The organism is Stenotrophomonas sp. 05N423 (assembly GCF_056397145.1).
The window spans coordinates 56065-112726 of record NZ_JBFTMV010000012.1 but is presented as its reverse complement, the minus strand read 5'-3'; the positions used below and the strand labels follow the sequence as shown (position 1 = coordinate 112726).

Sequence of the window (56662 nt, the reverse complement as noted above, 5' to 3'; positions counted from 1 at the left end):
CGGAACAGCGGCACATGACTTTGGTGAACAGGGACGCTGGAGGCCGTTACAGGCTGCCAGCGTCCCTGGAATTGAGGCTCCGTCGCCGGATCGGCGGCGGAGTGGGCGTGTGCTCAGAACTCCTGCATGCCGCCACCGGCCATGCCGATGCTGCGACCGGCCGGATGGGCCGAAGGCGCGGCGGCCACCCGCGCCAGGGAAGAGGCGACGGTGTCGGCCAGGCGGAACTGGGAGACCGCATCGCTCAGCTGGTGCGCCTGTTCTTCCATCGAACGCGCGGCGGCGGTGGCTTCCTCCACCAGCGCGGCGTTCTGCTGGGTAGTCTCGTCCATCTGGGTGACGGTCTGGTTGACCTGCTCGATGCCCGCACTCTGCTCCTGCGAGGCGGCGGAGATCTCGGCCATGATGTCGGTCACGCGCTGCACCGAGCTGACGATCTCGCCCATGGTGGAGCCGGCCTGATGCACCAGCGCCGAGCCTTCGGACACCTTGTCGACCGAATCCTCGATCAGATCCTTGATCTCCTTGGCCGCACCCGCGGATCGCTGGGCGAGGGTACGCACCTCGCTTGCCACCACCGCGAAGCCACGGCCCTGTTCACCGGCACGCGCGGCTTCCACCGCCGCGTTCAGCGCCAGGATGTTGGTCTGGAAGGCGATGCCGTCGATCACGCTGATGATGTCGGCGATCTTCTTCGACGAGGCCTCGATGTCGGCCATGGTGGTGACAACCTGGCCCACGACCTGGCCGCCCTGCGAAGCGACGCCGGCGGCGCCCTGGGCGAGCTGGTTGGCCTGGCGGGCGTGTTCGGCGTTCTGGCGTACGGTGGAGGTCAGCTCCTCCATCGAGGCGGCGGTCTCTTCCAGATTGGCTGCCTGCTGCTCGGTACGGCGCGACAGGTCGTTGTTGCCGGTGGCGATCTCCGAGGCGGCGAGGGTGATGCTCGATGCCGCGTTCTGGATGCGGCCGACGATCGAGGTCAGCTGGGCGACAGTGGCGTTGGCGTCGTCACGCATCCGGGCGAACACGCCGTGGAAGTCGCCGTGCATGCGTGCGGTGAGGTCGCCGCGGGCGATGGCCTGCAGCAGGCTGGAGGTCTCGGCCAGGCTGTGGTCGGTGGCCTCCATCATCGCGTTGAGGTTGTGCACCATCTGTCGGAAATCGTGCTGGAACTGCTCCTCGTCGCCGCGCTGGCTGAAGTCGCCGGCGGCCGCGGCGCCGCTCAGGCGGCGGATCTCGCTGCTGATCGCGGTGAGGTTGCGCTTGATCATCGCCATGGTCTCGGTGATCTCGGCCTTCTCGCCGGGCAGCTGCGGCATGTCGCGGGTCAGGTCGCCCACGGCATAGCGCTGCGCCAGTTCGATCACCTGCATCTTTACGTTGATGTGGCCCGCCACCAGTTCATTGGTGCCGGCGACCATCACCCCGTAGTCGCCGGGGAAAGCGTTCTGGTCCATGCGGTAGCTGATGATGCCGGCGCCATGCTGGCGTTCCATCTCCTGCTGCGCGGCGATCACCGCCTGCAGCTGCGCCTGCATGCGCTGCATGGAGGACAGCAGCTTGCCGACCTCGTCGCGGCGCGAGGCGTCGATGCGGCGGTCGAGCTTGCCGGCGGAGACGTCGTCTGCCACGCGCACGGCTTCGCCCAGCGGCAGCATGATCGCGCGGATGATGGCCCAGCCCAGCAGGGCGGCGAGCGCCAGCGACAACACCATGCCCACGACCACCGCGATCAGCGAGCGCTGGTAGGCCAGCCTGGACGCGGCCACGTCCTTGGCCAGCTGTTCCTGGTTGTACTGCGACATCAGCTTGAGCTGGTCGAACAGCACGCGGCGCAGCTTGCGCGATTCGTCCGAAGAGATGCGCCGCGCGCCATCGAAGTCGTCGGCGGCGATGGCCGCGGCGATGCGCTCATGGGCCTCGAAGTAGGCCGTGCGCTGTTCCTTGAGTTTGTCGTACATCGCCAGTTCTTCGGCGGTGTAGTCGGTCTCGATGTCGTCGTAGGCCTTCTCGGCCGCTTCGATCAGGCCGCGCGTATCGGCCAGGCGCTTGTCGTAGTCGGCCAGCTGCTCGGCATTGCCCTGGTAGTTCAGCTGCGACTGTTCATAGGTGCGGAATTCGCCCAGCTGCGCGCGCATCTCGCCCAGCTGCTGGACGGCGGGCATCCAGTTGTTGTTGATCTGCTCGATCTGGGTGTTGGCGAGCATCATCCGCCACAGCGAGAAGCCTCCCATCAGCAGGGTGATCATGCAGGTGATGCAGAAGGCGAGGACCAGCTTGCGCGTGATCGACAGGTTCTGGAACCATTTCATCGCAGACATCTCCAAGGGCGGGCTTCGACGGTATGCAGGCCCGGCGCTCCTGCGGAGTGTCATGAATCCGGAATGGGCCGCGACGGGAGGCCCTCACCCACGACGGGGTGCACTACCGCGATATCGGCGCAGGCGTCCGCTTCTTGACGCCGGTCGAGCCGCGACGCGGGATTCCGTGAGCAGGTGCACGGAATGTCTCCGTCCCGGCACCGCAGGCGGCGCCGGGTTTCCGCTCAGAAGTGGAACTGCGCCCGCAGCTGCAGCGCTTCCGGCTGCGCATGCAGGGCGCCGCGACGGGCATCGGCCCGCACGTAATTGGCCTGGAATTTCAGGTGCGGCCCGACATACCAGTTGGCGCCAAGGGTCCAGTTGTGCTCCCGGCCGCCGCGGATCAGGCCATCGTCCAGGTCGATGCGGCTGTAGCGCGCCAGCAGTTCGATGGCGCCGCGCTTGCCGGCCGGCTTCGGGTTGGCGACGTTGCCGCCGCTGTAGGCGCGGGATTCGCCGGTGAGCAGCCAGCTGCCGGCCAGGTACCAGCCATCGCCCCGGTAGTCGGCCAGGCCATGGCGATGCGTGGTCTGCTGCAGGTACTCGCCCTGCAGCGACCAGGGGCCTTCGATCCACAGCGCTTCCAGGCCGCGGCGCTCGATGCGTGCGACATCGCGCAGGGTGCCGGAATCGACCAGGCGCAGTGGCGTCAGCGAGGCCTCCGGCTTGGCGCGCCAGCGCATGCTGGACGCGATCTCCACGCCCAGTCCATTGGTCTCGGCATCGGGGCGTTCGCGGGTGGCCGATACGCCCAGGTGCAGCACGTGGGCGGCTTCCTTGCGCGGCGTCCAGGCCAGCCGCGCGGCAAGGCTGTCGCCGCGGTTGTTGCCCTGCAGATCGTGCGAATAGGCGCCTGCGTTGAACAGCCAACGCGGCCGTTCCAGCGCCCAGTCCACGCCGATGCGGCGGCCTTCGTAGAACGCCTGCGTCGGCAGCGCGTTCTCCATGAAGGCGCCGTTGCGGGTGGCGGTGTTGCCCTCGAAACCCAGCGGCAGCTTCATCTGGCCGACGCGCCACTTGCCCAGGTCGCGGCCGGTCAGGCCCTTGCTGTCCAGGCGCAGGGCCACGTCCATCCAGGTGTCGGACTGGAAGTCGTAGGAGGCGGTGAAGTCGTACAGGCCCTTGCGCTTGAGGGCGACGCCGAACTCCTTGCGCCGCCAGTCCTGGTCATCGTCGAACGCACCGCCATCGGCGGCGAAACGATTGACGTCCCAGGCGAAATTGCCGGTGAGCGTGGCCTCGGTGCCGTCGGCGAAGGCCAGCTTCGGCGGCCATGCGCTGGCCTGGGGGCCGGCGAAGGCGGGAGCGGCGAGGGTGAGCAGGGCGAGAGGAGCCAGGCGGCGCATGCGGGTGTCCCGGAACGAAGGAGGCTCCACGCGGTGGCGCGGGCCGGGGTGGATTGCGAAACCCTCCGTCGGCAGAGCGGGAAGGCGCGTCTGCGCGCCATCGGCGCGCGTGCATCGGGCCGCCCACGGCGTGGGCGGGACATGGAGCAGCAAAGAGGTGAAACCCCGCGCTACGACACCTCTGGCTGCACCTGCCTGTCCGCTGCAGCGCAGCGGACATCCGGGTGCGGTCCGACGACGGTTCGCAGGCAAGGCCTTCGCCCCGCAGGGCGAAGGTGCGGACTCAGGCCGCCTGCGGCAGGCGCAGCGAACGGACCAGTCCGCCGACGTCGACGATCAGGGCGACGCGGCCGTCGCCGAGGATGGTGGCGCCGGAGACGCCGCCGATGCGGCGGTAATTATTCTCGATGTTCTTGACCACGACCTGCTGCTGGCCGAGCAGCTCGTCCACTTCCAGCGCGATCTTCTGACCGTCGCCTTCGACCACTACTACCAGCGGATCGGCATGGGTTTCCTGACGGTAGCCGTAGTAATGCCCCAACGCCAGGATCGGCAGGTATTCGCCGCGCACGCGCAGCACGCGGCCTTCGCCGGCCATGGTGCGGATGTCCTCGGCCTTGGGCTGCAGCGCCTCCAGCACATAGGCCAACGGCAGGATCAGGGTTTCGCCGGCGACCGACACGGTCATGCCGTCGAGGATGGCCAGGGTCAGCGGCAGCCGGATCAGTACGCGGGTGCCGGCGCCGGTCTGGCTTTCCAGCTGCACTTCGCCGCCCAGGGCCTGGATGTTGCGGCGGACCACGTCCATGCCGACGCCGCGGCCGGACAGGTCGGTGACCGCATCGGCGGTGGAGAAGCCGGGCTGGAAGATCAGGTCCCAGACCTGGGTGTCGGTCGGGTTGTCGGGAACCGCCAGGCCGCGCTCATGGGCCTTGGCCAGGATCTTGTCGCGGTTCAGGCCGCGGCCGTCGTCGCTGACCTCGATGACGATATGCCCGCCCTGGTGTGAGGCGGCCAGGGTGATCGTGCCCATTTCGTCCTTGCCGGCCTGCCTGCGCACATCGGGCATTTCCAGGCCGTGGTCGATCGAGTTGCGCACCAGGTGCACCAGTGGATCGGCGATCTTCTCGATCAGACCCTTGTCCAGTTCGGTGCCTTCGCCGATCGTGCGCAGCCGCACCTGCTTGCCCAGGCGCGAGGACAGGTCGCGCACCAGCCGCGGGAAGCGGCGGAACACGGCATCCACCGGCAGCATGCGCACGCCGATCACCGCTTCCTGCAGGTCGCGGGTATTGCGTTCGAGCAGGTCCAGGCCGGCCAGCAGGCGTTCGGCGTGGGACGGGTCCAGGCCGCCGGAAACCTGCTTGAGCATGGCCTGGGTGATGACCAGTTCGCCGACCAGGTTGATCAGCGCATCGACCTTGTCGACGCTGACGCGGATCGAGCTTTCGGCCTCGTGGCCGCCACCCTGCGCATTGGCCGCGGCTGCGGCGGGGCGTACGGCGGCAGCAACTTCCGCCGCCACTTCCTGCACCGGCGTCGGCGCGCTGGTGGCCAGGCTCGGCGGCGCGATGATCGGCTGGATGTCCAGCTCGCAGTCGTCCACCACCCAGGCGAAGGTGTCTTCGATCTTGCTGCGCGGGATGCGGCCGGTCAGGCCCAGATCCCAGGCGATATAGGCTTCCAGCGGGTCCATCTGCTCGAAACCGGGCAGGCGTTCCATGCGCGCGTCGACCTGCAGCGGGCCGAGGGTTTCCAGCTCGCGGATGATGCGCAGCGGGTCGTTGCCGCTCATGAACAGCGACGGCGCCGGCACGAAGCCGATCTGCCAGCCTTCCGGTTCGGCCGTGGCTTCTTCCTGCTTCGCCGCGACCGGCGCGGCGGCGTCGCCGGACAGCACCGCTTCCAGGCGCGCCTTTACCGCGGCGACGGCCGCCGGATCGGCGGTCTGGCCGTGTTCGGCCTCGCGCAGCAGGGCGCGCAGCACGTCCACCGAGGACAGCATGGCATCGACCGCGGCGCTCTCCAGTGCCCGCTTGCCGGCGCGCAGCTCGTCGAGCAGCGTTTCCAGCACGTGGGTCAGGCCGGCGATGGCCTCGAAGCCGAAGGTGCCGGCGCCGCCCTTGATCGAATGCGCGGCGCGGAACACCGAGTTGATGATCTCCGGATCCTGCTGCCCGTCCTCCAGGGCCAGTAGCCCGGCCTCCATGGCGTCCAGCCCTTCGCGGCTTTCCTCGAAGAAGGTGGCGTGGAAACGTTGCAGGTCCATGCTCATCGGCGCGCTATCCGGTCAGGGTTCGGGGGCAGTGGGGTGGGCGATCAGCCCAGGACTTTCTGGACGGTGGCGACCAGCTGTTCCGGGTTGAACGGCTTGACCAGCCAGCCGGTGGCACCGGCGGCCTTGCCTTCGGATTTCTTGTCGGCGGCCGACTCGGTGGTCAGCATCAGCATCGGGGTGAACTTGTAGTCCGGCAGCTGGCGCAGCTCGCGGATCAGCGAGATGCCGTCCATGTTCGGCATGTTCACGTCGGTGACCACCGCGTTGAACTTGGCGCCCTTGGCACGGCCGAGGGCGACGGCGCCGTCTTCGGCTTCCTCGACGGAATAACCGGCCGAGGTGAGGGCGAAGGCCACCATCTGGCGCATCGACGCCGAGTCGTCCACCACCAGGATTCGAGCGCTCATGCAACGTTCTCCACAGAATTCGATTTGTCAGGGGTTGCGTCCAGACCGAGGGTCTGGAGGACGCCGAGCAGGCGCGCGGCGTCGCGGAAGGTATCGGTAGCGTCGTCGAAGACGGTGGCGTGGCCGGCCTGGCGGCGGGCCAGGACGAAGGCGCACAGCACCTGGATGGCGGCGGTATGCACGCGGCCTACCTGGCTGGCATCCACGCGCAACGCGTCGTTCCGGCCCAGGTGCGGGGCCAGGTGTTGCTTCAGCTCGCTGGTGGACTCGATGCCCAGGTCCTGCGCCAGTGCCACAGTGCTCATCGTTGCTCCGGAGAGACGGTACTGGACCAGTTAACGGCAACCGCGCAGGGTTCTTTAGCGACGTGAAGAACGGCGCTCGATTCTGTGAACGGGTAAGCGGAATGGCAGGGACGGACGGAGAAGCGCCGGGAACGGGAGAAGACCCGCGCGGATGCCGCGACTGCGCCGTCCCCGGACCTGCCGGCCAAGTGCGGTGCGGGGGTTGTCCCGCACCCGCGCAGGCCGGTCTTCAGCGCTCGCACTGCAGCAGTTCGGAGGCGTCGAGCAGGATCATCGGCTGCTGGCCGATGCGGGCCACGCCGCGGAACAGGGTGTTGGAGATCTGGCAGATGCGGGCGGTGTCGGGGGGTTCGATCTGCGACTCGGTCAGGTTGGCCACGTCCTCCACCGCGGACACGCGCAGGCCCAGGACTTCGCCCCTTTCCTCGAGCACGACGATGCGGGTCAGGCTGTCCTCGCCGACCGCGGCGAACCCCAGGTGAAGGCCGAGATCGATGACCGGTACCACCTGGCCGCGCAGGTTCATGATGCCCAGCATCGCCGCGGAAGTGCCGCGCAGGCCCAGCAGCGGCACCGGCAGCACGACTTCCTGCACCTTGAGCAGTTCCAGCGCATAGGCCTGCACGCCGCAGCGCAGGCGCAGCCAGCGCGATGCGCGTTCGCTGGCGCGGCGCTGGGGCTGGTGCGGCTCGCGCGCCTGCGCCTGCAGCGCGGCCCAGACATTGTTGCCGGCCGGTACGGCTGGCGCAGCCGCGGCGCGGTGTGCGGGTTCCGGCTCGGCAACCGCCGGGGCGGCTTCGACGACGGGACGCGGCGACACGGGTGCCGGGGCGGGAGCTGGAACGACCGGTGCGACGACCTCGGCTGCCACGGTTGCGGGTGGCGGCGGGGCAGCAGCGGCTTCCACTTCAACCGGCCTGGCCGGCGGTGCCGTCACGGCGACCGTAGGGGCAGGTGCAGGCGCCACTGGGACCGGGATCGCGTCGAGCAGCAGTTCGCCCAGGTAGTCGTCCAGCATGTCCACGCCGCTCATGCCGCGCGCTCCAGCTGTGCGGCATCTTCGGCGCACAGCCACTCCAGCGCCCGCCGGTAGGCCGACAGGCCACGGCCGGGGTAGTTGTCGTCATGGGCCGGGGCGGTGAGCGTGGCCGGGCTGCTGATGCGTGTATCGACCGGGATCGCGTCTTCCCACACGCGCTCGCCGTAGCGGTCCTGCATCAGCTTGAGGGTTTCGTTGCCGGTACGGGTACGGCGGTCGAACAGGGTCGGCAGGATCGACACCGGCAGCGGACGGCCGCGCGAGCGTTCCACCATCTGCCCGGTCCGCACCATGCCTTCCAGGCCGTGCAGCGCCAGCGGTTCGGCCTGGGTGGGGATGATCAGGCGGTCGGCGGCGGCCAGCGCGTTGATCATCAGCAGGCCCAGGGTCGGCGCGCAGTCGAGCAGGATGTAGTCGTGGCGCTGCCCGTGCTGGGCCAGCGCGTGCTGCAGCGCCAGGCCCAGCCCCGGCTGGTTGGCGCTGCGCCGTTCCAGGGTGGCCAGCGCGGCCTGCGCGCACAGGTAGTCCAGCCCGGGGATGGCGCCGCCGAGGGCGAGGGTGGAGATTTCCCCTGGCGGGGTGGCGAACAGTTCCAGCACGCCCTGCGGCGGCGGGTCCAGCGGCACGCCGAAGGCGCGGGTCAGCGAGGCATGCGGGTCGAGGTCGATCAGCAGAACGCGGTGGCCGAGCGCGGCCAGGCCGCGCCCCAATGCCAGCGTGGTGGTGGTCTTGCCGACGCCGCCCTTCTGGTTGGCAATGGCCCAGATACGCATCAGTGCACTCCTTCAATTGCTGCCGGCAACGCCGGTCCGGACGCGCGCATGGGCGCATCGGCGCCGGCGGCATCGGGGGTGGGGTGTTCGGCGGCGACCGTGGTCGTGCCGTCTGCCAGCGCATCGGCGCTGGCGGCCGAGTCGGCCAGGATGATGACCATCACCCGCCGGTTGCGGTTGCGGCCTTCGAGCTGCGCATTGCTCTCGCGTGGGCGGAATTCGCCGTAGCCCATCATCGCCAGCCGCTGCGGCTGCACGCCGTGGTCGGCGAACAGGTGCACCACGCTGGCGGCGCGGGCCGCCGACAGTTCCCAGTTGGACGGGTACTGCGCAGTGGCAATCGGCATGTTGTCGGTATGGCCTTCCACGCGCACGCCATTGGGGGCGTCCTGCAGGACGTCGGCCAGCTTGCCCAGGGTCTGCCGCGCACCTGCGTCCAGCGCCGCCGAACCGGCGCGGAACAGGATGTCGCTGTTGATCTCCACTTCGATCCACAGTTCGGTGCGGCGCACGGTGATCACGCCCTGGTTGACCAGTGGCGCCAGTGCCTGGGTCAGTTTCTGGGCGATCTGCCCGAGCTGGCGCTCGGCGCGCTGCAGCTGCTCGCGGTCGCGCAGCGATACCGGCTGGGTCATCTGCGAGGCCATCGACGGCAACCGGGTCGGGTCGGCCATCGCACCGCCGGCCAGGCTGGGCGAGTGGATCACCGCCGGGCTGTCGTGGCCGCCGCCCTGCAACTGCTTGTTGCCGACCTGCACCTGGCTGATGGTGCGCGGCGCGCCGCCGAAGGCGGTGGTCAGGGCATCGGCCATGACCCGGTACTTGCCTTCGTTGAGCGAGGAAATGGCATACATCACCACGAAGAACGCCAGCAGCAGCGTCATCAGGTCCGCATAGGGAATGGCCCATGCCTCATGGTTGGCGTGTTCTTCGTGGGACTTGCGACGGGCCATGGTTCAACCCACGAAACCGGCCAGGCTGGTTTCGATGTTGCGCGGGTTCTCGCCCTGGGCGATGGCGATCAGCCCTTCGATGATCATCTCGCGCTCGCGGCTGTTGTGCGCGATCACGCTCTTGAGCTTGGCCGAGACCGGCAGGAACAGCAGGTTGGCCGAGGCGATGCCGTAGATGGTGGCGGTGAACGCGGCGGCGATGCCGTGGCCGAGCTTGCTCGGGTCGGCCAGGTTCTTCATCACCGCGATCAGGCCCAGCACCGCGCCGATGATGCCCAGGGTCGGCGCATAGATGCCCATGCCCTCGAACACCTTGGCCGCGGCCAGGTCGCGGTGTTCCTGGCCGGTGAGTTCGATTTCCAGCATGTGCCGGATCGCTTCGGGCTCGACGCCGTCCACCACCAGCTGCAGGCCCTTGCGCAGGAACGGGTCGTCCTGCATGTCCACCTGCGGTTCCAGGCCCAGCAGGCCCTGGCGGCGGGCGATGTTGCTCCAGTCCACGATCTGCCGGATCAGCGCCTGGCGGTCGCTGGCCGGCGGCTGCACCACCCAGCGGACGATCCTGAAGGCGTGGCGGAAGATCGCCGGCGAGGTATGCAGAAGGATCGAGGCGACGGTGCCGACGATGACGATGACGAACGCAGCGGGCGACCACAGCGAAGCCAGGCCGGCGCCCTTGAGAATGCTTCCGCCCACCAGCGAGGCCAGTGCGAGGAAGAGTCCGATGATGCTGAGTCTGTCCATTTAACGGGTATCGGCTTTTGCGGGGGGGACTTGAACGGATGGTTTCCTTCTCCCTCCGGAAGAAGGTGCCCCGAAAGGGCGGATCAGGGTACGGACGAAGCCTCGTGCGGCCAGGCATCGCGGGGGGCTTCCCCGTACCCCGCATCGCGCCCCGCTCCTTGCGCTGGCGCAAGGAGCATTCGAGGGGCTTGCAAGGATCAGTCCTGGCCGCGCAGACCGTCCACGTCCAGGATCAGCGCCATGCGGCCGTCGCCGATCAGGGTGGCGCCGGCATAGCCCTTCAGCCCGCGCAGCGCCTTGGGCAGCGGCTTGATCACCACTTCCTCGCGGCCGCGCACCTGGTCCACGACCAGGCCGAAGCGGGCTTCGCCGATCTGCAGCACGACGATGGTGAGCAGGGCCGACTGCGCCGGTTCCACGTCCAGCCATTGGCGCAGGTCCACCAGCGCCAGCGTGTGCGACTTGCGGTCGAGCACGGCGCGGCCGTCGAACCAGCCCAGCGAGGTGCGGGGGGCGTGCAGCACTTCCATCACGCGCGCCAGCGGCAGCGCGTAGATGTCCTCGCCGGCCTGCACCAGCAGGGTCGGCAGGATCGCCAGGGTCAGCGGCACGCGGATCAGGAAGCGGCTGCCGCGGCCGAGCTCGGACTGGATCTGGATCTGCCCGCTCAGTTCGCGGATGCGCGACTGCACCACGTCCATGCCGACGCCGCGGCCGGAGATGTCGGTGACTTCCTGCTTGGTCGAGAAGCCGGGCAGGAACACCAGGTGCAGGCATTCCTCGCTGCTCAGCCGCGCGGCGGCTTCCGGGTCCAGCAGGCCTTTCTCGCGGGCCTTGGCGCGCAGGCGTTCGGGGTCGATGCCGGCGCCGTCGTCCTGCACTTCGATGCTGACGTAGTCGCCTTCCTGCTGCGCCGACAGCCGTACCCGGCCCATGCGCGGCTTGCCCTGCGCCTCGCGCAGCTCGGGCATTTCCACGCCATGGTCGATGGCGTTGCGGACCAGATGCACCAGCGGGTCGGCCAGGGCCTCGACCAGGTTGCGGTCGAGCTCGGTCTCGGCGCCGATCAGTTCCAGGTCCACTTCCTTCTTCAGGTTGCGGGCGACATCGCGCGCGACTTTGGGGAAGCGCGAGAACACCTTGCCCACCGGCTGCATGCGGGTGCGCATCACCGCCGACTGCAGGCGCGCGGTGGCGATGTCGAGGGTGGAGACGGCGCGGTCGAGTTCCTCGTCCTTCAGGCGCGCGCGCAGGGTCTTGAGCCGGTTGCGCGAGAGCACCAGTTCGCCGATCAGGTTGACGATGGCGTCCAGGCGCTTGGTGTCCACGCGCACGGTCTGCTCGGGCTCGACCGCGGCCTTGGCCGCAGCGGGTGCCGGGGTGGCCGCGCGCGGCGCGGGCGCAGCCGGGAGCGGGGCGGCCGGCGAGGCCGGCAATGCCCGCGTGCCGGGCGCGGCACCGCCGTGCAGGGTGTCGAGCAGGGCTTCGAATTCGTCCTCGGTGATGAGGTCGTCGCCGCCCTTGCGGGCGGCAGCGGGCCTGGCCGCGGCCGCGGCAGGCGCGGCGCCGGGCGCGGCGGTGCCATGCAGCTGGTCGAGCAGGGCTTCGAACTCGTCCTCGGAGATGAGGTCGTCCGCCGCCCTGGAAGAGGCCGTGGCGGCCACCGGCTTGGCGCCGGGCACGCCGCCGCCGTGCAGCTGGTCGAGCAGGTCCTCGAATTCGTCTTCGGTGATCATGTCGCCGCCGGCGGCCGCGACCGGTGCCGCGGCCACGGGAGCCGGGGCGGCGGGCGCCACGTCGACGTCGAACAGCGCGATCAGCGCCGGCGGCGCGTGCTGCGGATCGGTGCCGGCCGACACCGCGTCGAGCATGGCCTGCAGCCAGTCCAGCGACTGCTGCGCGGCATCGAAGTGGTGCGCCTGCAGTACCGCCTTGCCCGAGCGCGCCATGCCCAGGGTTTCCTCGGCGGCGTGACACAGCTCGACCATCGCGTTGATGCCCAGGAAGCCGGCACCGCCCTTGAGCGTGTGGAAGCCGCGGAACACCGCGTTGAGCTGGTCGTTGTCGCGGGGCGACTGCTCCAGCGCGACCAGCTGTTCGCCGAGGCGATCCAGGATTTCCTGGGCCTCGAGGATGAAATCGGCGGCGATGTCGTCGGCGAAGGCGCTCATGGCGTCACAGCCCCAGGTCGGAGAGCAGGTCGTCGGCGTCGTCCTGGCTGACGGCGTGGCGGTCGATGCCTTCCAGCGCCGGACCGGCAAGGCCGCTGTTGCGCGCCTCTTCCTCCGGCGGCGGCAGGCCGAGCGCGCCGAAGCCTTCGTGCACGCGGCGCACGATGCCGACCACGCGGCGGATGATCTGCCCGGTCAGGTCCTGGTAGCTCTGGGTCAGGGCGATTTCGGTGAGGTTGTGGCGGATGCGGTCCAGCGCCTGTTCGTGTTCGACCGTCGGCAGGCTGCCCTCGCGCAGGCCGGTGACCAGCTCGCGGCACTGCTCGGCCAGGTCCAGGGTGCGGTGGGTGGCTTTCTCGGTCATCTCGACCACGTGGTCCAGGCGCGCGCAGGCGTCGTCCAGTTCGCCGGCCTCGGTGGGTACCGTCGGCAGTTCGCCCAGCGCCTGGCCCAGCTCGCGCGCAAGCCGGCCCAGGCCGGCCATCATCGGCTGCGTGCGCAGCGCCGCCAGCGCATCGATTTCCCGGCGCAGGCCGCTCTCGTCGCCGCTTTCCAGCGCCGCCAGCGCATCCTGCAGGCGTTGCACCAAGGCCGATTTCCCGCTCAGGGTTTCGCCGGGCGTGCCCATCAGGCGCTCGCTCCCAGCCGCTCGAAGATCTTGCCCAGTTTCTCTTCCAGGGTCTGCGCGGTGAACGGCTTGATGATGTAGCCGTTCACGCCGTTCTGCGCGGCCTCGATGATCTGCTCGCGCTTGGCCTCGGCGGTGACCATCAGCACCGGCAGGGTCTTGAGTTTGGCATCGGCGCGGATCGCCTTGAGCAGTTCGATGCCGGTCATCACCGGCATGTTCCAGTCGGTGACCACGAAGTCGAACGGCTGGCTGTTCAACAGCGCCAGCGCGGCATGCCCGTCTTCGGCCTCGGCGGTGTTGGTGAAGCCCAGGTCGCCCAGCAGGTTCTTGACGATGCGCCGCATGGTCGAGAAATCGTCGACGATCAGGATCCGCATGTTCTTGTTCAAAAGGTGTTCCTCTTCATGGTTCGACGAGGCCGGCGTCGGCCGCCTCGAAAATCTTCAGCCGGCCGCGCAGGCGCAGCATGGCCTGGCCGTGGATCTGGCAGACGCGCGACTCGCTCACCCCGAGCACGGCGCCGATCTCCTTCAGGTTCAGTTCCTGCTCGTAGTACAGCGACAGCACCAGCTGTTCGCGGTCGGGCAGCTGGCCGATGGCCTTGCCCAGTTCCTCGCCGAACTGGCTGCGCTCGAGCACCTGCTGCGGGGTCGGGCCGCCGGTGGCCGGGGTATCGAGCTCGCCCTGGTCCTCGATGCGCGACTCCAGGCTCAGCACCTGGCCGCGCGCGGCGTCCTCGATCAGCCGCAGGTATTCGGGCAGCGGCATCTCCATCGCCTCGGCCACCTCGGTCGCGCTGGCGGCGCGGCCGGTGGTCTGCTCGATGCGGCGGATGGTGGCGGCGGCGTCGCGGGCGCGCCGGTGCACCGAACGCGGCACCCAGTCGCCACGGCGGATCTCGTCGATCATCGAGCCGCGGATGCGGATCGAGGCGTAGGTCTCGAACGAGGCGCCCTGTTCGGCGTCGTAACTGCGCGAGGCTTCGATCAGGCCCATCATGCCGGCCTGGATCAGGTCGTCGATCTCGACGCTGGCCGGCAGGCGCGCCGCCAGGTGGTGGGCGATGCGCCGCACCAGGTCCGAATGGCGGGCGATGCAGTCGTTGGCGCTGGCGCGTTGCACTTCGCGGTAATGGGCGGCGGGGTTCATGTCGCCACCCCGCGCTGGATGATGCGCTCCAGGAAGAATTCGACGCCGCCACGCGGCTCGGTCGGCGCCTGCCAGCGGGCGGTGCGGCGGGCGATTTCCTGCAGCGCCAGCGCGGCCGGCGCCGACGGGTACAGCTTCACCACCGGCTGCTGGCGCTGCACCGACAGGCGCAGCCAGTCGTCCTGCGGCACGCAGCCCAGGTAATTGAGCGAGACGTCGGCCAGGAACTTCTCGCACACCCGCACCAGCTTCTCGTACAGCACGCGGCCTTCGTTGGGGTCGCGCACCATGTTGGCCACGACCTGGATGCGGTCCACCCCGCGCTCGCGCGAGAGCACCTTGATCAGGGCGTAGGCGTCGGTGATCGAAGCCGGCTCGTCGCAGACCACCACCACGGTGTCCTGCGCGGCCTGGCAGAAGGTCAGCACGCTGTCGGTGATGCCGGCCGCGGTGTCGATGATCATCACGTCCAGGTCGCGTTCCAGCTCGGAGAACACGTTGACCAGGCCGACGTGCTCGGCCGGCTGCAGCTCGGCCATGTGCCGGCGGCCGGACGCGGCCGGCACCACCAGCAGGCCGTCGGGGCCCTCGATGATGACGTCCTCCAGCGAGCAGCGCCCGGCGACCAGGTCGGCCAGGGTGTGCTTGGGCTGCAGGCCGAGGATGACGTCGATGTTGGCCAGGCCCAGGTCGGCGTCCAGCAGCAGCGTGCGCTTGCCCATGCCGGCCAGCGCCACGGCCAGATTGGCCGAGACGTTGGTCTTGCCCACGCCGCCCTTGCCGCCGGTCACCGCGATGGTGCGCACGGGGCCTGCGGGCTGGCGGCGGGTGGCCGACAGCGGGAAGGCATTGGTCAGCTTGGCGTACTCACGCGACGGCATGGTTCAACTCCGGGTTGCAGGGCATATCGGCCGCGCGGCGCAAATCTTCAAGGCGAAGCACGAGATTGGCCGCCGAGGCCCGGTGCAGATCTTCCGGCACATCCTGCCCGTCCGTCACCCATGTGATCGGCAAACGGTGATCCACGGCCACCGAAAGGGCCGAACCGAAGCGGCCGGTCTCGTCCAGCTTGGTCAGCACCAGGCCCTGCGGGTTGGCCGCACCGAAGCGGCGGACCACCTCGTCCATGTCCTGGAAGCTGGTATTGGCCGGCAGCACCAGCAGGGTGCGGATCTGGCCGGCGGCGCGCAGCCACTGCAGCTGGGCGGTCAGGGCGCGGTCGCGCTGGCCCAGCCCGGCGGTGTCGATCAGCACCAGCTTGTAGTCGGCCAGGCGCTCCAGCAGCTGGTTGAGGTTGGTGCCGCTGCTGGCCTCGTGCACGGCGATGCCGAGCTGGCGGCCGAAGCCGTACAGCTGCTCGCGCGCGCCGATGCGCTGGGTGTCGGTGGTGACCAGGGCGACGTCGCGGGCGGCGTGGGCCTCGGCGAAGCGCGAGGCCAGCTTGGCGATGGTGGTGGTCTTGCCGGCGCCGGTCGGGCCGACCAGGGCGATCACGCCGCCGGCTTCGATCGGATCGACCGGGGCGATCGGCAGCTTCCTGGAGATCAGGCCCAGCATCAGTCCGCGGGCCCGCGCCGGGTCGGTTTCCGCCGGCATCTGCACCGCCACGTCGCGGGCCAGGCCGGCATCGAAGCCGTACTCGTCCATCAGGTCCAGCGCGTTGGCGCGCACCGGGCTGCCGCGCAGGCGCTCATCGGTGAAGCGGTTCATCTCGCGCTCGATCAGCTGGCGCATGCCGGCCACTTCCTGGCGCAGCTCGGCGAGCTGGCGGTCGTCACGCGGCACCGCGGCGACCACGCTCAGCGCGGCCGCGGCGACAACGGCTTCCGGCTCGGGCGCCGGAACATTGACGGTCGCGGCAGCGGCCGGAGCGACGGGCACGATCGGTTCGACCGGCATCTGGCGGGGCGGGGCCATTTCAAACAGGGCAGGGGGCGCCATTGCCGGCTCGACCCGCGGGGCCGGCACGGGTGCCACGGCGACCGGTTCCTCCAGCGGCGGATCGATCAGGAAGCGGGCGCGGTTGACCGGCGCCGGGGCGACCGGTGCCGGCTCGGCCACGGCGAAGCCCTCGGGGCGGAACGCCGGCACCACCGGGGTGTCGTCCAGCGCGGCCGGGAAGGTCGCGAAGATCTGTTCCGGAAGCTCGGGCATGCGCTCGGCGGCAGGCCTGGGCTGCGGCTTGAGCAGCGAGGAGAAACGGCTGCCCGGGGCCAGTTCGACGCTGCTGTCGATGGAGCGGCCGGTGGCGCCGACCGCCGAGCGGGCGAGGGCGGCCACGGCCGAGGCGGTGGCCACCACCGGTTCCGGCTCCGGAGTCCTGCGGCGGGTCACCGCGGCGATGATCGCCTCGGCGGCGCTGCGCGGCCTGGGTGCCGGCGGCGGCGCCGGGCGGGCGGCTTCCAGGGCGCGCTGCACGGCGGTCTCGTCGTAGTGGGCGGCCGCCACGATCTCGACGCCTTCCTCGATCCGGCGATTGGACAGGATGACGGCATCGGGGCCATGTTCCTTGCGCACCAGGTTCATGGCGGTGCGCATGTCGGCGGCGACGAAACGTTTGATCTTCATGCTGGAGTACCGGGAATTCGTGTGCGGGTGCGACGTGGGAGCAGTGGCGTTGGCGGTGTCGTGCATGGCGGTGCGTGCTCCTCGTCCTTCGTTTGTGGCGGTGGCCGATCAGGTGTCCGTTCTTTGACGCCGCCGGCTTCCAGGCGGACCTCAGCTGATCGTGCCGACCAGCTTCAGGCGCTTGTCTTCCGGGACCTCGCTGTAGGCCAGCACCGACAGCGAGGGGACGCTGTGGCGGACCATCCGTGCGAGGGCAGCGCGGACCGGACCCGGTACCAGCACCACGGCCGGCTCGTTGCGCGCCTCCTGCTTGCCGACGCATTCGGCAAGACTCTGGTGGAGACGCTCGGCGAGACCGGGTTCCAGTGCGGCACCGTTGCCCTGCGTGGATTCCTGCAAGACCCGTTCCAGTTGCGGGTTCAGGGTGAACACCGGCAGTTCCGGCGACATGCCGGCGATTTCCTGCACGATGAAACGGCCCAGCGCGTTGCGCACCGCCGCGGTCAGCGCGGCCGGATCCTGGGTGAGCGGGGCGTTCTCCACCAGCGCCTCGGCGATCTTGCGCAGCTGGCGGATCGGGATGCGCTCGATCAGCAGGTTCTGCAGCACCCGCGCCACCACCGAGATCGGCAGCGCCTTCGGGGTCAGGTCCTCGACCAGCTTGGGCGCGCTCTTGGCCAGGGTCGCCAGCAGCTGCTGCACTTCCTCGTGGCCGAGCAGTTCCGGCGCGTGCTCGCGGATCAGGTGCGAGAGGTGGGTGGCCACCACCGTGGCCGGATCGACCACGGTGTAGCCCAGCGATTCGGCGTGGGCGCGCTGGTGCGGCTGGATCCAGGTGGCGTCCAGGCCGAAGGCCGGGTCCTTGCCGGGAATGCCGTCCAGCTGGCCCATCGCGCTGCCGGGGTCCAGCGCCAGCTCGCGGTCGGGGTGGATCTCGGCGCTGCTCACCGGCACGCCGTGGATCAGCACCCGGTAGGTGGTGGCCGACAGTTCGAGATTGTCGCGGATGTGCACCGAGGGAATCAGGAAGCCGACATCCTGGGTGAGCTTGCGGCGCACGCCCTTGATGCGCGCCATCAGTTCGCCGCCCTGGGTCTTGTCCACCAGCGGGATCAACCGGTAGCCGACCTCCAGGCCCAGCGGATCGACCGGGCGCAGCTCGTCCCAGCTGAGCTCGGCGGTCGGCGCCGGCTGCGAGGAGTGCAGGCCGGGAATCTCGCCCGGCGCGGCGGCGCCGGCCTCGGTGCCGGGCTTCTCGGCGTTGGCCTGTTCGCGCTTCCACAGCTTCCAGGCCAGGAAACCGAGGATCGAGGCCAGGATCAGGAAGGCCAGGTTGGGCATGCCCGGCACCAGGCCGACCAGGCCGATGATGGCGGCAGCAATCGCCAGGGCGCGGTACTGGCCGAACACCTGGCCCATCATCGCCTGGCTCATGTCCTGGGCGCGCGAGGCGCGGGTCACCAGCATCGCCACCGCGCTGGATACCAGCAGCGCCGGCAGCTGCGCCACCAGGCCGTCGCCGATGGACAGCAGGGTGTAGGTGGAGGCGGCGTCGGCGAACGGCATGCCGTGCTGGAGCACGCCCACCGCCAGACCGCCGAGCAGGTTGATGAACAGGATCAGGATGCCGGCGATGGCGTCGCCGCGGATGAACTTGCTGGCGCCGTCCATCGCGCCGTAGAAGTCGGCTTCCTCGCGCACTTCCTCGCGCCGGGCCTTGGCCTCCTCGCGGGTCAGCAGGCCGGCGTTGAGGTCGGCGTCGATCGCCATCTGCTTGCCGGGCATGGCGTCGAGGATGAAGCGCGCGGTCACTTCCGACACGCGCCCGGCGCCCTTGGTGATGACCACGAAGTTGATGATGGTCAGGATCGCGAACACCACGATGCCGACGGCGTAGTTGCCGCCGATCACGAACTCGCCGAACGAGGCGATGACCTTGCCGGCGGCCTCGTGGCCGTTCTGGCCATTGAGCAGGATGACGCGGGTGGAGGCCACGTTCAGCGCCAGCCGCAGCATGGTGGTGATCAGCAGCACGATCGGGAAGATGGTGAAATCCAGCGGCCGCTTCACGTACACCACCGCCAGCAGCACCATCAGCGAGATGGCGATGTTGAAGGTGAACAGCGCGTCGAGCACCGGCGCGGCCAGCGGCACCACCACCATCGCCAGCAGCGCCAGCACGATCAGCGGCGCGCCGAATCCCTGGCGGATCATGTCCAGCAGGCGGCGCGCGGTGGCCGGCATGGGCTGGGCGCTCATGGGCGGGCTCCCTTGCCGAATTCGTCGATGTCGATGGCCGGCTGCTGCGGCATCGGCCCGCTGCGCCAGGCGCGCAGCTGGTAGACGTAGGACAGGATCTGGGCGACGGCCGAATACAGTCTCACGGGGATTTCCTTGCCGAGTTGGCTTTCCCTATACAAGGCGCGTGCCAGCGGCGGCGCCGAGACGATGGCCACGCGGTTGCCGTCGGCCACCTGGCGGATGCGCAGGGCCAGTTCGTCCACACCGCGGGCGACCACGGTCGGCGCGTTCATGCGCCCGGCCTCGTACTTGAGCGCGACCGCGTAGTGGGTCGGGTTGACCACGATCACGTCGGCGCTGGGCACGGCCTCCATCATCCGCCGCTGCGACAGCTGCATCTGCATCTGCCGTATGCGGCCCTTGACCTCGGGGCTGCCCTCGCTTTCCTTCATCTCGCGCTTGACCTCTTCGCGGGTCATCTTCAGTTTGCGCAGCCAGTTCCAGTACTGGTAGGGGGCATCGAGAGCCGCCAGCAGCGCCATCGCCCCGGCCGTGGCCAGCAGCAGCCGCAGGGTGAAGCCGAGCCCGTCCAGGACCGCCCGTTCCAGCGGCATCTGCGGCAGGGCGCGCAGGGCGCCGAAGCCGTGCCAGATGCACAGGCCGGCGGCGGTGCCGACGAACAGCACGCGCAGCAGCGACTTGGCCAGTTCGGCCAGCGACTGCGGGCCGTAGGTGCGCTTGAGCCCGTTCATCGGGTTCAAGCGGTTCAGGTCGGGCATCAGCGCCTTGGACGACACCCGCAGCCCGCCCATCAGCAGCGGCGAGATGAAGCTGGCGAGCAGGCACACCAGCAGCAGCGGCCAGGTCGCCAGCAGCAGCCGGAGCAGCAGCATCCCGGCATAGCCGAACAGCGCGTCCGGGGTCTCGAGCAGGCCCGGGTCGGGGGCCAGCGCGTCCCGCATCCAGGCGCGCGCGTTGCCGCCGATCACGCCGGACAGGGTGGTAACGGCGATCACGCCGGTACCGAACACCGCAGCGGTGGCCAGTTCGCGCGAACGCGGGATGTCGCCCTTCTCGCGGGCGTCGCGCAGGCGTTTGCCGGTAGGTTGTTCGGTTTTTTCGGTGCCGTCTTCGTTCTCAGCCATGACCTGGCGCGGATGCTGGGCTCGGCATCGGGCCGTGCAAGAAGCAGGCCAGCGGCCTGGCGGCGCTTGATGGGAGCCCGGAATGCGCGGCAGGGCGGATCACCCGCCCGGTTACCGCTTCCCGCCGCTTGCAGGGGTCAGAAGCCGCCGCTGCCGTACAGGCGCATGAAACTTTCGGCGCCGACCGGGCGCCCCAGCTGGTAGCCCTGCAGGTGGTCGCAGCCCAGGCGCTCGGCGTAGGTGCGCTGGCCCGAGGTCTCGATGCCCTTGGCGACGACTTCCATGTTCAGCGCGTGGCCCAGCGCCACGATGGCCGAGACCACCACCACGTCCTCGTCGCTGTCTTCCAGCGCCACCACGAAGGCACGGTCGATCTTGATCTCGGTGGCCGGCAGCCGCCGCAGCTGCAGCAGGCTGGAGAAGCCGGTGCCGAAGTCGTCGATCGAGATGCCCACGCCCAGCGCGGCGATGGCGCGCAGCACGCCGACCGCGGCGTCGGCGTCGCGGGTGACCGCGTTTTCGCTGACTTCCAGCACCAGGCGCGAGGGTTCAAGTTCGTTGCGCTGCAGGGCCTGTTTCACGTCCTCGACCAGGCGCGGGGAATCCAGCTGCAGGCCTGACAGATTCACCGACACCTGCCAGCCGGCATGGCCGGCGTCGTGCCAGCAGCGGATCTGCCGGCATGCCTCATCCAGCACCCACAGGCCGATCGCATCCATCAGCCCGTTCTGTTCGGCCAGGCGGATGACGCGCTCGCTGGGCACGGGCCCGTGCACGGGATGGCGCCAGCGGATCAGCGCTTCGGCGCCGGTGACGCGGTCGCTGTCGGCGTGCACCCGCGGCTGGTAATGCAGGGTCAGCTGGGGCGTGCCGATGGCCTTGCGCAGGTCTTCCAGCAGGCGCTGGTCCTGCTCGGCGTCGGCGTTCATCCATTCGGCGAACTGTGCGTGGGTATTGCGGCCGGCCAGCTTGGCGTGGCGGGTGGCGGTCTCGGCATGCACCACCAGCTGCGCGGCCGAACCGGCATGCGCCGGATACAGGGCCAGGCCCAGGCTGCCGGTGACGCGCATGTCGCGCCCGCCCACGCGCACCGCGTTGAGCGCGATGAGGATGCGCTCGGCCAGCGGCGCGGCGGTGGCGTCGCCTGCCAGCGGCAGCGCGATCACGTACTGGTCGCCGCCGAGACGGCCGACCAGGCCGCCGTCCGGCAGCAGCCGGCGCAGCTGCTCGGCCACGTCGACCATCACCGCGTCGCCGGCCTGCGGGCCGAACGCGCTGTTGATGTGGCGGAATTCGTCCAGGTCCAGGGTCATCACCGCGCAGGCCACGCCTTCCGTGTCGCAGCGCTGCAACAGCTGTTCGATGCGGTCGTGCGAGAGCTGGCGGTTGGGCAGGCCGGTCAGCGAATCGTGGCGGCTGGCATGGAACAGTTCCTTGCGCGCGTCGTCCAGCGACGCCGACAGCGTCGAGTTGCGCAGGTGCAGCAGGCGCGCCTGCATGCGCTGCTCGAACAGCGAGATGACCAGCACCACCGCCATCACCGCCACGGTGAGCATCACCACGCAGGCCGCCAGCCATTCGACGCTGATCCCGCCGCTGGTCGCCGCGGCGCAGACCGAACCGGCCGGGAAACGCGCCGCGGCCATGCCGGTGTAATGCATGCCGACGATGGCCAGGCCCATCACCGCGGCGGCGGCCAGGCGCTGCGGCAGCGCCTTCTCCGCCGCGCGCATGCGGAAGGCGATGTAGAGCGCGCTCCACGAGGCGGCCACGGCGATCAGGATCGAAAGCGCGAAACGCAGCGGGTCGTAGTCGATGGCCGGCTGCATGCGCAGCGCGGCCATCCCCACGTAGTGCATCCAGGCGATGCCCAGGCCCATCAGCAGCGCGCCCAGCGCCAACCGCGGGTGCGGCAGGGTGGGGCGCGAAACCAGCCACAGGGCGAACAGCGAGGCGGCGATGGCGACCAGCAGCGATTCGACGGTCAGCCCGAGGTCGTAGCCGAGCGGGATCGGCAGGCGGAAGGCGAGCATGCCGACGAAGTGCATCGACCAGATGCCGGCGCCCATGGCGATGCCGCCGGCCAGCAGCCAGCCGATCGTCGCGCCGGAATGGCGCGACGCCGACACGCGCGAAGCCATGTCCAGCGCAGTGAACGAGGCCAGCATCGCGACCAGGACCGACAGCACGACGAACAACGGGTTGTAGCTTCCTGCAAGCATCGCCCTCTCCCTTCCCCATTCCATGCACCACGCATCCGGAGCGGCGCGTTGCCCGAGTGCGCCCGGCGATTGCCTGCCGGCGCGCATACCGGCGACTATCCCGGGCCTGTCCGCGGCAAGCAATAGCATCGCCGGGCAGATCCCGTGGTGAACGCGGCGGATGTGCCCGGCATCACGACGTCACCTGCCGCGCGGCGTCGAACGCGCTGTCGAACAGGCGCTGCACCGGGGCGGTCATTTCCCCGGCCAGCAGGGTCAGCATGAACAGCCCCAGCAGCAGCGATACCGGCAGGCCCAGCTGCATCGGGTGCAGCGCCGGCGCGGCCCGCGCCAGCGCGCCGAAGGCCAGGTTCACCGCCAGCATCGCCACGGTCAGCGGCAGCGCCAGCGTGAGCGCGCCGCGGAACACCTGCAGGAACAGGGTCGGGGCCAGCGCCGCCATCGCGTGCGGGTCGGGCAGCGCGGTGCCGATCGGCAAGGCCTTGTAGCTGTCCACCAGCAGCGAGATCAGCGCCAGGTGCCCGTTGCTGGTGAAGAACAGCAGGCCGAACAGCAGGTAGAACCATTGCCCGACCACGCCGGAGCTGCCGCCGCGCAGCGGATCGCTCATCTGCGCGAACGCCAGGCCGGTGCCCTGTGCGACCAGTTCGCCGGCCATCGCGCCGGCCTCGAAGATCAGCCGCAGCAGGAAGCCGATGCTCACCCCGACCGCCAGTTCGCGGGCGATGCCCAGCACCGTGGCCGCGTCGAAGCCGTTCCATACGGGGACCGGCGGCAGCACCGGCGCCAGTGCCACCGACAGCGCGACGGCGAGCATGGCCCGCACCCGCGCCGGCACCGCGCGGGTGCCGATCATCGGCATGGCCATCAGCATCGCGCCGATGCGCAGCATGACCCACAGCGTGGTGCCGATGATGGCGAAGGCCTGCTGGCCGTCGATCATCATCCGGGTGATCGGATCCATGGTCTGGCCTAGCCGATCAGATGCGGAATGCGCTGGAACAGCAAGGTGGTGAATTCCACCAGGTGGCCGAGCAGCAGGCTGCCCAGCGCGAACAGCGCCGCGGTCAGCGCCGCGGCCTTGGCGATGAAGGCGATGGTCGGCTCGTTGAGCTGGGTGGCGGCCTGGATGATGCCCATCACCACGCCGACCACCAGGACGATGATCAGCAGCGGGCCGGCGATCCAGAGGGTGGCGACGAGGCCGCCGCGCAGTTCGGTAAGGGCAAGTTCGGGACTCATGCCGGGGTGGATGCAAGGTTGGTGCCAGAGGGGGCAAGGTTTCCGACGTTGCTGTTGCTTGTCGTCGGCGGTTACGGAGACTTGCTCTTGACTCTTGCTGTTGCTGTTGCTGTTGCTGTTGCTGTTGCCGTGGATTTTGACTCGCCGGGTTCCCTTCCGTAGCAACGGAGCTGACGGACAAGACCCCGAAGGGGCGGCGTGCATGGGTTCGGCGGAAAAAGGCGAAGCACTGCTTCGCCCCGCCGGACGGGCAGGCGCCGTGCGGCGACTGCCCCGGACTCGACCGCGAAGCGGACGAGCACGTCGTTTTTCGACGAGACAGGGATGTCTCGTCGAAAAATCCCGGCAGCGCAGTGGACCTGGAGCGCGCAGCGCGGAGGGTGCGCAGGCAGGGTGTGCTTTCTTTTGGTTAGCTTTTCTTTGCACGAGCAAAGAAGAGATTTTTCAACAGCCGAATGGCTGGTCAAAGTAACTCGCTCCCCGAAGGGGAGTGAAAGCTCTCGCTCTGACTTTGACTTTGACCCTTTTAGAAGCAACGTCAGAAGCAAAGGCTTTCGTGCCCCTGAAGGGGCCCGAGCCACCTTTCTTTGCTTGTGCAAAGAAACCTGGCGCAAAGAAAGCACACCCTGCCTACGCGCCCACGATGCTGCGCATCGCGGGTCCACTCCGTCGGCAGGATTTTTCGACGAGACATCCCTGTCTCGTCGAAAAACGCTGCACATCCTTGTGCGGCGCCCCATTCGGGGTCTTGTCTGCCGCCTCCGTCGCTACGGAAGGGAACCCGGCAAGTCAAAATCCACGGCAACGGCAGCAACGGCAGCAACGGCAGCAACAGCAGCAACAGCAACAGCAAGGTCAAAGGCGAAAGCGGCCGAAGCGGGGGCAGCCGTCGTCAGTTGCTGGGCCGGAAACAACGAAGCCGCGAGTTGATCGCGGCTTCGTGCAATGAATCCATGAGCGGCGGCTCACACCGCGTTGAAGCTCGCCGCCAGCGTGCCCACCACCAGCACCCAGCCGTCCACCAGCACGAACAGCAGGATCTTGAACGGCGCGGAGATCAGCATCGGCGAGAGCATCATCATGCCCATCGACATCAGCACGCTGGAAACCACCAGGTCGATGATCACGAACGGGATGAAGATCAGGAAGCCGATCTCGAAAGCGGTCTTCAGCTCGCTGGTGACGAAGGACGCCACCAGCACCGGGAACGGAATCGCGTCCGGGCCGGCGTAGGGGCCCTGGCCGGCCAGCCCGGCGAAGGTCATCAGGTCGGTCTCGCGCACCTGCGCCAGCATGAAGGCGCGCAGCGGCTGGGTGGTCATCGTCCATGCGGTCTGGAAATCGATCTGTCCGTCCAGGTAGGGCGCCATGCCGGTGGACCAGGCCTTGTCCCATACCGGCATCATGATCATCGCGGTCAGGAACAGGGACAGGCCGAGCAGCACCTGGTTGGAGGGCGTCTGTCCGGTGCCCATCGCCTGGCGCAGCAGGCCGAGCACGATGATGATGCGGGTGAAGGCGGTCAGCACCAGCAGCAGCGACGGCAGCAGGGTGATGGCCGTCATCAGCAGCAGGGTCTGCAGCGGCAGGCTGACCGGGGCGCCGCCTATCTTGCCGACGTTCACGTCGGGCAGGGCCGGCACCTGCGGAGCGGCGGGGGCCGCCCAGGCGAACAGCGGCAGGGCCAGCAGGGCGAACAGGATCGCCAGCCGCCAGCAGAAGCAGGGATTGAAACGTTGCAGCGGCATGCTCAGGCGTCCTTGCGCAGCTTCTGTTGCAGCAGCTGCGCGAAATTCGGGAGGTGTTTGAGGTTGGGGAGCGTGGCCGGCGCTACCGGCGGCAGCGGTTCGGGCAACGCGTGCAGGGTGGCGATGCCGCCGGCGGTGACGCCCAGCAGCAGTTGCTGGCCGTTGACCTCGACCACCACCACGCGCTCCTTGGCGCCGACGTTGAGGCTGGCCACGAGCTTGAGCCCCTCGGCCTGGCGGAAGCCGCTGCCGGGCAGCCGCTTGAGCAGCCAGCCCAGGCCGACGATCAGCGCCAGCACCGCCAGCAGCGCCATCATCGCGCCGAACAGGCCCGGCGCGGCGGCGGCATGCTGCCCGACCGGCGCGGCTTTTGCCGCGACGGCGAGAACGGTGGCCGGCAGCAGGCTCAACGCAGTCTCCGGATGCGCTCGCTGGGGCTGACCACGTCGGTCAGGCGCACGCCGAAGCGGTCGTTGATGACCACCACTTCGCCATGCGCGATCAGCGTGCCGTTGACGAACACGTCCAGGGATTCGCCGGCGCCGCGCTCCAGTTCCACCACCGAGCCCTGGTTGAGCTGCAGCAGGTTGCGGATCGGCACGCGCGCGCGGCCGACTTCCAGCGACAGCGTCACCGGCACGTCCAGGATCACGTCCAGGTTCAGGTCGGTGGTGTCGTCGCCCTCGGCCTGCAGGTTGGCGAACTGCGCCGGCGCGGCGGTGGACGCGGCGGTGGCGGGGGTCTCGTTGGGGTCGTTCTCAGTCATTGGAGTCTTCCTGGGACGCGGACGGGCGTGGCGGCCTGCCCGGCGGATGGGTAGCGGTGATCTTGATGGCGTTGCGGTCGTGGGCGATGCCGAATTCGCCGGTGAACACCGGGATGCCTTCGACGCACAACGGCACTTCCTTCAGCATGTCGATGGGCAGGATGTCGCCGACCCTCAGGCGGCTGAGTTCGCGCAGGCTCATGCGGCGGCGCGCGATCACGCTGGACAGTTCCACCTCGGCGGTGTCCAGCTGCTCGCGCAGCATGATCGCCCAGCTCTCGTCGCGGTCGTTGCGGTCGCTCTGGATGCCGGCGTCGAGCAGCTCGCGGATCGGTTCCAGCATCGAATAGGGCAGGGTGATGTGGATGTCGCCGCCACCGCTTTCCAGTTCGACGTGGAATCGGCACACCACCACGTACTCGCGCGGGCTGACGATATTGGCGAAGTGCGGGTTGATCTCGGAGTTGATGTAGTCGAAATCGACGTTCATCACCGGGCTCCAGGCCTCGCGCAGGTCGACGAACGCCTGCTTGAGCATCAGCTGGATCACGCGCATCTCGGTGGCGGTGAACTCGCGACCCTCGATGCGGGTGTGGTAGCGGCCATCGCCGCCGAAGAAATTGTCCACCACCGCGAACACCAGGGTCGGCTCGAACACGATCAGGCCGGTACCGCGCAGCGGCTTGAAGCGGACCAGGTTGAGGTTGGTGGGCACGTACAGAGAATGCAGGTAGTCGCCGAACTTGATCAGTTCGATGCCGCGCACCGAGATCTCTGCCGAGCGCCGGATCAGATTGAACAGGCCGATGCGCCACAGGCGCACGAAGCGCTCGTTGACCATCTCCAGGGTGGGCATGCGCCCGCGGATGATCCGGTCCTGGCTGGCGAAATCGTAGGCCCGCGCCTCGCCCGGGGGCGCCTCGGGTTCCACGGTCTCCACCGCACCGGAGTCGACGCCATGCAGCAGGGCGTCGATTTCATCCTGGGACAGCAGGTCGTTGATGCTCATCGGCGTCGCCTTACTGGGTGACGAAGCTGGTGAACAGCAGGTCGTCGGCGGTCTTCTTGCCGGTCTCGGCCGTCATCAGCTTCTGCACTTCGGCCAGCGCCGATGCCTGCAGGCGCTCCTTGCCGGCGCGGTCGGCGATCTGCTCCGGCTCGACCTGGGAGAACAGCATCAGCAGTTTGGCGCGGATCGCCGGCGCATGGGTCTGCAGGGCCGGCAACGCTTCCGGGTCGCGGGTCATCAGCTGCACTTCGACCTGCAGGTAACGCGGACCATCCACGCGGCCGTTGAGATTGACCACGAAGGCCGGATCGAGCGCGAAATACTGGGCAGGGGCCGGCGTCGCCGCCGTGGCGACCTTGGCCTTGGCCGGCGCCGCGTCGGCGTGGCCCTGGGTGAAATACCAGACCGCGCCACCGGCGCCACCGGCGGCGATGACGGCGACCAGGACGGTCGCCAGCAGCGAACGGCGCGGCTTGCCGGCGGTTTCCTTGTCCTTGTCCTTGGAAGTGTCTGGCTTGCGGGATTTGTCGGCGGCGGCTGCCACGTTGTGCTCCTCAGGGTTGCTGTCCCTGAATATGCAATACGCGTGCCGCAGCGGGGTCAATGGCGACGACGGGAAGTTGACGGAATGCGAACCCGGTCGAGAAACGAGGCCAGTGTGTCCTGGCCCCGGTTTTCACCCGCATCTCAGGCGTAGGCGTCGAGCAGGCCGCGCAGCTGCAGGGTGCGGACATTGGTGGTCGGCATCGCCGCGGCGTCGCCGGCGTCGGCATCGCCGCCAGCAGTGGCCGCCGGGTCGGTACCGTGGGACGGCCCCGGATCGGGCTGGCGGTGGCCGACATCGGCCTGCGCCAGTTGCAGGCCCTGCTCGCCGAGCATTTCGCGCAGCCTGGGCAGGCCGTTCTCCAGCGCCTGGCGGACCTCGGCATGCGAACTGGAGAAGGTGGCGTGGACGCGGTCGCCATCCAGCTGCAGCTTCACTTCCACCGGCCCCAGATCGTTCGGGGTGACGCGGATATGCGCGTGGCCGATCTTCTGGTCGGCCAGCCAGCCGACGCGCGCGCCGATGGCCTCGTCGAAATCCGTGGCCTGCATATCGACCGGCGCGGCCAGGGCCGCCGGGAAGGCCGGTGCCGGCCGGACATCGGCCACGGCGGCCAGGCTCTGCAGCAGCGGGCCGAACAACGCGACGTTTGCCGACGGGTCTGCCGCGGGCAGGGAGTTCTCCGCAACGGAGCGTGGCAGGGTCACGACTTCCATATCGGCCAGCGCCATGGCAGCGGTCTCGGCACCGTTTGCGGGAGCGGCGGCGGCCTGCGGGGCCGCCGATGCCTGCGGCATTGCCGCCGACACCGGTACGGGAGCATCGGGTACAGGGGTACCCGGCAGGGACGCCGCTGGCAGCGGCGCGCCCGCAAACGCAGGCGGATCGCCGACGGCATCGGTGACGGGCGGTGCCGGCTCAACCGGCGCGGGCACCGGCGGGGTGACGGGCAGCAGTCCGGAAAGACCGGGCGGCGGCCATGGCAGCTCGTCCGGATCGGTGTCCTCCTGCTGGCCATCGGCCCTGGCCGGCGTCGCCGGTTTCCCGGCGCTGCTGGCCGTGGCTTCTTCCGTGGCGTCGGTGGCATCGGCGGGCTTCGCCGGCGCGGCAGTGGAATCGTCGCTGCCCTGGTCCTGCGTTCCGGATGAGGGTTTCGCGGTGGGTTTGGCGCGCTGCGCCGGTGCCGGCTGCGGCGCAGCCTGCAGCAGCGTGTCGAAACCACTGGACTCCTTGCCGGCACCGTTGCCGGCCGGGGCGGGATTGCCCGCACCGGCCGCCTGGCTGGCGGTGGCGGCGGCACCGAGGGAAAGCGGCGTCATGGCGTGTCGTCCTCGCCCGACAGCTGGGCCTGGCGGGCGCGCCGGGCGCCGAGGTCGTCCATCTCGCGCTGGTCGCGGCGGTCTTCCACTTTCTGTTCCTGGGCGCGGTAGCTGGCGGCCAACTGCTCCAGCACCTGCTTGTCGCGGCTGGCCAGCAGCAGCCGCGCGCGTTCGGCATCGACCCGCTCGCGGTTGCGGTCCACGGTCTGGCTCTGCTGCTCTACGGCGCTGTCCAGGCGGTCGAGAAAGGCGCGCCGGTTCATCAGCTGCGACGGGCTGGTGGCGGCCATCTGCGCGCCGGCGTATTCGTCGGCGTAGCGGCGCAGCTCCTCCAGGCGCGACAGGTGCATGTCCAGCGCCTGCTGGCGTTCGGCCAGGGCGCGGGCGACCTCGTCTTCGTGATCCTGCGCACGGCGCAGCAGGGGGTCCAGGCGACGGGATTGCTTCATGGGACGTTCTCGCTTTCGACCAGGCGTTTCAACGCGGCAAGGCTGTGGGGTAGGTCGGCGGCCAGGCTGACATCCTGGCCGAGGAATTCGAGGATCTCCGGCCAGCGCTCCAGCGCTTCGTCGGTGGCCGGATCGTTGCCGCGCTGGTAGGCGCCGATGGCGATCAGGTCGCGGTTGGCAGAATACGCCGCCACCAGCCGCTTGAGCTTGCGTATGCGCAGGCGCCAGGCGTCGTCGGCGATGTCCTGCACCACGCGGCTGACCGAGGATTCCACGTCGATGGCCGGATACAGGCCCGAATCGGCGACCCGGCGCGAGAGCAGGATGTGGCCGTCGAGGATGGCGCGGGCGGCATCGGCGATCGGGTCCTGCGGGTCGTCGCCCTCGGTGAGCACGGTATAGAAGGCGGTGATCGAACCGCGCCCCTTGGCGCCGTTGCCGGCGCGCTCGACCAGCGCCGGCAGCTTGGCGAACACGCTGGGCGGGTAGCCGCGGGTGGTCGGCGGTTCGCCGACGGACAGGCCGATCTCGCGCTGCGCCTGGGCGAAGCGGGTCAGCGAATCCATCAGCAGCAGCACGTTCAGGCCCTGGTCGCGGAACCATTCGGCGATGGCGGTGGCGCGGTAGGCGCCGTGCAGGCGCGCCAGCGGCGGTCGGTCGGCCGGGGCGGCAACGACCACGGCGCGGCGCAGGCCTTCCTCGCCCAGGGTGGTCTCGACGAAGTCGCGCACTTCGCGGCCACGCTCGCCGATCAGGCCCACGACAATGACGTCGGCCGAAGTGAAGCGGGTCATCATGCCGAGCAGCGTCGATTTGCCGACACCGGAGCCGGCGAACAGGCCCACGCGCTGGCCGCGGCCGATAGGCAGCAGCGCGTTGATCGCGCGTACGCCCACGTCCAGCGGCTGGGTGATGGGTTCGCGCGCCAGCGGGTTGATCGACACGCCGGCCATGCCGGCGCTGCCTTCGGCGCGGATCGGCCCCTTGCCGTCCAGCGGCACGCCGTCGCTGTCGATGACCCGGCCGAGCAGGCCTTCGCCGACTTCGACGCCACCGCGCCGGTACGACGGCACCACGCGCGCGTTCGGCAGCAGGCCGTGCAGCTCGGCGCTGGGCATCAGGTAGGTGCGTTCGCTGGCGAAGCCGACCACCTCGGCATCGACCCAGCCACCGTCGACCTCGACCTTGCAGGTCGCGCCCATCGGCGCCTCGCAGCCGACCGCTTCCAGGGTCAGCCCGACCGCGCGGCGCAGCACGCCTTCGCGGATCAGGCCGCGGCCGTGGCCCGGTTCGATGTCGATGGCGTCCAGCCGTGCGGCCAGGCGCAGGCTGCGTGCGGCCGCCCAGCCGGCGGGAGCCGGGGGCGGACTGTCGGGCAACGGGTTGTCGGCGACCGGCGGGCTCATTGCGTGGCTCCGGCCTTGCGCATCACCGTGGACAGCGCCGCGCGCAGGCGCGCGTCGAGCGTACCGTCGATGCGCACGCTCTCGGCATGCACGCGCAGGTCGCCGCGGCTCAGGCCCGGGTCCGGACTCAGGCGCTGGCCGGGGGCCAGCTTCAGCAGCGGCGCCAGCGCGGCGATGTCGTCCGGATGCAGCCGCACCTCGACGTCGCGGCTGCTGCCGCCGACGACTTCCAGCGCCTCGTTGACCAGTTCCTGCAGCAGCGCCGGCTCGGCTTCATAGGCACGGCCGAGCAGCTGCCCGGCCACGCGCACCGCCAGTTCGCCCAGCGCGGCCACCACTTCGCCTTCCAGGCGCAGCAGCGGGCGGCTGAAGTTGTCCAGGATGCCTTCGATCTGCGCGACCAGCCGGCGCACTTCGGCCTGGCCCTGGGCCAGGCCCTCGGCATGCCCTTCGGCCTGCCCCTGTTCCACACCTTCCTTGTAGGCGGCGTCCTGGATGGCCTGGATTTCCTCCAGCGTCGGCGGCTGCAGCAGGGGCTCCGGCGGCATGTCCATCGCGTCGCCCGCACTCCCGACCGGCGTGTCCTGCATCGGTTCCTGCAGGGCGGTGAGGTCCGGGGCCATCCAGCGCACGACCGGGCTCACAGCATGGTCTCCGCATTGCCGCCGATGGTGACCGTGCCTTCATCGGCCATGCGCTTGACGATGGCCAGGATCTCGCGCTGCGCGGTCTCCACGTCGGACAGCTTGACCGGGCCGCGCGCCTCCATGTCTTCCAGCAGGATCTCGGCGGCGCGCTGGGACATGTTGCGGGTGATCTTGTCGCGCACCTTGATGTCGGCCCCGCGCAGGGCCAGGCCCAGGCGTTCGCCGCTGACTTCGCGCAGCACCAGCTGCATCTCGCGGTCGTCCAGGTCCACCAGGTCGTCGAACACGAACATCAGGTCCTGGATGCGGCTGCCCAGCGGCGCATCGACCTGCGCGATCGCGCCGAGGATGGCCTGGTCCTGGCCACCGTCCATGAAATTGAGGATGTTGGCCGCGCACTGCACGCCGCCGATGTTGGACGACTTCAGGTTCTGGTTGCCGGCGAACTGGCGCTCCATGATCTCGTTGAGCTCGTTCAACGCGTTGGGCGGGATGCCGTCGAGCGTGGCGATGCGCAGCAGCACGTCCACGCGGGTGCGTTCGGGCAGCAGCTTCAGCGCGTCGGCGGCCTGGTCGTTCTCCAGGTGCGACATGACGATGGCGATGATCTGCGGATGCTCGTTGCGCACCAGGTCGGCGACCGCGCGCGGGTCCATCCACTTCAGCGTGTCCAGGCCGGTGGTATTGCGGCCCAGCAGGATGCGGTCGATCAGGTTGTTTGCCTTCTCGTTGCCCAGCGCCTGCACCAGCATGTTGCGGATGTAGTCGTCCGAGCCCACGCTGAGCGAGGTCTTGTTGCCGAGTTCGCTGCCGAACTCGTCCATGACCTGCTGCACCTGCTCGCGGCTGACGTCGGTCAGGGTGGCCATGGCGATGCCGATCTTCTGCACCTCCTTGGGCTCCATGTGGCGCAGCACTTCGGCCGCGTCGGCTTCGCCCAGCGAGAGCAGCAGCACGGCGGCGCGCTGCACGCCGGTCATCGGAACAACGGACTCAGTCATTGGCCACCCATCCCTTCACGACCTGGGCCACGCGCTTGGAATCGGCCCGGACCGCTTCGCGCGCCATGCGCAGGCGCTCCTCGTATGCATCCAGCGGCAGCGCCAGCGGCGCGGCGCCGCCCAGCTGCAGGTGGTCGTTCGGCAGGCCGGGCAGGCCTGCGCCGTCCTCGACCAGGTGCACGTCTGCGTGCAGCGGGTCCTCGTCCGGACCGGCCAGGGCCTTGGGCGGACCTGCGATCTGGCGCAGCGCCGGGCGCAGCACGCCGAACAGCAGGGCCAGCACCACGATCGCGCCGAGCACCAGGCGCAGGCCGTCGCGGACCTGCGGGATTTCCCACCACTTGGGCTGCTCGACCGGCATGGTGTCGCGCACGAACGGCGCGTTCATCACCGACACCGTATCGCCACGGGCGGCGTCGAAGCCGACCGCCTGCTTGACCAGCGCCTCGACGCGGGTCAGCTCGGCGGCGCCGAGCGCCTGGTCGCTGATCTTGCCGTTGCTGCCGGCGCGCGGCACGTGGTCGACCAGCACCGCCACCGACACGCGCTTGACGCGTCCGGCCGGCTGCCGGGTGTGCTGCAGGGTGCGGTCCAGCTCGTAGTTGCGGGTGGCGTTCTTGCTGCTTTCGGTCGGCGTCGCGGCGGTGGCCGGCGCGGCTTCAGGGCCGGGCGGGGTGTTGCTGGCCGCACCGGGAACGCCCTGCGGCCCCTGGGTGCTGGTGGTGTTCTCGCTGATCTGCTCGCTGCGCACCTTCTGCGGTTCGCCGTTGTACAGCTCGCGCGCTTCCTCGGTGATGGAGAAGTCCATGTCCACGCTGACTTCCGGGTTGACCCGGCCGGGGCCGGTCATCGGTTCGAGCAGTTCGCGGATGCGCTGGTTGTAGGAGGTTTCCAGGCGGCGCACCTGGTCGAACTGCGCGGCGTTCATCGCCGCCTCGCTGTTCGGGTCGGAGATGGTCAACATGCGCCCGCTCTGGTCGACCACGGTGACCCGTTCCGGCGCCAGGTCCGGGATGCTGGAAGCGACCATGTGCACGATCGCATCGACCTGGTTGCGCTCCAGCTGCTGGCCCGAACGCAGTTCCAGCACCACCGAGGCGCTGGCGACGTCGCGCTGGCGGGTGAAGGCGCTGGGCTTGGGAATGGCCAGGTGCACGCGCGCGTCGCGGACCGGGCGCAGGGTGCTGATGGTGCGCACCAGCTCGGTTTCCAGCGCGTGCTGGTAGCGGGCGTTCTCCATGAACTGGCTGACGCCGAAGCCGGGGTCGCGCTCCATCAGCTCGAAACCGAGCCGGCCGTTGTCGGTCAGGCCGGAACCGGCCAGCTTGAGGCGGGCGTCGTGGATGTTCTTTTCCGGCACGCTGATCGCGCCGGTGGCCGCGTCCAGCTCGAAGGGAATCTGCGCGGCGCGCAGCAGGTCGGTGGCCTCGGCGGTCGCCTTCTGGTCCAGGCCCGTATACAACGGCGCCATCGGCGTCTTCTGCGCCCAGAAGAACACGAACAGGCCGGCCGCGACGGCAATCGTGATCATTGCCATCAAGCCCAGCCGCCGGGTGATCTGCAGGCTCTGCAGCCGGTCGAACCAGGCGCCGGCCTTTTCCGAATTGAATGAATCCTTGGACAGCGCGAGTGCCATGGCGACCTGTTCCTTACAGCGGCATGTTCATCACGTCCTGGTAAGCCTGGACGAGACGGTTGCGGACTTCCACGGTGGCGCGGAACGCCAGCTGGGACTGCTGGGAGGCGACCATGACCTTGGCCAGGTCGGCGCCGGAATCGCCACGCTCGAAGGCGGCGGCCAACGCGCCGGAGACCTGCTGGGCGCGGTTCACGTCGGCCAGGGCGCCCTGCAGGGTATCGGTGAAGCTGACCGTCGACGCGGGCTGGACTCCAGCCAATCCGCCGATGGCGTTGCTGCGCGCGACGTCGGTGGCCGGCAACGGCTGGCTCGCCTGGGTCTGGAAGCTGCGGATCTGGGAAAGGATGGAATTGACGGAGTGGGACATCGACAAGGTTCCGGGACAGGGGAGTACTGCCTGTTCACGTGCAATTCGCGTGCCGGAACCCGGGGGACGGGAAAACCACGGGGAATGGCCGATCGCGGGGCGGGGCGGACACGCCTGCGACGGTTTTCCGTCGGTCGAGCCAGGGAATCGTGGCCGGGCGCCAGAAGCCTGGACGGAAGGAAGGGAGAGCTACCGCAACCGCGCGATACCCGGCGATGCGGGAACGGGATACACGGGCTTGCCGGCCAGCGGCCGGCATTGGCGTGTCGGGCAGGTCAGGGCCATGACCTGCCACATCTCAAGCGCCAGCCGCCGCCGGCGCAGCCCGGGTCAGGGCAGCCAGGCGGCCTGCCACTCCGCCAGGCCGGCCCCGGCCAGCATCCAGTCGCGGTGTACCGCGGCGCGCAGCGCGTCGCCGGCGGCGGCGCGGGCGGTCGCGTCGGCCAGATGCTCGCGGATTGCCGCTACCCAGTCGCGATGGCGGTTGCGGACCCGGGTCACCGGCAGTTCGTCGCCGCGGTACGGGCCGACATCGCTGCACACGACGGGAACCGCGCACGCGCCGTATTCCAGCAGGCGCAGGTTGCTCTTGCACTCGTTGAAACGGTTCTGTTCCAGCGGGGCGATGGCCAGGTCCAGGTTCAGGCGGGCCAGGAAGCTTGGGTAGGCTTCGATGTCGACACCGGGGTGGTACTCGGCCACATGCGGACGCAGCCGTCCCGGGCACAGGCCGAAGAGCACCCAGTCCACGTCCTCGGCCAGCTCGGCCACCACGTCGGCCACCATCTCCAGGTCGCCGGTATGGCCCCAGCCTCCGGCCCAGCCCACGCGGGGCCGGGGGCCGGTATTGCGGCGCGGCGCCGGCAGGCCCTGCCACCAGCCCGGCGGCAGGCGGTTGCGGACGACGCGGATATCCGGGTGCAGGTCCGCGAACGCCTCGGCCAGTGCGGGGGTGGACACCACGAAGCGGTCCACCGTGGCCATCGCCTGCCGCAGGGTGCGCAGGATATCGCGCGGCATATGTTCGCGATGCAGGCTCTTGGCCGGCAGGTTCGGCAGGTAATCGTCCAGTTCGTAGATCTTCAGCGCACGCGAGAAGCGCGGCATGCGCCGCATGCGTTCCAGATCCTCGTCGGAAACCCGGCGCTGCAGCACCACCACGTCCGGGTCGATGCGCGCCTGCTCGACGGGATCCAGCGTCGTGGCGTAGAGCGCGCCTTCGATCAGGCCGGCGGCCTTGAGCGCCTCGAACGGCTGGATCACGCGGTACTGGCCGCTGCCCCACGGATCGGCCGGATGCGCGAGCACGCGCGGAACCGGCCGCCACGGCAACGGCTGCCAGGAGAAATCCGACTCGCCGAGGCGGAAGCCGCCGGCTACGTCCAGGCGCAGGCTCGGGTTGTAGGCCGGATCGTGGGCGAGGGCCGGCAGCCAGCGTTCCAGCAGTGCATCACCGGCCGCTTCCGGCAGCGGCGCCGCCTCGACCGAATGCAGCAGCAGTGCGTTGGGCGTCCACACCGTCAGATAGCCGCGTTCGCGCGCACGCAGGCACAGGTCCACGTCGGCGCCTTCGTCGGCGAAGGCGGCATGGTCGAAACCGTCCAGCTCGGCGAACAGGGTCTTGCCGATCAGCAGGCAGCTGTCGGCCACGGCCGAATAGTCCTGCGCCACCTGCAGGCGGTTCATGTAGCCGGGCGCGTCCATCGGCGACCCGGCGAAGGCGCGACCGCCACTGGACAGCAGGCCGGGCACCAGCCCGGCGTGGGTGACCTTGCCGTCGGCCGAGATGGTCTTGGCGCCGACGATGCCGACCTCGGGACGCAGGCCATGGTTGAGCAGTTCGTCCAGCCACTGCGGCTGCAGCGCCGCCACTTCCGGGCGCAGGAACAGCAGGAACTCACCCGCGGCCTGGGTGGCGGCGACATTGCAGGCGGCGGCGTGGGACAGCGGCGGATCGAAGGCGAACGCGCGCACGCGGCTGGCCGCCAGCGCCTCTACCTGCTGCATCCACTGGCGGGTCTGCGCGCTGGCGCCGTTGTCGACCAGCAGCAGTTCGTAGTTCGGATAACCGGTCTTCTCCAGCAGCGAGACCACGCAGCGTTCCAGTGCCGCCAGCGTGGTGTCCGCTGCGACGGCCACCACCAGCGACACCGCGGGTTGCTGCTCGTGGCCGTAGCGGATCCGGTACAGGCCGGTGCCGGCGCTCTCCACCGTCGCCCCGGCATAGCCGCGTGCGTACAGGTGGCGGAGGATGGTGCGCTGCTGGGCCTGCACGTCGAAACGCGGTGGCGCGCAGGTCAGCAGCGGCTCGGGCAGGTGGGCGATGCCCTCGAAGCCGTCCTTCTGGATCAGGCGCAGGATGAGGTCCAGTTCCGCCGCATCACCGGCTTCCGGATTGAAACCGCCGGCGTCGTGCACCACGTCGCGGCGGAACACCCAGTGCCCGGCCAGCATCGTGGGATTGCCGAGCAGCAGGTCGAGGTTGAGGTCCGGGCGCAGCGTCGGTGCCAGCACGCCGGCATCGTCGCGGTACCACTCGTCCGCATAGAGCGCGCGCAGCTGCGGTTGCGCGGCCAGTTCCATCCGCAGGCGCAGCAGGCCACCCGGAGCGAACTCGGTGCCGGCATCGGCGACGACCAGCCAGTCCACGTCCCAGGCGGCGATGGCGGCATTGAATGCAGCGCCTGGACGGGAAGTGTCCAGATCGACGCCTTGTCCGGCATCGCCGGCCTGCGCAGGCTCTTCGGCCGCGAGCATCCGCGCCTGCAACCGGCCAGCCTGCCGGTCGAGCGTGAGCAGGCCGATGCGTGGCCTCCGCCCCTGGCTTTCGATCCATTGCCCGGCCCGTTGCCGCTGCCTGTCGTCGGGAATGCGCCTTGCGCGCCACTGCTCCAGCGCTTCGTTCGCACCTGCCGGCGACAGGCCGCCCATCTGCTTCAGGCGGGCGGTCCGTTGGCTGCGGACCTCTTCGTCGCCCAGGTCCGCATGCCGCGCGTAGATCAGGCGGTACAGCGCCGGGTAGTCCTTGAATGCGTGCTCGGAACGGCGCTCGCCGCTTTCGGCGCGCATGCGGACCTGTACGGTTTCCCGCGGCACGTGGTGGAAGCGGGCTTTGGATGCCAGGCGCAGGAGGAAATCCCAGTCTTCCAGTCCGGAAAGGCTTTCGTCGAAGCCGCCCACCTCAGCCATCAACGCGCTTGGCCAGGCGAAGGTGTTGACCGGGATGTAGTTGTCCACCGACAGGCGCTGGCGCGAGTAGCGGCCGTGCCGATAGCGTTTTTCCTCTTCCAGGACGTGGCGGACGCCATCCTCGATCTTCTCGGTGAGGAACAGCGCGTCGGTATAGACGACTTCGCCCGGATGCTGGGCGAGCGCATCGGCCAGGACCTGCAGATGGCAGGGCAGGAACAGATCGTCGTCGTCCAGATAGACCACGTGGCGGCCCGCGGCCAGGCGGTGGGCGGCGTTGCGCGCCGCGGCCGGGCCCTGGTTGCGGCCCTGGCGTACATAGGTGATGGGAAAGTCGCGTTCCCCGAGCAGGTCTTCGACCGGCTGCCCGTGGTCGTTGACCAGGATCACCTCGAAGTCCTTCAGCGTCTGCCGGCCGATGCTGTCCAGCGCGTCCCTGAGCAGGGCCGGGCGGTTGTAGGTGGTCAGGACGATCGAGAACAACGGAAGGCAGACGACGTTTCCACGCAGCGCATCCAGCTGCCTGCACAGCGTCTGGACCCGCTTTCCGAGTTCGCCCCCGCGTTCGTCGGGGTACTGGGCCAGGCGCTGCAGCAGCAATGCGCGGACGGTGTCCTCGCGTCCCCTGATCCGCTCGAGATGCCCACGGTCCACCACCCCTTCAAGGATGCGGACATGGTTCTCCAGCGGCGCAGTGGAAGCGTAGAAACCCTGCGATATCTGCCGGTCGTGCACCCGGTAGCCGATGCTGGGCTGGCGCAGGAACACGAAGTCCGGCGCGACCTCCGCGAGGCGCACGACCAGGTCCCAGTCGCCGGCCGGCATGTCGGCGTGGACACTGCCATCGGGCAGGCGGATCCGCTCCAGCGCATCGCGCCGGAGCATCATCGCCGAGGGCGTGATGTAGTCGTCGTGGCTCAGCAGGTCCGCGACTTCGTTGCGTCCGCCGTAGTACGAGTGCTTCAGGTGGCCGGGATGGTCCAGGTAGCGCAGCAGCTCTCCGTTTCCGTCGATCCAGTCGCACTGCGTGTAACCGAGCGCGGCGTCCGGATGCGCATCCATCGCGGCCACCAGCGAAGCCAGGTGGCCTGGACGCATCACGTCGTCCGAACCGAGCACGACCAGGTAGCGGCCGCTGCCCGAGGCGAGGCAGCGGTTGACGTTGCCGACCATTCCCAGGTTGTGCGGATTGACCTCGAGCCGGAACCGGGGATCGCGCGCGAATGCGGCCAGTCGTTCCAGGCTGGCATCGGTGGAGGCATCGTCGCGCACGATGACCTCCAGGTTCACGCCGGTCTGGGCGAGCACCGAGCCCACGGTCTCGGCGATGTAGTCGGCGTTGTTGTAGGACATGACCGCCACGGTCACATCGACGTCGCTCCGCTGCCGGCGCGCGCGGTCCTGGTCCAGCCAGTCCGCCAGCTGCAGCAGCGGAATCTCGGTATTCCAGTGGAACGAGGGCAGGTGCGGGTGGGGAACGCCATGCACCGGATAGAAAACCAGGCGGATGCCCAGCGCGGCGGCCAGCGAGTGGTAGAACCAGTAACAGGTGCCCAGGGCATCCACGGCCAGCACCACCGCCGTGCTGCCGCGGCGCATCCACAGCAGATTGGCCAACGCCGCTCCCGACGGGGAGACCACCTGCCGCAATGCGGAAAAGCGCGCCACCTGCTCCTGGAAGGACATCCGTGCCGTGTGCAGGCCGGCATGCCCGCGGTCGCCGAGCATCTTGATCAGGGAACCCTGATCCACCACCCCGCGGCCATTGCCACCGGCCGGGCGCACCAGGTAGGCCTGGTCATCGGCCGCATCGCATGGCGGAATCCTTGCCCGCACCGCGCCTGCCAGCCAGCGGATCGCTTCCGGGCAGATGCGATAGTCGCTGCCGTCGAACACGTGGCCGGCGCGGGGCTCCCATATCTCGCACGCATCGGAGAAGTAGTGGAGCTCGCCGACATCGACGGGCGTGCCGCGTTCCACGAACAGGATGTGCTCGACGGGCCAGAACAGGCGCAGCGATTCGACCACCTGCTCGGGCAGCCCCGATTCGACGAGCAGTTTGGTGTCTGCCGGCAGCGTGGCGGTGCTGATCCAGCACATGCTCGCCAGCTTTTCCAGCAACCAGTGCGCGTAGTTGCGGTTCTCCCAGGAAAACAGCGACACCGCGCGTTCCACGCGCAGCGCGGTCCCGTCGCCGGGGCGGCACCGGGACCGGGCCGGATCGGTGACATCCAGCCCGTATCCGCTGTACCACTCCACGCTCAGATCCATGCGCCGGCGGGCGACGGAATCGCTGACGATCTCGCCGGTAGCCGCATCCAGCACAACCGCCATGCCGGCGACCACGCGCACGTCCTCCAGCCGGGCCGAATACTGGGGACAGGCGCGGGGCCGTGCCTGCCGCACCGGCGCCGGTACCGAGAAACCGATCATCTCCATCGGCGCGGGCTGCCAGTCGGTCTCGGCAGCCAGGAGCGTCAGGTCGCGGGCGCTCCTGGCGTCCTCGATGGCGACCAGACGGCCGGTGAACAGCCCATCGCCATGGGTATTCCAGCGTGGGCCATCTTCCGTGGTGTCGTGGTCGGGCGATCCGGAACGCTGCTGCGCCTTGGCCTGGCCAAGGCCTTCAAGCTCGCGCTCAAGATGGGCCAGGGCCGAGGGATGTGGCGATGTGGGTTCGGGGGCGTTGATCGGTTCGCTGCTCATCTGTTCGCGGAGGTGGCTTGCTGGAACTGTGTGTAATCGCGGTAGTAGTCGCTTTCCTTGAAGTGATCGGAAGCGAGCACCATGCAGACCGAACCGCTGGAGAAATTGTCGATCTCACGCCAGATCATCGACGGGATGTACAGGCCGTAGTACGACCGGTTCATGTGGTATTTGAACTTGGTCCGCCCGTCGTCCAGCGTGATGTCGAAGCTGCCGGACATGGCGATCAGCAGCTGGTGCAGATCCTTGTGGGCATGGCCGCCCCGGTGCGAACCGCCGGGCACGTCGTAGAGGTAATAGACGCGGCGGATATCGAACGGAATGTGCTTGTCCGCCTCGATGAAGGTCAGGTTGCCGCGGGGATCCTCAACCTTCGGAAGATCGACGATCTTGCAGTGCTGCAACGACATGGCGTGTCCTCGTGCGGAATCAGGGGCGGAAGGCGTTGCAGGCGTCGATCACGCGCTGCTGGCCGGCGAGGCCGGGGTAGAGCGGCAGGCTCAGCACGGTATCGGCCAGCGACTCGGCTACCGGCAGCGGCGGCCATTGCGCATCCGAATAGGCCCGCTGCCGGTGGATCGGCAAGGGGTAGTGGACCAGCGTCTCCACGCCGGCCGCGCGCAGATGGGCCTGCAGCGCGTCGCGGGCGGCGCAGCGGACCACGAACAGGTGCCAGGCGTGGCGTTCTCCCGCTGATGGCAACCCGGGCAGGGTGATCAGCGGGTTGTCGATGCCTTCGCAGTACCGCCGCGCGAGCTGGTCGCGTTCGGCGTTGTCGGCGGCCAGATGGCGCAGCTTGACCCGCAGGAAGGCCGCCTGCAGTTCGTCCAAGCGCGAATTGAGGCCCTGGCGGTCGTGGTGGTATTTGCGGCTGGAACCATAGTTGCCCAGCGACGCGACGCAGGCAGCCAGTTCGGCGTCGTCGGTGACCACCGCGCCGCCGTCGCCGAGCGCACCGAGGTTCTTGCCCGGGAAGAAGCTGAAAGCGGCGGCATCGCCGAATCCGCCCGCGGCCCGGCCATGCAGTCCGGCGCCATGCGCCTGCGCCGCATCCTCCAGCAGCAGCAGTCCGTGTGCCTGCGCCAGGGCGCGGAATCCTTCCATGTCGGCAAGGCGGCCGTACAGGTGCACCGGCAACAGGACCCGGGTGCGGGGCGTGATCGCCGCTGCGGCGGCGGCCACCGACAGGTTGCCGTCGCCCGCGTCGGGATCGACCAGCACCGGGACCAGTCCGGCCTGCGACACCGCCAGCGCGGTGGCGATGAATGTATTGGCGGGCAGGATGACCTCGTCCCCCGGAGCGAGCCGTCCGAGCTCGATCCAGGCGCGCAGGACCAGGGTCAGCGCGTCCAGGCCGTTGCCCACGCCGACGCAGTGCGCCACGCCGCAGAACGCCGCCCATTCCGACTCGAACGCGCGCACCTGTTCGCCTTTCACATACCAGCCGCGGCCGAGAACCTCATGCAGGGCGTCGCCGAAGCCGGCTTCGAACCGCAGGTTCAGCGCTTTCAGGTCCAGGAAGGGAATGGTGTCCATGCGGGAGGTTCCGGTCGGATGGGGCGTCGCGTCACTCGACGATGCAATAGGCCGAATAGGGCTGGTAGGGACTCTTGCGCAGGGCGAGATTGTGGGCGCCGAGCACCTCCATCACCGCCTGCGTCTCCCCGGGGAACGCCGGGCAGTTGATTTCGTCGAAGACCAGCACCGCGCCCCGGGGCATCCTGGGCAGGACCAGCCGCAGGGCATCGCGCGTGGGTTCGTACACGTCCATGTCGAAATGGGCATGGGACACCAGCGCTTCCGGGTTCTCCGCGAGCCAGCGCGGGAACGTCTCCCTGACGTCGCCCTCGACGATGTGGAAGTTCTGCGCCGCGCCGACCGGGCTGCGCGCGGCGTGCGTCTGGAGGATCTGCTCCAGATGCGCCCTCCAGTCCTCGGCGACGGCATAGTCGCCGGCGCAGGCGTCCGGCCCGTCCTGCGGATCCACCGAAACGAATCCGTCGGCGAAGGTGGAGAAGGAGACCATGGGACGCGCGGCGTTCCACGGCTCGTGGATCAGCTTGAGCAGCATCAGCACGTTCAGGCTGGCGCCCCATTGGCTGCCGAATTCCAGCACGCGGCCGGGGACATCGAGCGCCAACCGATAGACGTGGTCCAGCCAGAGCACGCGGGCCAGGGAGGGCGCCGTCATGAAGACGGGAAGATGGTTGTCCCATTTCTGGCCGAAACCCGGGAGGCTTCCCAGCAGCAGGTCGCGCATCCGGTCGCCCGCCAGCAGTTCATCGTCGCCGCGGGCGGTGAACTCGATATTCGTGCGGCGGTAGCTCATGTGCAGGTTTCCATGTTCGAGGAGGCTTCGCCGGGCAGCGTCACCTGTGCCAGGTTGTCGAGGACGGTCCAGTCGCCGGCCCCTTGCAGATACATCCGGCTGCGCAGGCCGCAGGCCACCAGTACCGGGACGGTGCCGGCCGCCCGGGCGCAGCGGCCGTCGCGCTCGGTGTCGCCGATGTACAGCCCGGCCTGCAGCCGCTCAATCACGCGGTGCTTGGCATCGGCCTGTGCCGGATCGACGAACGCCAGACTGGCGAACCCACCCAGTCCGAGTACATGCAATTGCTGTTCCGCATGGGCCGGAATACGCCTGGCGGACACCAGGTGCAGCGTGTGGCCCTGCTCCTGCCAGCGCCGCAGCGTGGCGCGGACACCGGGGAGCACGCGGTCCCACGCCAGCCAGGCCACATCCTCGATCGCGCGCTCCCACAATCCGCATACGGCGGTGGCGATGTCCGGCGCCATGCCCATGCGCCCCAGCGCATCGCGGTTGCTGAGGCCTTCGCGCTTGAGCTGCCAGTAGCGCGCCGCGTCCAGCGGCAGGCCGGTGGCCCTGGCCAGCGCCGCCATCAATCCGACCTGCCGCGCGCGGCAATCCAGCAGGGTGCCGTCCAGGTCCAGGCCGATCTTCAAGGCGAAGCGCTCATCAGGTAGTCGCCGTACTGCCGGGTGACAACGCATTCGGCAAACCGCGGTACCAGGAAGCGCGCGGGGTCCTGGCCACAGATCCGTGCCAGGTGGGCGGCGAAGAAATCCATGCCATTGAGCGCGCTCATCGCGGTCCCGGCGCCAAGCCGCGGGTTTATGTCGATGACGTAGTGGCTGCCCCCGTTCCTGCGGGTCTGGAAGCAGAACGGCTCGGTCAACGCGAAGTGCCGGCCCATGGCCCGCGCCAGCTCATGCAGTGGCTGCTCCCGGACGATGCGCGCCTTCACGCACACGCCGGCCCTGGTTTCCAGGCGCTGGCGGACCGAGACGAGCACGTCCCCGTCCAAGGGGAAGCAGTCGACGGTGTATTCCTCGCCCTCGACGAAGCGATACAGGAACCAGCCCTCGGCCAGCAGTGCGTGCGCCTGCGCCGCGGTATCGACCATGCGGGTGGCGCGGCCGCCGAATCCGCCGTCGCGCTTGGCGACGAGGGGACCGTCCTCCAGTTCTTCCGGCGCGAGGGGAAGCAGGGCATGGGCGCCGTCGACGTGGGGCAACCAGTCGCCGTAGCGGCTTTTGGCGATCGCCGCCTGGCAGAACGCCATGCTGTTGCTGGCAATCCGCGCCGCGAGCGAATCGCGATGCTCCGTCGCGCCGGCGACCTCGCTGTCGATCAGCGGAAGATAGACATCGATCCGCTGCTCGCGCAGCAGGCGTTCCAGGAAGGGGAAGTAGTCCGCGTCCGCGCTCGGTGGAAGCTGGACATGCTGCTGTGCGTACAGGGAGGCGGTGACGTGCCCGGCCGGGTGGATGTCTCCCGTCCACAGCTCGATGTCCGGGAAGCCACGGGCCTTGGCCTGGGCGTAACCGAAGGCGGTCCCGGTTCCCGCGGCGGAAAGGAGCAGGCGCAGGCTCATGGCGTCTCCACGCGGGGAAGTGAGGGGGAGCCGGCGGTTCCCCGTCCGCTCATGGACAGGCACGGGCCGGTGCGGTGAAGGGCATGCAGGGACGGCATCATGGAAGTGGTTCAACTCCCCAGTACGCGCTTGATGTGCTGGACCACGCGCTGGCCGGCGCCACCGTCGAAGCCGGCAAAGAACAGCGGGAGGCCGGCGCGGCGCAGGGACTGCTCGTTGGCCGGACGCTGCGCCAGGCTGTCGAGGAACCGGGCCACGCCGTTCTCCTCGGCAGCCGTGTCGTAATAGCGGACCACTGCCTGGCCTTCGGCATTCAGCCCCAGGCCGTGCGGGTTCTGCAGGTACAGCACCGGCTTGCAGGTGACGAAGTACTCCATCAGGAACGAGCCCACGTCGCTCATCATCGCCGCGCTTGCCGCGAAAGCGTGGCGATGGTCCGGACGCTCGTCCACCACCACGCCCGCCTCCAGGAGTTCGGCACGGAACGCTTCGACGCCGGCCTCGTCGAAGATGCCGAGATTGACCAGCTTCCGCCAGAGCAGGGGATGCGGCCGGAACAGCAGGGCCAGATCGGGGCGCCGGGCGAACTGGCGGAAGATCGGCATGGCCAGGCGGTCGAAGCTGGACCAGTGATCGCCGTCGAACGAGAAGTGCGCGTTCCACAGGACCGCCTTGCGGTCGCCGATCTGCGCGCGCAGCAGCGGGTCGACCGGAAACCGCTCCAGGTCCACGAGGCCATCCATGCGCGGATGGCCGGAAACCACGACGTGGCCATCGCCGGTCGGGCAATGCCGGGCATACATCGTCCGCGCACCGGACGAGCGCACGAACACCGCCGAGGCATCCTTCGCGGCCGGTTGCCCATACTGGTTGACCAGGTTCATCTCGCCTCCGCCGACTTCCAGGCCGTAGGGCACGTAGCCGGTGAAACCGACGCGCCCGGCCACCGCGGCGAAGTGATACTCCGGCGGCCGCGTGCTGTCGTAGGGCGAGGTGAACAGCACCGCGTCCAGGCCCGCATCCTCCGGGTCGAACGTATCCCATGCCTGCCACGCTATGCCGTGGGCGTGCAGATGACGCTCGGCGGCTTCGCGGTCCCAGTGGTAGTCCGCATGCAGGAACGGCAACAGGATGACCCGCGCATCGATGCCGGGGTCCCGCACCATGGCGTCCCATACGCTGCGGACGTTGCCCCAGGCCTCGGGGGCCTGGAAGAGGATGGCGACGCGCAGTCGACGGGAGGTATCCGCGGAAAAGGGAAGGGTCATGTCTCCACCGTCCTGTCGATCGCGGCATGCGGCGGTGCCGCGCCGATGGCGCGCAGGGCCGCGGTCGCGAGGGCCGCATTGGATTCGGCCACCGCCGGCAGGTACGCCTGTGCCAGCGGCTCCAGGGCGGCCAGTTCGGTGCAGCCCAGTACCAGCCCGTCCACGTCCAGCCTCGCCAGCCGCGTCAACATCGTTTCCAGCGGTGCCCGCAGGGCTTCGGGAATGCAGGCATCGGTCTTGACCGCCGCGATGGCGCGCTGGACGAGTTCGATCTCGCCGTCCAGCAGCGCGACCGCTTCGATGCCTGCCGCCTCGAGCGAGCGCTGGTACAGGCCGTGCCCGAGCAGCGAGCGCGAGCCGCACACGGCGGCGCGGCGCACGCTCCCGGCCTGCAGGACCGCGGTCGTGGCCTGGACGATGCACGGCACCGGGATCGGGGCGTCGGCGGCCCACCGGGAATACAGGACATGCGCGGTGTTGCAGGGCACCACGGCGGCCGTGGCTCCCTGCCGGGCCAGTTCGGCGATGGTGGTGGCGATGAAAGGCGAAGGATCGCGTTCGCCCAGTTCCAGGTGGCGGCCGCGGCTGGGCAGCTTGGGGTTGAGATCGCACAGCACCCGCGGGTAGTGCCAGTCGCGGGCAGCGCGCACCTGCCCATACAGGCTCCTGAGGAAGTCGAGCGTGGCCCAAGGGGCGACGCCGACCACGCCCAGGGTTCCCTCCGTGGCCGGCCAGGTCACCGCATCGTCGATCGGCAGGATCGTCGGCATCAGACCGGCTTCTCGAAAAGGAACAGGCGCAGCCGGGTCTCCGGATATTTGTTCAGCGGGTGGCCTTCGGGAAACATGTTTTCCTCGCGCAGCAGCCTGAAGCCGTGTTGGCCAATGGCTTCCACGTACTGCTCCGCCGTCCGGTAGGTGGCCGAATACGACTGGCCCAGGTGTTCGGAGAAACGGTCGTCGATTTCATGGCGCCGCCCGACGCCGGTTCCGTCGCGGACCATCAAGTGCCCGCCGGGGCGGACGAAGCGCTGCAGCCGGGGCAGCAGCTGCGCGGCCTGTCCATCATCGAGATAGACGAACAGGCCCGAGATATAGACGAGGTCGAACTGTTCGTCGGTATCGAAGGCTTCCGCCGCCTGGACCACGAACTCCACCTGGCCGCACTCCCGCCGCCTGCCTTCCTCCCGCCCGATGTCCGCAAGACCCTGTGCATACTCGACGGCAAGCACGCGCCGCGCGCCGCGCCCGGCAAAACGGAACGACCACTGGCCGACCCCGGCGCCCAGGTCCAGCACGGAAAGACCATCGATGTCCGGCAGCCAGTCGAATACCTTGGCCGTCTCGTCCTCGATCTTGAGTTTCAGGTTGCCGCTGTCCTGCTCGAGGTTGGCCACGGACTCGAACGCCATGCTGCCCAGCATCGCGGCCCGTCCCTCCCAGAAGCGTTTGATCTTGCCGCTGTCCATCATGTATCGGCCTTGTTCGTTGCGGTGCCCGTGGCGCAGTAACGCCAGAACGGATCGGCCGGGATCGGCCGCGAGGCACTGATGCCCGGGTCCATGACCCGGCTGTCGCACAGGAAATCCAGATTCAGGTGGGTGTATTCGTTCACCGCGCGATTGGGGATCGGCAACAGCCTCACGCCGAGCGGCTTGTGCAGGCGCACGGCCAGCGCGGCCACGTCCAGCACCAGGCCGGTCACGTCCTCGACCGACATGGTGCCCGGGACCGGCACCATGTCGATCCCGCATCCGCATACGGTCGACAGCAGGGCGAGCTTTTCCAGGCTCAGCGCCCGCAGGTTGTTGGCGTCGGCCAGTCCGTTGTCTTCCAGCACCGAATACATCACGCCGTTGAACCCCACCGTGCGTGCGGCCGATGTCCGCGCCGCCTGCTTGAGCGCGTCGGTGAGGACGCTGGTGACGAACACGCTGCCGTGCGCGCCAACCGGGGATGGCCCCAGCAGTTCGATCAGCCGCGCCACCGAGGTTTCGCCATCGGGGAACGGGGCGAACGAGCCGTCCAGCCCCTGGTAGCGCACGCCGCTGTCGGCCTCGATGGCCCGCCCGAGCGCGTCGATCCGCGCCATGTCCGCAGCCAGCGCCTGCACCAGGTTGTCCCGGAATGCGGTCAGTCCGCTGTTGCGCCGCCGCGCTTCCTGCGCCAGCGCCAGTGCGGTGGCCGTGGTTTCAAGGGCGATCGAGAACGACGGAGACCCGCCATCGTGCCGGGAGAATGGAAAGAACGGCGTGCCCGCCTGGCAGGCCGCGGAGATGCCCACGCGGAAGTTGTCGATGCCGTTGTTGCTGCGCCGGGCCACGCCCAGCACGAAGCGGCTGGCCGCCTGCGCCGCGTGCATGGCGATGCTGTCCTGCCTGGCGACGATCAGGTTGAGGAACAAACGGCTGTCGCGCAGCACCAGTGCCTGTGCCTCTTCCAACAGGGCCTCGCGCCCGTGTTCGACGAACAGGTCCAGCGGCAGGCAGTACCAGCGCGCTCCCGCCGCGTCGGCCAGTCCGCGTACGCCATCGATCACCGAACGCAGCGCGCCGGGCGAAGCCTCCACGTCGATCGAAGGCGGCGGCAGGCTGAGCCGGCGCGTGCGCGGCGTCAGCCCGGCCTTGTCGCAATGGGCGCTGGACACGGCGTGGAAATGCGCCAGGGTGGCCGACAGCTCGCCGATGGCATGGTCGAAAACGGGGACGCCGAGGGTGAAGGAGCGGATCATCGAGCGCGGCTGGCCTGGACCAGTTCCAGATAATCGACGGGGGTGTTGACCTCGAAGAACAGCTCCTCGCCCAGCATCTCGATCGCCACCGGCGCCACGTCGCAGGGCAGGAGCTGGCCGGCGAACAGGTTGGAATGCCTGATGCAGCGCTGGCGCCAGGCACGCAGCAGTTCCGGATCGCTGGCCTTGAGGATGCCGACCGCCTCGGGGTGGGTCATGCTGCGTACCGGTCCCTGGTAGGTTTCGACTACCTGCCGCCGCTCGTCGAGCACGCAGTGGATCGCCGACAGCGAGCGTTTCTCGCGGTCCGAGGCCAGGACCAGGTCGGGAGCGGCGCGGTCAAGGCGCTGCACCAGCTCGGGGGCGATGAAGATGTCTCCCGACACCACGTAGGCCGGGCGTTCGTCCAGGGCCAGGCCCAGGCTCATCGCGTTGCCGGTCAACGCCCAGTCCGGGTTGTGCACGTAGTCCAGCTGCGGATACGCCTGCATGATCTGGATCGCACGGAATCCCACCACTACCGTGATGCGCTTGCCGGCAAAGGCGGCGATCGCGTAGTCTAGGATCGTGCGCCCGGTGGCCGGGTGGCGGATCATGGCCTTGCTGATTCCGTCCAGCTGCAGGCTCCGGCCGGCGGCAAGAATGATGACGTGGTCGACCGCGCTCACCGCAACGCCTCCAGTCCGATGCTGCAGGCGGGGAGGCCGCCTTCGGGGAATTCGTGTTTCACCGTCTTGTACGGATAGGGCTGGCCGGCCAGGGCGCGTTCGGTGACCCGTTTCCAGTCGAAGCTGTGGTTGGCGCGCAGGCTCCAGACCTTCAGGTCGGCGTAGCGATAGCGCACGGCGGGCACCCGGGCCAGGCCCAGCATGCGCGCGGCTTCCATCCGATGCTGGCCGTCCAGCACCAGGTCGTGATCGGCATCCAGCGCCACCGGCTTGGTCCAGATGCCCTCATCGAGGATCTTGCCGACCAGCCAGTCCACGCGGCGCTGGCTGAATCCCTCGATATGGCGCAGGCGCTGCACGGGTACGAATTCGACCGACGCCGGTGCGGTACGACCCGCGGCGGGAGGCGTCGCGACAGGCAGCGCCAGGTAGCGGCGCACCGTATCGGCATAGTCTTCGGCGGTGTTGAACGACTGCACGAAGCAGCCATCCACCTGTACCTGCCTGCAGGGCAGGACGGCGAGGTTTTCGCGCCAGGGCATCAGGTAGTACTGCGCCACGCTGGCGGCAATGGCCGTCTGCCGGCAGTGGCGATCGGCGCCGACCTGGGCGGGGGCGACGCCCAGCAGCCCCACCATCTTGGGCCACCCCTCGAAACGCGCGTCGTAGACGGGGCGGTACTCGACGCGATCCACCTGTCCCTGCGCGTCGGCATGGACGATGCCGCCGGTCAGTTCCGGCCCGTAGTAACCCCGGCAGACCCAGAACGAATCCGGCCCGGCCAGGGCATCGAAGACGGCGTCCCATGCCGGCTCGTCCATCAGCAGGTCGGTCTCGACCACCAGATAGCCGCGTTCGGGATGGCGCAATGCCGCCACGCCGGTCTCCACCGACAGGATGTTCACGTCCTCTTCGTAACGCGCATTGTGGGCGATGGTTACCCGCTGCCCGTAGCGGGCGGACAGGTGGCGACGCACGCGCTCGGCGGCGAACCCCGTCACCGCGACCACCTCGCGCTCGCCGCGGGCCAGGATCGCATCGAGCAGGTGGTCGACCACCCGCCGCCCGTCCACCGGAAGCAGGCACTTCGGAGCCAGCGCGGTGAGCGGGTGCATCCGGGTTCCGCGGCCGGCGCACAGCAGGATGACGCCACGCGGCCCCATCGTCATGCCGGTTTCCCGCGCGATGCCGTGTAGCGGCCGGGATGTCCGGTCGTTCCGCGCATGACGGGATGGGGTGTTGCGGTCATTGGGCGGGCCTCGCTCGGACGGGATATTCGCAGGTAGCGGCGGCCTGGTTCCCGATCCGGTTGATGCAGGCCGCGACTGCATGCACCCATGCAATATGCGTGCCTCCATGCGCCGCTTCGGGGAAGGGGACGCAACGCTGGGGAAGGGCGTGGTGACCGGCCGGAACCCGCCGGAAACCAGCCTCCCGGGCAAGGAGGCCGGCCACCGCGTCAACCCACCTGGTCGCTCTGCTCGCGGTCGATCCCATACTTGCGCAGCTTCTCCACCAGGGTGGTGCGGCGCAGGCCGAGCAACTGCGCGGCGTGGGCGACCACGCCCTGGGTGCGCTCCAGGGCCTCGTTGATCAGCTTCAGCTCGATGCCGGCCATGTGGTCGCGCAGGTCCAGGCCGTCATCGGGCAGGTGCGCCGGCACGGACGGCGCAACCACGGCGGCAGGGGCCGGCGAGATCGCCGGCGTGCTGCCGGACAGGCTGGCCAGCGGCCGCTCGTCGTCCATTGCCACGGCCGGCGCCGGAACCGCTTCACTGCGATAGCGCGCGGGCAGGTCCTGCACCCGCACCAGTCCGCCCGGATGCAGCACCGCCAGGCGCTCGACCAGATTGGTCAGCTCGCGCACATTGCCAGGCCAGCGGTAGGCGGCCAGCGCCTGCAGGGCTTCTGCGGCGAAGCGGACTTCGCCGCGGCCGGTGCGCGCCAGCTGCGCGGCGATGGTTTCCACCAGCGCCGGGATGTCGGTGATGCGTTCGCGCAGTGCCGGCACGTCGATGGGGAATACGTTCAGGCGGTAGAACAGGTCCTCGCGGAACTTGCCTTCGGCGATGCGCGTTTCCAGGTTGCGGTGGGTGGCGGCGATCACCCGCACGTTGCAGCGGATGGTCTGGTTGCCGCCGACGCGCTCGAAGCTGCGTTCCTGCAGCACGCGCAGCAGCTTGACCTGCATCGGCAGGCTCATGTCGCCGATCTCGTCCAGCAGCAGGGTGCCGCCCTCGGCCATCTCGAAACGGCCCTTGCGCGCGGTCAGCGCGCCGGTGAAGGCGCCTTTCTCGTGGCCGAACAGTTCGCTTTCCAGCAGGTCCGGCGGGATCGCGCCGCAGTTGATGGCCACGAACGGGCCGTCGCGGCGCGGCGAACGCTGGTGGATGGCGCGCGAGACCACTTCCTTGCCGGTCCCCGATTCGCCCAGCACCAGCACGGTGGTGTCGAAGCCGGAAACCTGTTCGATCAGCTGGCGCAGCTCGGTCACCGCCGGGCTGGCGCCGGTGGGGCCGTCGTCCTGGCTGTCGCCGGCATGATGTTCGGCATCCAGCCGCTTGAGGCTGGCGCGGCGCAGCAGCGCCTCCATCTGCGCATGGCGCATGGGTTGTTCGAGCGGCCAGACATTGGCTTCGTGCAGGCCGTAGTGGCGCGCGAACGCCAGCGGGTCGCCCTCGGCCAGCAGGATCGGCGGCGGCATGGTGGTGCCGGCCAGCCAGTTGAAGAACGGCTCGGCGCGGGCCGGATCCTCGATGGTGCCCACCACCAGCGCCATCCAGTCGTTGACCCGGTGGCGGGCGGTGTCGATGTCGCCGACGTCGGTGACCCAGCGCGGGTTCAGATCCATGAACTCCAGCAGCGCCACCGTGCGCTCTGCACGGACGCCCTCGCTGTCGATCACGAGGATGCGCGATTCACTCATGGCCCTGTTCCTGGCGGACGCTTTCGAGGATCGGCATCACTTCCTGGATGTAGGACAGCTTGCTGACGAAATTGTCCGCGCCGGCGCGCTGGGCATGCTCGCGGTGCTCGGCATCGTCGAAATGGCTGGCGATCACGATGTAGGGCGGCTCGTCCTGGGTCTTGATCAGGCGCGTGGCCTGCAGGCCGCCCATCTCCGGCATCGCCAGGTCCATCAGCACTACCCGCGGGCGCAGCGCCTCGGAGCGTTCGATGGCCTCCAGGCCGTTGGCGGCGCTGCCGACGATCTCCAGCCAGTCGACCTTGCGGAAATGGCGCATGGCCGCGTTGATGAAGCCTTCGTGGTCGTCGACCAGCAGAACGGTGAGCTTGCTCATGGAATTCCTCGGATCAGCCTGCGCGGGCCAGCAACGGACGCGCATTGTGCCGCTTCCGTTCGCGCGCGGGGGCGATGTCCAGCTGTTCGCGGTACTTGGCCACGGTACGGCGGGCGATGTTGACGCCCTGGCGTGACAGCAGCACGGCGATGGCCTCGTCGGCCAGCGGGCGCGCCGACGGCTCGGATTCGATCAGGCGCCGCACCATGGCCTTGACCGCCTGCCCGGAGATGCTGGCCCCGTCCAGGCGCACGGCGAAGAAATGCTTCAGTTCGAAGGTGCCGCGCGGGGTCTGCATGAACTTGCCCGAGGTGATGCGCGAGACCGTGGATTCGTGCATGCCGATCGCGTCGGCCACTTCCTTCAGGGTCAGCGGCGCCATGGCCTCCTCGCCCTCGACCAGGAACGCGGCCTGGCGCTCGACGATGACCCGCGCGGTGCGCAGCAGGGTGTCGTAGCGCATGGACAGGCCGCGGGTGAACCAGCGCGCTTCCTGCAGCATCTCGCGCATGGGCTGGGCGGCGCTGCCCTCGGTGGCGGCCAGGGCGCGCTCGTAGGTGGGATTGAGGGTCACCTTCGGCGCCGTGGCCGGGTTCAGCGCCACCCGCCACTGGCCGTCGGCGCGCCAGGCCACCACTTCCGGGATGATGGCGGCGTCCTCCTGCGGCTGCAGGGTGTCGCCGGGGCGGGGCTGCAGCGACAGGATGAGGCGGATCGCCTCGAGCACATCGGCCTGCTCGGCATCCAGCTGGCGGGCGATCGCGGCATAGTCATGGCTGGCGAGCAGCTGCAGGTCTTCGCCCAGCAGCCTTGCCGCCAGATGGCGGGCAGGCACGGTGCCGGGCAGCGCGGCCAGCTGCACCTGCAGGCATTCGCGCAGGTCGCGGGCGGCCATGCCGGCCGGCTCGCCCTGCAGCAGGCGCTGGCGGATGCTCTCCACATGCGCGCCATCGCGGTCGAAACGGGCGCTGGCCAGCAGGGTCAGCTGCGGCAGCGGCGCCTGCAGATAGCCGGCGTCGTCGCAATGCTCCAGCCAGAAAGCGGCGATCGCCAGGTCGCCTTCGTCCAGGTCCAGGGACAAGGCCTGCAGGATGCGCAGGTGCGGGTCGCTGGATTCGCTCATGGCCAGCCGCGCGGTGCGGTCTTCCTCGGCGTCGTTCCAGCTGGCCCCGGCCACGTCCCACATCGAGCTCTCCGGAAGCTCGTCGAACGCCGCCGTCTCCGCCTGCGCATCACCGGCCGAGGAAGCGTCCGCCGCGGCGGCGGCCTCTTCCTCGAGTTCCAGCAGCGGGTTGTTTTCCAGCACCTGGCGGATCTCCTGCTCCAGCTGCAGGCCGTTGAGCTGCAGCAGGCGGATGGACTGCAGCAGCGCAGGCGTGAGGTGGAGCTGCTGCCCAAGCTGGGTGGCGAGCGTGGTCTTCATTTCGTCTGATCCCCGTGGTCGCCATGTGAAGCGGCCGTTGTGGAACGCATCTTGCGTAGGGGGTGTCAGGGAATGAATCGGAGAAAACCCTCAGCCGCATGGGTTTATACCGACAGGATGTAGGTATTTTCCCCACATTGCGCCATTAATCCGTCGCCAAAGCCCGGTCGGAGATTTACCTATCAATGGCTTACGGAATTCTGACGCTGCCTGCGACGGATTTCCGAATCTGTGACGCGGTGCAAAACCGATGGACCGTCCGGAGCGCTCAGGCGAGCTCCTGCTGGTGGCGTACCGCGAGCAGCAGCAGGTCGTTGGCACGGCGGCAGCCCAGGGCTTCCATCATGCGCGCGCGGTGGGTTTCCACCGTCTTGACGCTGATCCCCAGTTCCGCGGCGATTTCCTTGGTGGTCTGGCCGTTGCCGAGCTGGCGCAGGATCTGCCGCTGGCGCGGCGACAGCGCGGCGATGCCGGTGGGGCGTTCGCGCCCGAGCATGGGCGCGAGCATGCGGGCGGAGATCTGCGGGCTGAGGAACACCTGCCCGGAATGGGCCGCACGCAGGGCGATTTCCAGTTCCTGCGGCGCGGCGTCCTTGACCACGAATCCCACCGCTCCGCGGTCCAGCGCATCGCGCACGTGCGCGGTATCGTCGTGCATCGACATCATCACCACGCGTGCCTGCGGCACCTTGCGGCGGATGTCGGACAAAGCCTCCAGGCCGCTGCGGCCAGGCAGGGAGAGGTCCATCAGCACCACATCGGGATGCTGCTGCACGGCCAGTTCCAGCGCCTGTTCCGCGTTGCTGGCCTCACCGGTGACCAGCACACCGCCGAACGTCTGCAGCAGGCGGCACAGTCCGGCACGGACCAGCGTATGGTCATCGACAATCAGGACACGCACGGTAACGGGCATCGCTTGGGAATGGCCGCACCTTAGCCGAGCACGCGCGTGCGCGCCAAGCGGCGAAGGTCATGAACGGGCGGGTTCAACGCGGACGCCGGCTGTCGGCGATCTGGCGCCGATGCAGGCGGAACAGATGCCGTTCCAGCGCGGTTTCCAGCGCATCGCCGGTACTCTGCAGGCGCAGCCAGAGATAGAGACTGCCGTTGCCGGACGTCGCTTCGCCCAGTACCTGCACCGGCAGCTCGATGTGGTCGGGCAGCCAATCGGCCGGCTGCAGGCGCACGACGCCCGCGCTGCCCTGGACCGCACCGCTGCGCTGGCCCAGCTCGAGCCGCAGCCCCCGGCGCGACCAGCGCACGGGACGCAGCGGCAATGCCTGGGTGGACTGGCGCAGCAGGCGACCCAGCAGGACCAGGGCCAGGTCCATGCGTGCTTCAAGCCGCTGCAGTTGCTGGCTGCCTTCGCCGCCGCGCTCGTCGGCATCGTCGGTGCCGCGCGAGTCTTCCACCAGCGCCACGCTGCGCAACAGCATTTCCGCCGCGCCGGCGCGGGTTGCGCTGCTGCCCGGTTCGAACGCCGCCGGCAGCGAGACGTCGCAGGTCAGCGTGTCCTCGAACAGCTCGGTCTCCGCTGGATGATGCACGACGCTGGCGCCGGGCGCGTTCATGCCAGCGATTCGGCCTGCTGGTAGGCGTGGGCGGCGCGGACCGACTGGCGGCCGGCGCGCAGGCGCGCCGAGGCGACGTCGCGCCGCACCAGCATGTCGGCCATCAGCGACTGCTGCATGGCCAGCAGGTTGCGCAGGCCGTTGGCCGCGGCCTGCACGCCGCAGGCCTCGACGAACTCACGCAGGCGGCGGTCGTGGCCGGTGGCGATGCGCTCGGCTTCGGCGTGGTCTTCCTGCTCCACCGCCACGCGCAGCGCCTCGAGGTCGTCGTGCAGCGCCTGCAGGGTGTGATCGGCATCCATCATGGTTCTCAGGCTCCGGCGGCGACGGGGTGCTGGCGCTGGTCGGACGGGATCGCATTCCACGCCGATTCGATCTCGCCCATGAGTGACAGCGATTCCTGCAGCGCGACCACGTCGTTGTTGAGGTTGGCTTCGGTCAGGCGCTGGATGACGTAGTCGTACAGGGCCGAGAGGTTGCCGGCGATTTCGCCGCCGGCTTCGTGGTCGAGCGAACCGTTGAGGTGGCCGATGATGGCGCAGGCCTCACCGATGGCCTTGCCCTTCAGCGCCTGGTCGCCCTGGGCAAGGAAAGCCTCGGCGCGACGGATGCGTTCGCCGGCCCCTTCGAACAGCAGGGCCACCAGTTTGTGCGGATCGGCATCCACAACCTTGGTGGAAACGCCGACCTTGCGGTACTGCTCGGCGTAGTTGCGGCTGGAACCGTACATTGGGAGAGTCTCCTGGGACCTGTCCGGCGCGCGGTCCGGGCGGCGTCGGGAATGATGGGGGGATATCCGTGTATCGGCCGTCATGGCCGTTTACTTGAATGAAGGAAGGTTATTTCTGCAGCGAGGCGAGCTGCTGGGCCAGGTAGTTGCTGGTGCCCTGCATCTGCGCGACCAGCGAATCCATCGCGGTGAACTGCCGGGTGTAGCGCGCCGACACCATCTCCATGCGCGCATCCAGCGCATCCAGATCCTTCTCCAGCTTCTTGATCTGCTTGTTGAGCGCGTCGGTGCGCATGGTCAACGTACCGGTGCCGCTGTCCAGGTTGCTCTTGAGCAGCTTGGACACGCCATCGGAAAGCGCGCCATCCTTGCCCAGCAGCCTGGCCGCCGCGTTCGGGTTCTCGGCCATCGTCTTGTCGAAGGTGCTGGCGTTCAGCGCCAGCGTGCCGTCGGTGTTGATCGTCAATCCCAGCGCCTTCATGTCCACGACATTGGCGCTGAGCTGCCCGCGCATCTGCTGCTGCAGGCCGCGCACCAGCGAATCGCCGGTCAGGGTCGATGCCTTCTTGTTGGTCGCGTCGTAGGCGCTGGAGTTCTTGAGCAGGCTGATCGATGCGTTGTAGGCGCTGACGAAGGCCTGCAGGTTGATCTTCAGCGGTGCGTTGTCCTGGCTGACCGTCAGGGTCTTGGTGGTGCCTTCCTCGGCCTTG

The 56662-nt window shown here is 69.1% G+C and carries 51 protein-coding genes and 1 pseudogene (1 of these 52 cut by a window edge); all 52 read right to left on the bottom strand.

What is annotated here, in order from left to right; genetic code table 11:
• Positions 1 to 113 precede the first annotated feature (113 nt).
• Positions 114 to 2312, bottom strand: coding sequence for a methyl-accepting chemotaxis protein (locus AC1DGW_RS16125; RefSeq protein WP_478024939.1), 2199 nt, complete (start codon positions 2310 to 2312; stop codon positions 114 to 116).
• A gap of 233 nt (positions 2313 to 2545) precedes the next feature.
• Positions 2546 to 3706, bottom strand: a complete 1161-nt coding sequence (locus AC1DGW_RS16120; RefSeq protein ID WP_478024937.1) for an OprO/OprP family phosphate-selective porin — start codon at positions 3704 to 3706, stop codon at positions 2546 to 2548.
• A 283-nt stretch (positions 3707 to 3989) separates the two neighbouring features.
• Positions 3990 to 5981, bottom strand: a complete 1992-nt coding sequence (locus AC1DGW_RS16115) for a chemotaxis protein CheA (protein WP_478024935.1) — start codon at positions 5979 to 5981, stop codon at positions 3990 to 3992.
• A gap of 44 nt (positions 5982 to 6025) precedes the next feature.
• Complete coding sequence (locus AC1DGW_RS16110) at positions 6026 to 6391, bottom strand: response regulator (protein ID WP_153193038.1); 366 nt, start codon at positions 6389 to 6391, stop codon at positions 6026 to 6028.
• The gene (locus AC1DGW_RS16105; RefSeq protein WP_478024932.1) at positions 6388 to 6696 is read right to left on the bottom strand and encodes an STAS domain-containing protein; all 309 of its coding nucleotides are present in this window, start codon (positions 6694 to 6696) and stop codon (positions 6388 to 6390) included. The genes AC1DGW_RS16110 and AC1DGW_RS16105 overlap by 4 nt, the downstream gene beginning before the upstream one ends.
• Before the next feature lie 229 nt (positions 6697 to 6925).
• Positions 6926 to 7708, bottom strand: a pseudogene (locus tag AC1DGW_RS16100) (chemotaxis protein CheW); the annotation flags it as partial.
• Between the two features lie 17 nt (positions 7709 to 7725).
• On the bottom strand, positions 7726 to 8508 hold the full coding sequence (locus tag AC1DGW_RS16095; RefSeq protein WP_478024929.1) for a ParA family protein: 783 nt from the start codon (positions 8506 to 8508) through the stop codon (positions 7726 to 7728).
• Positions 8508 to 9461, bottom strand: coding sequence for a flagellar motor protein MotD (gene motD, locus AC1DGW_RS16090; protein WP_478024927.1), 954 nt, complete (start codon positions 9459 to 9461; stop codon positions 8508 to 8510). Before motD ends, AC1DGW_RS16095 begins: the two co-directional genes overlap by 1 nt.
• Positions 9462 to 9464: 3 nt before the next feature.
• A complete protein-coding gene (locus AC1DGW_RS16085) occupies positions 9465 to 10205 on the bottom strand; it encodes a flagellar motor protein (RefSeq protein ID WP_478024925.1) in 741 nt (246 codons plus the stop codon).
• A gap of 197 nt (positions 10206 to 10402) precedes the next feature.
• On the bottom strand, positions 10403 to 12376 hold the full coding sequence (locus AC1DGW_RS16080) for a chemotaxis protein CheA (RefSeq protein WP_478024922.1): 1974 nt from the start codon (positions 12374 to 12376) through the stop codon (positions 10403 to 10405).
• Between the two features lie 4 nt (positions 12377 to 12380).
• Positions 12381 to 13004 carry a protein phosphatase CheZ gene (locus AC1DGW_RS16075; RefSeq protein WP_478024920.1) on the bottom strand — a complete coding sequence of 208 codons (624 nt, stop codon included), beginning with the start codon at positions 13002 to 13004 and terminating at the stop codon, positions 12381 to 12383.
• Positions 13004 to 13396: a chemotaxis response regulator CheY gene (gene cheY, locus AC1DGW_RS16070; RefSeq protein WP_478024918.1), complete on the bottom strand. Its 393-nt coding sequence runs from the start codon at positions 13394 to 13396 to the stop codon at positions 13004 to 13006. Before cheY ends, AC1DGW_RS16075 begins: the two co-directional genes overlap by 1 nt.
• A 13-nt stretch (positions 13397 to 13409) precedes the next feature.
• Positions 13410 to 14156, bottom strand: a complete 747-nt coding sequence (locus AC1DGW_RS16065; protein WP_478024916.1) for an RNA polymerase sigma factor FliA — start codon at positions 14154 to 14156, stop codon at positions 13410 to 13412.
• Positions 14153 to 15037 (bottom strand): MinD/ParA family protein, encoded by an 885-nt coding sequence (locus tag AC1DGW_RS16060; protein WP_478024914.1) that lies wholly within the window; start codon positions 15035 to 15037, stop codon positions 14153 to 14155. The genes AC1DGW_RS16065 and AC1DGW_RS16060 overlap by 4 nt, the downstream gene beginning before the upstream one ends.
• Positions 15024 to 16724 carry a flagellar biosynthesis protein FlhF gene (gene flhF / locus AC1DGW_RS16055; protein WP_478024912.1) on the bottom strand — a complete coding sequence of 567 codons (1701 nt, stop codon included), beginning with the start codon at positions 16722 to 16724 and terminating at the stop codon, positions 15024 to 15026. The genes AC1DGW_RS16060 and flhF overlap by 14 nt, the downstream gene beginning before the upstream one ends.
• A 150-nt stretch (positions 16725 to 16874) precedes the next feature.
• A complete protein-coding gene (gene flhA / locus AC1DGW_RS16050) occupies positions 16875 to 18983 on the bottom strand; it encodes a flagellar biosynthesis protein FlhA (protein WP_478024910.1) in 2109 nt (702 codons plus the stop codon).
• Positions 18980 to 20110: a flagellar biosynthesis protein FlhB gene (flhB, locus tag AC1DGW_RS16045; protein ID WP_478024908.1), complete on the bottom strand. Its 1131-nt coding sequence runs from the start codon at positions 20108 to 20110 to the stop codon at positions 18980 to 18982. The genes flhA and flhB overlap by 4 nt, the downstream gene beginning before the upstream one ends.
• A gap of 137 nt (positions 20111 to 20247) precedes the next feature.
• Complete coding sequence (locus AC1DGW_RS16040; RefSeq protein ID WP_478024906.1) at positions 20248 to 22332, bottom strand: putative bifunctional diguanylate cyclase/phosphodiesterase; 2085 nt, start codon at positions 22330 to 22332, stop codon at positions 20248 to 20250.
• 172 nt (positions 22333 to 22504) lie between these two features.
• Entirely contained in the window at positions 22505 to 23296 is a 792-nt protein-coding gene (gene fliR / locus AC1DGW_RS16035) for a flagellar biosynthetic protein FliR (RefSeq protein ID WP_478024904.1), read from the bottom strand.
• 8 nt (positions 23297 to 23304) lie between these two features.
• Positions 23305 to 23574, bottom strand: a complete 270-nt coding sequence (locus AC1DGW_RS16030; protein WP_478024902.1) for a flagellar biosynthetic protein FliQ — start codon at positions 23572 to 23574, stop codon at positions 23305 to 23307.
• 965 nt (positions 23575 to 24539) lie between these two features.
• A complete protein-coding gene (gene fliP / locus AC1DGW_RS16025; protein ID WP_478024899.1) occupies positions 24540 to 25322 on the bottom strand; it encodes a flagellar type III secretion system pore protein FliP in 783 nt (260 codons plus the stop codon).
• A gap of 2 nt (positions 25323 to 25324) precedes the next feature.
• Entirely contained in the window at positions 25325 to 25732 is a 408-nt protein-coding gene (gene fliO, locus AC1DGW_RS16020) for a flagellar biosynthetic protein FliO (RefSeq protein WP_478024897.1), read from the bottom strand.
• Positions 25729 to 26088 (bottom strand): flagellar motor switch protein FliN, encoded by a 360-nt coding sequence (gene fliN, locus AC1DGW_RS16015; protein WP_478024895.1) that lies wholly within the window; start codon positions 26086 to 26088, stop codon positions 25729 to 25731. Before fliN ends, fliO begins: the two co-directional genes overlap by 4 nt.
• Positions 26081 to 27097, bottom strand: a complete 1017-nt coding sequence (fliM, locus tag AC1DGW_RS16010) for a flagellar motor switch protein FliM (RefSeq protein WP_478024893.1) — start codon at positions 27095 to 27097, stop codon at positions 26081 to 26083. The genes fliN and fliM overlap by 8 nt, the downstream gene beginning before the upstream one ends.
• A gap of 10 nt (positions 27098 to 27107) precedes the next feature.
• A complete protein-coding gene (locus tag AC1DGW_RS16005; RefSeq protein WP_478024888.1) occupies positions 27108 to 27641 on the bottom strand; it encodes a flagellar basal body-associated FliL family protein in 534 nt (177 codons plus the stop codon).
• A 143-nt stretch (positions 27642 to 27784) separates the two neighbouring features.
• Positions 27785 to 28960, bottom strand: a complete 1176-nt coding sequence (locus tag AC1DGW_RS16000; protein WP_478024886.1) for a flagellar hook-length control protein FliK — start codon at positions 28958 to 28960, stop codon at positions 27785 to 27787.
• Positions 28957 to 29409: a flagellar export protein FliJ gene (fliJ, locus tag AC1DGW_RS15995; protein WP_478024884.1), complete on the bottom strand. Its 453-nt coding sequence runs from the start codon at positions 29407 to 29409 to the stop codon at positions 28957 to 28959. Before fliJ ends, AC1DGW_RS16000 begins: the two co-directional genes overlap by 4 nt.
• Complete coding sequence (locus AC1DGW_RS15990; RefSeq protein ID WP_478024882.1) at positions 29406 to 30815, bottom strand: FliI/YscN family ATPase; 1410 nt, start codon at positions 30813 to 30815, stop codon at positions 29406 to 29408. The genes fliJ and AC1DGW_RS15990 overlap by 4 nt, the downstream gene beginning before the upstream one ends.
• A complete protein-coding gene (locus AC1DGW_RS15985; RefSeq protein ID WP_478024880.1) occupies positions 30812 to 31459 on the bottom strand; it encodes a FliH/SctL family protein in 648 nt (215 codons plus the stop codon). The genes AC1DGW_RS15990 and AC1DGW_RS15985 overlap by 4 nt, the downstream gene beginning before the upstream one ends.
• Positions 31456 to 32442, bottom strand: coding sequence for a flagellar motor switch protein FliG (gene fliG / locus AC1DGW_RS15980; protein WP_478024954.1), 987 nt, complete (start codon positions 32440 to 32442; stop codon positions 31456 to 31458). Before fliG ends, AC1DGW_RS15985 begins: the two co-directional genes overlap by 4 nt.
• A 13-nt stretch (positions 32443 to 32455) precedes the next feature.
• Positions 32456 to 34099 carry a flagellar basal-body MS-ring/collar protein FliF gene (gene fliF / locus AC1DGW_RS15975; protein ID WP_478024878.1) on the bottom strand — a complete coding sequence of 548 codons (1644 nt, stop codon included), beginning with the start codon at positions 34097 to 34099 and terminating at the stop codon, positions 32456 to 32458.
• 13 nt (positions 34100 to 34112) lie between these two features.
• Positions 34113 to 34469, bottom strand: a complete 357-nt coding sequence (fliE, locus tag AC1DGW_RS15970) for a flagellar hook-basal body complex protein FliE (RefSeq protein ID WP_478024876.1) — start codon at positions 34467 to 34469, stop codon at positions 34113 to 34115.
• A gap of 330 nt (positions 34470 to 34799) precedes the next feature.
• Complete coding sequence (locus AC1DGW_RS15965) at positions 34800 to 40364, bottom strand: glycosyltransferase (RefSeq protein ID WP_478024874.1); 5565 nt, start codon at positions 40362 to 40364, stop codon at positions 34800 to 34802.
• Complete coding sequence (locus AC1DGW_RS15960; RefSeq protein ID WP_478024872.1) at positions 40361 to 40774, bottom strand: sugar 3,4-ketoisomerase; 414 nt, start codon at positions 40772 to 40774, stop codon at positions 40361 to 40363. Before AC1DGW_RS15960 ends, AC1DGW_RS15965 begins: the two co-directional genes overlap by 4 nt.
• A 19-nt stretch (positions 40775 to 40793) precedes the next feature.
• Positions 40794 to 41900: a DegT/DnrJ/EryC1/StrS family aminotransferase gene (locus tag AC1DGW_RS15955; protein ID WP_478024870.1), complete on the bottom strand. Its 1107-nt coding sequence runs from the start codon at positions 41898 to 41900 to the stop codon at positions 40794 to 40796.
• 31 nt (positions 41901 to 41931) lie between these two features.
• Positions 41932 to 42693, bottom strand: coding sequence for a class I SAM-dependent methyltransferase (locus AC1DGW_RS15950; RefSeq protein ID WP_478024868.1), 762 nt, complete (start codon positions 42691 to 42693; stop codon positions 41932 to 41934).
• Entirely contained in the window at positions 42690 to 43328 is a 639-nt protein-coding gene (locus AC1DGW_RS15945) for an HAD family hydrolase (RefSeq protein ID WP_478024866.1), read from the bottom strand. The genes AC1DGW_RS15950 and AC1DGW_RS15945 overlap by 4 nt, the downstream gene beginning before the upstream one ends.
• Complete coding sequence (locus AC1DGW_RS15940; RefSeq protein ID WP_478024864.1) at positions 43325 to 44260, bottom strand: ATP-grasp domain-containing protein; 936 nt, start codon at positions 44258 to 44260, stop codon at positions 43325 to 43327. Before AC1DGW_RS15940 ends, AC1DGW_RS15945 begins: the two co-directional genes overlap by 4 nt.
• A 110-nt stretch (positions 44261 to 44370) precedes the next feature.
• Positions 44371 to 45528 (bottom strand): hypothetical protein, encoded by a 1158-nt coding sequence (locus tag AC1DGW_RS15935; RefSeq protein WP_478024862.1) that lies wholly within the window; start codon positions 45526 to 45528, stop codon positions 44371 to 44373.
• Entirely contained in the window at positions 45525 to 46298 is a 774-nt protein-coding gene (locus tag AC1DGW_RS15930; RefSeq protein WP_478024860.1) for an aspartate/glutamate racemase family protein, read from the bottom strand. Before AC1DGW_RS15930 ends, AC1DGW_RS15935 begins: the two co-directional genes overlap by 4 nt.
• Positions 46298 to 46999 (bottom strand): class I SAM-dependent methyltransferase, encoded by a 702-nt coding sequence (locus AC1DGW_RS15925; RefSeq protein ID WP_478024858.1) that lies wholly within the window; start codon positions 46997 to 46999, stop codon positions 46298 to 46300. The genes AC1DGW_RS15930 and AC1DGW_RS15925 overlap by 1 nt, the downstream gene beginning before the upstream one ends.
• Positions 46996 to 48258: a DUF711 family protein gene (locus tag AC1DGW_RS15920; RefSeq protein WP_478024856.1), complete on the bottom strand. Its 1263-nt coding sequence runs from the start codon at positions 48256 to 48258 to the stop codon at positions 46996 to 46998. The genes AC1DGW_RS15925 and AC1DGW_RS15920 overlap by 4 nt, the downstream gene beginning before the upstream one ends.
• A complete protein-coding gene (locus AC1DGW_RS15915; RefSeq protein ID WP_478024854.1) occupies positions 48255 to 48926 on the bottom strand; it encodes an NTP transferase domain-containing protein in 672 nt (223 codons plus the stop codon). The genes AC1DGW_RS15920 and AC1DGW_RS15915 overlap by 4 nt, the downstream gene beginning before the upstream one ends.
• On the bottom strand, positions 48923 to 50095 hold the full coding sequence (locus tag AC1DGW_RS15910; RefSeq protein WP_478024852.1) for an NTP transferase domain-containing protein: 1173 nt from the start codon (positions 50093 to 50095) through the stop codon (positions 48923 to 48925). Before AC1DGW_RS15910 ends, AC1DGW_RS15915 begins: the two co-directional genes overlap by 4 nt.
• 290 nt (positions 50096 to 50385) lie before the next feature.
• Positions 50386 to 51852: a sigma-54 dependent transcriptional regulator gene (locus AC1DGW_RS15905; protein ID WP_478024850.1), complete on the bottom strand. Its 1467-nt coding sequence runs from the start codon at positions 51850 to 51852 to the stop codon at positions 50386 to 50388.
• Positions 51845 to 52228: a response regulator gene (locus AC1DGW_RS15900; protein ID WP_433851595.1), complete on the bottom strand. Its 384-nt coding sequence runs from the start codon at positions 52226 to 52228 to the stop codon at positions 51845 to 51847. The genes AC1DGW_RS15905 and AC1DGW_RS15900 overlap by 8 nt, the downstream gene beginning before the upstream one ends.
• Before the next feature lie 13 nt (positions 52229 to 52241).
• Positions 52242 to 53651: an RNA polymerase factor sigma-54 gene (gene rpoN / locus AC1DGW_RS15895; protein WP_478024848.1), complete on the bottom strand. Its 1410-nt coding sequence runs from the start codon at positions 53649 to 53651 to the stop codon at positions 52242 to 52244.
• Positions 53652 to 53919: 268 nt separating this feature from the next.
• Positions 53920 to 54552 (bottom strand): response regulator, encoded by a 633-nt coding sequence (locus tag AC1DGW_RS15890; protein WP_055770273.1) that lies wholly within the window; start codon positions 54550 to 54552, stop codon positions 53920 to 53922.
• 85 nt (positions 54553 to 54637) lie between these two features.
• Entirely contained in the window at positions 54638 to 55222 is a 585-nt protein-coding gene (locus AC1DGW_RS15885; RefSeq protein ID WP_478024846.1) for a PilZ domain-containing protein, read from the bottom strand.
• The gene (locus AC1DGW_RS15880; RefSeq protein ID WP_478024844.1) at positions 55219 to 55527 is read right to left on the bottom strand and encodes a hypothetical protein; all 309 of its coding nucleotides are present in this window, start codon (positions 55525 to 55527) and stop codon (positions 55219 to 55221) included. The genes AC1DGW_RS15885 and AC1DGW_RS15880 overlap by 4 nt, the downstream gene beginning before the upstream one ends.
• A 5-nt stretch (positions 55528 to 55532) precedes the next feature.
• A complete protein-coding gene (gene fliS, locus AC1DGW_RS15875) occupies positions 55533 to 55952 on the bottom strand; it encodes a flagellar export chaperone FliS (protein ID WP_478024842.1) in 420 nt (139 codons plus the stop codon).
• Between the two features lie 109 nt (positions 55953 to 56061).
• Positions 56062 to 56662: the 3' portion of a flagellar filament capping protein FliD gene (fliD, locus tag AC1DGW_RS15870; protein WP_478024840.1), read on the bottom strand. Its footprint extends 761 nt past the window's final position; the window shows 601 of its 1362 coding nt (coding positions 762-1362); its start codon lies off the right edge, out of view; its stop codon occupies positions 56062 to 56064.

Excerpts from the sequence above, each read along its gene's own strand:
- AC1DGW_RS16125 (WP_478024939.1), bottom strand. The coding sequence starts at position 2,312 with ATGAAATGGTTCCAGAACCTGTCGATCACGCGCAAGCTGGTCCTCGCC.
- AC1DGW_RS16120 (WP_478024937.1), bottom strand. The coding sequence starts at position 3,706 with ATGCGCCGCCTGGCTCCTCTCGCCCTGCTCACCCTCGCCGCTCCCGCC.
- AC1DGW_RS16115 (WP_478024935.1), bottom strand. The coding sequence starts at position 5,981 with ATGAGCATGGACCTGCAACGTTTCCACGCCACCTTCTTCGAGGAAAGC.
- AC1DGW_RS16110 (WP_153193038.1), bottom strand. The coding sequence starts at position 6,391 with ATGAGCGCTCGAATCCTGGTGGTGGACGACTCGGCGTCGATGCGCCAG.
- AC1DGW_RS16105 (WP_478024932.1), bottom strand. The coding sequence starts at position 6,696 with ATGAGCACTGTGGCACTGGCGCAGGACCTGGGCATCGAGTCCACCAGC.
- AC1DGW_RS16095 (WP_478024929.1), bottom strand. The coding sequence starts at position 8,508 with ATGCGTATCTGGGCCATTGCCAACCAGAAGGGCGGCGTCGGCAAGACC.
- motD (WP_478024927.1), bottom strand. The coding sequence starts at position 9,461 with ATGGCCCGTCGCAAGTCCCACGAAGAACACGCCAACCATGAGGCATGG.
- AC1DGW_RS16085 (WP_478024925.1), bottom strand. The coding sequence starts at position 10,205 with ATGGACAGACTCAGCATCATCGGACTCTTCCTCGCACTGGCCTCGCTG.
- AC1DGW_RS16080 (WP_478024922.1), bottom strand. The coding sequence starts at position 12,376 with ATGAGCGCCTTCGCCGACGACATCGCCGCCGATTTCATCCTCGAGGCC.
- AC1DGW_RS16075 (WP_478024920.1), bottom strand. The coding sequence starts at position 13,004 with ATGGGCACGCCCGGCGAAACCCTGAGCGGGAAATCGGCCTTGGTGCAA.
- AC1DGW_RS16065 (WP_478024916.1), bottom strand. The coding sequence starts at position 14,156 with ATGAACCCCGCCGCCCATTACCGCGAAGTGCAACGCGCCAGCGCCAAC.
- AC1DGW_RS16060 (WP_478024914.1), bottom strand. The coding sequence starts at position 15,037 with ATGCCGTCGCGTGAGTACGCCAAGCTGACCAATGCCTTCCCGCTGTCG.
- flhF (WP_478024912.1), bottom strand. The coding sequence starts at position 16,724 with ATGAAGATCAAACGTTTCGTCGCCGCCGACATGCGCACCGCCATGAAC.
- flhA (WP_478024910.1), bottom strand. The coding sequence starts at position 18,983 with ATGAGCGCCCAGCCCATGCCGGCCACCGCGCGCCGCCTGCTGGACATG.
- flhB (WP_478024908.1), bottom strand. The coding sequence starts at position 20,110 with ATGGCTGAGAACGAAGACGGCACCGAAAAAACCGAACAACCTACCGGC.
- AC1DGW_RS16040 (WP_478024906.1), bottom strand. The coding sequence starts at position 22,332 with ATGCTTGCAGGAAGCTACAACCCGTTGTTCGTCGTGCTGTCGGTCCTG.
- fliR (WP_478024904.1), bottom strand. The coding sequence starts at position 23,296 with ATGGATCCGATCACCCGGATGATGATCGACGGCCAGCAGGCCTTCGCC.
- AC1DGW_RS16030 (WP_478024902.1), bottom strand. The coding sequence starts at position 23,574 with ATGAGTCCCGAACTTGCCCTTACCGAACTGCGCGGCGGCCTCGTCGCC.
- fliP (WP_478024899.1), bottom strand. The coding sequence starts at position 25,322 with ATGCCGCTGCAACGTTTCAATCCCTGCTTCTGCTGGCGGCTGGCGATC.
- fliN (WP_478024895.1), bottom strand. The coding sequence starts at position 26,088 with ATGACTGAGAACGACCCCAACGAGACCCCCGCCACCGCCGCGTCCACC.
- fliM (WP_478024893.1), bottom strand. The coding sequence starts at position 27,097 with ATGAGCATCAACGACCTGCTGTCCCAGGATGAAATCGACGCCCTGCTG.
- AC1DGW_RS16000 (WP_478024886.1), bottom strand. The coding sequence starts at position 28,960 with ATGACGCCGCTTTCCCTCGGTGCCGCCGCCACCGCCAGCCAGGCGGCC.
- fliJ (WP_478024884.1), bottom strand. The coding sequence starts at position 29,409 with ATGAAGCAATCCCGTCGCCTGGACCCCCTGCTGCGCCGTGCGCAGGAT.
- AC1DGW_RS15990 (WP_478024882.1), bottom strand. The coding sequence starts at position 30,815 with ATGAGCCCGCCGGTCGCCGACAACCCGTTGCCCGACAGTCCGCCCCCG.
- fliG (WP_478024954.1), bottom strand. The coding sequence starts at position 32,442 with ATGACCGGCGTGCAGCGCGCCGCCGTGCTGCTGCTCTCGCTGGGCGAA.
- fliF (WP_478024878.1), bottom strand. The coding sequence starts at position 34,099 with ATGGCACTCGCGCTGTCCAAGGATTCATTCAATTCGGAAAAGGCCGGC.
- fliE (WP_478024876.1), bottom strand. The coding sequence starts at position 34,469 with ATGTCCCACTCCGTCAATTCCATCCTTTCCCAGATCCGCAGCTTCCAG.
- AC1DGW_RS15965 (WP_478024874.1), bottom strand. The coding sequence starts at position 40,364 with ATGAGCAGCGAACCGATCAACGCCCCCGAACCCACATCGCCACATCCC.
- AC1DGW_RS15960 (WP_478024872.1), bottom strand. The coding sequence starts at position 40,774 with ATGTCGTTGCAGCACTGCAAGATCGTCGATCTTCCGAAGGTTGAGGAT.
- AC1DGW_RS15955 (WP_478024870.1), bottom strand. The coding sequence starts at position 41,900 with ATGGACACCATTCCCTTCCTGGACCTGAAAGCGCTGAACCTGCGGTTC.
- AC1DGW_RS15950 (WP_478024868.1), bottom strand. The coding sequence starts at position 42,693 with ATGAGCTACCGCCGCACGAATATCGAGTTCACCGCCCGCGGCGACGAT.
- AC1DGW_RS15940 (WP_478024864.1), bottom strand. The coding sequence starts at position 44,260 with ATGAGCCTGCGCCTGCTCCTTTCCGCCGCGGGAACCGGGACCGCCTTC.
- AC1DGW_RS15935 (WP_478024862.1), bottom strand. The coding sequence starts at position 45,528 with ATGACCCTTCCCTTTTCCGCGGATACCTCCCGTCGACTGCGCGTCGCC.
- AC1DGW_RS15930 (WP_478024860.1), bottom strand. The coding sequence starts at position 46,298 with ATGCCGACGATCCTGCCGATCGACGATGCGGTGACCTGGCCGGCCACG.
- AC1DGW_RS15925 (WP_478024858.1), bottom strand. The coding sequence starts at position 46,999 with ATGATGGACAGCGGCAAGATCAAACGCTTCTGGGAGGGACGGGCCGCG.
- AC1DGW_RS15920 (WP_478024856.1), bottom strand. The coding sequence starts at position 48,258 with ATGATCCGCTCCTTCACCCTCGGCGTCCCCGTTTTCGACCATGCCATC.
- AC1DGW_RS15910 (WP_478024852.1), bottom strand. The coding sequence starts at position 50,095 with ATGACGATGGGGCCGCGTGGCGTCATCCTGCTGTGCGCCGGCCGCGGA.
- AC1DGW_RS15905 (WP_478024850.1), bottom strand. The coding sequence starts at position 51,852 with ATGAGTGAATCGCGCATCCTCGTGATCGACAGCGAGGGCGTCCGTGCA.
- AC1DGW_RS15900 (WP_433851595.1), bottom strand. The coding sequence starts at position 52,228 with ATGAGCAAGCTCACCGTTCTGCTGGTCGACGACCACGAAGGCTTCATC.
- rpoN (WP_478024848.1), bottom strand. The coding sequence starts at position 53,651 with ATGAAGACCACGCTCGCCACCCAGCTTGGGCAGCAGCTCCACCTCACG.
- AC1DGW_RS15885 (WP_478024846.1), bottom strand. The coding sequence starts at position 55,222 with ATGAACGCGCCCGGCGCCAGCGTCGTGCATCATCCAGCGGAGACCGAG.
- AC1DGW_RS15880 (WP_478024844.1), bottom strand. The coding sequence starts at position 55,527 with ATGATGGATGCCGATCACACCCTGCAGGCGCTGCACGACGACCTCGAG.
- fliS (WP_478024842.1), bottom strand. The coding sequence starts at position 55,952 with ATGTACGGTTCCAGCCGCAACTACGCCGAGCAGTACCGCAAGGTCGGC.